At 61.4% G+C, this 53,327-nt stretch carries 45 protein-coding genes and 1 pseudogene (1 of these 46 only partly in view); 24 read left to right on the forward strand and 22 right to left on the reverse strand.

From position 1 onward, the window contains the following. The 7 genes in view from ABDW57_RS23775 to ABDW57_RS23805 are tightly spaced (at most 2 nt apart) and all read left to right on the forward strand, a layout consistent with a single transcriptional unit that may run on beyond the window. On the forward strand, positions 1–1,905 hold the 3' portion of the coding sequence (locus ABDW57_RS23775; RefSeq protein ID WP_343732623.1) for a molybdopterin cofactor-binding domain-containing protein. The gene continues 249 nt to the left of window position 1, outside the view; the window shows 1,905 of its 2,154 coding nt (coding positions 250–2,154); its start codon lies off the left edge, out of view; the stop codon is at positions 1,903–1,905. A 2-nt stretch (positions 1,906–1,907) separates the two neighbouring features. Further along, positions 1,908–2,333, forward strand: coding sequence for a sulfur oxidation c-type cytochrome SoxX (gene soxX, locus ABDW57_RS23780; RefSeq protein ID WP_343732624.1), 426 nt, complete (start codon positions 1,908–1,910; stop codon positions 2,331–2,333). Beyond that, positions 2,330–2,761 carry a SoxY-related AACIE arm protein gene (locus ABDW57_RS23785; protein WP_343732625.1) on the forward strand — a complete coding sequence of 144 codons (432 nt, stop codon included), beginning with the start codon at positions 2,330–2,332 and terminating at the stop codon, positions 2,759–2,761. The genes soxX and ABDW57_RS23785 overlap by 4 nt, the downstream gene beginning before the upstream one ends. Continuing rightward, a complete protein-coding gene (gene soxZ, locus ABDW57_RS23790; protein ID WP_343732626.1) occupies positions 2,761–3,087 on the forward strand; it encodes a thiosulfate oxidation carrier complex protein SoxZ in 327 nt (108 codons plus the stop codon). The genes ABDW57_RS23785 and soxZ overlap by 1 nt, the downstream gene beginning before the upstream one ends. Beyond that, on the forward strand, positions 3,084–3,836 hold the full coding sequence (gene soxA / locus ABDW57_RS23795) for a sulfur oxidation c-type cytochrome SoxA (protein WP_343732627.1): 753 nt from the start codon (positions 3,084–3,086) through the stop codon (positions 3,834–3,836). The genes soxZ and soxA overlap by 4 nt, the downstream gene beginning before the upstream one ends. Beyond that, entirely contained in the window at positions 3,833–4,147 is a 315-nt protein-coding gene (locus tag ABDW57_RS23800) for a c-type cytochrome (RefSeq protein WP_343732628.1), read from the forward strand. Before soxA ends, ABDW57_RS23800 begins: the two co-directional genes overlap by 4 nt. Further along, positions 4,144–5,409 carry an NAD(P)/FAD-dependent oxidoreductase gene (locus ABDW57_RS23805; protein ID WP_343732629.1) on the forward strand — a complete coding sequence of 422 codons (1,266 nt, stop codon included), beginning with the start codon at positions 4,144–4,146 and terminating at the stop codon, positions 5,407–5,409. Before ABDW57_RS23800 ends, ABDW57_RS23805 begins: the two co-directional genes overlap by 4 nt. On the opposite strand, the gene ABDW57_RS23810 is transcribed toward ABDW57_RS23805, so the two are convergent. Then, complete coding sequence (locus ABDW57_RS23810; RefSeq protein WP_343732630.1) at positions 5,406–6,131, reverse strand: transporter substrate-binding domain-containing protein; 726 nt, start codon at positions 6,129–6,131, stop codon at positions 5,406–5,408. The two genes, ABDW57_RS23805 and ABDW57_RS23810, sit on opposite strands and share 4 nt — an antisense overlap. 187 nt (positions 6,132–6,318) lie before the next feature. On the opposite strand from ABDW57_RS23810, the gene ABDW57_RS23815 reads away from it, so the two are divergent. The 8 genes from ABDW57_RS23815 to ABDW57_RS23850 all read left to right on the forward strand — a co-directional run bounded on the left by ABDW57_RS23815 (position 6,319) and on the right by ABDW57_RS23850 (position 19,297). Next, positions 6,319–7,227, forward strand: coding sequence for a hypothetical protein (locus ABDW57_RS23815; protein ID WP_343732631.1), 909 nt, complete (start codon positions 6,319–6,321; stop codon positions 7,225–7,227). Positions 7,228–7,306: 79 nt separating this feature from the next. Next, entirely contained in the window at positions 7,307–10,615 is a 3,309-nt protein-coding gene (locus tag ABDW57_RS23820) for a DEAD/DEAH box helicase (protein WP_343732632.1), read from the forward strand. A 118-nt stretch (positions 10,616–10,733) separates the two neighbouring features. Further along, entirely contained in the window at positions 10,734–12,566 is a 1,833-nt protein-coding gene (gene tssF, locus ABDW57_RS23825; RefSeq protein WP_343732633.1) for a type VI secretion system baseplate subunit TssF, read from the forward strand. Then, the gene (gene tssG, locus ABDW57_RS23830; RefSeq protein WP_343732634.1) at positions 12,530–13,468 is read left to right on the forward strand and encodes a type VI secretion system baseplate subunit TssG; all 939 of its coding nucleotides are present in this window, start codon (positions 12,530–12,532) and stop codon (positions 13,466–13,468) included. Before tssF ends, tssG begins: the two co-directional genes overlap by 37 nt. 9 nt (positions 13,469–13,477) lie before the next feature. After that, positions 13,478–16,222: a type VI secretion system Vgr family protein gene (locus ABDW57_RS23835; RefSeq protein WP_343732635.1), complete on the forward strand. Its 2,745-nt coding sequence runs from the start codon at positions 13,478–13,480 to the stop codon at positions 16,220–16,222. Between the two features lie 18 nt (positions 16,223–16,240). Beyond that, positions 16,241–17,899 carry an alpha/beta hydrolase gene (locus ABDW57_RS23840; RefSeq protein WP_343732636.1) on the forward strand — a complete coding sequence of 553 codons (1,659 nt, stop codon included), beginning with the start codon at positions 16,241–16,243 and terminating at the stop codon, positions 17,897–17,899. 110 nt (positions 17,900–18,009) lie between these two features. Further along, positions 18,010–18,984 (forward strand): T6SS immunity protein Tli4 family protein, encoded by a 975-nt coding sequence (locus ABDW57_RS23845; protein ID WP_343732637.1) that lies wholly within the window; start codon positions 18,010–18,012, stop codon positions 18,982–18,984. A gap of 31 nt (positions 18,985–19,015) precedes the next feature. Next, on the forward strand, positions 19,016–19,297 hold the full coding sequence (locus tag ABDW57_RS23850; protein ID WP_343732638.1) for a PAAR domain-containing protein: 282 nt from the start codon (positions 19,016–19,018) through the stop codon (positions 19,295–19,297). 76 nt (positions 19,298–19,373) lie between these two features. Here ABDW57_RS23850 and ABDW57_RS23855 read toward each other — a convergent pair whose 3' ends face one another. The 7 genes from ABDW57_RS23855 to dnaA form a co-directional block, all read right to left on the reverse strand. Next, positions 19,374–20,090, reverse strand: a complete 717-nt coding sequence (locus ABDW57_RS23855; protein ID WP_343732639.1) for a SprT family zinc-dependent metalloprotease — start codon at positions 20,088–20,090, stop codon at positions 19,374–19,376. A gap of 3 nt (positions 20,091–20,093) precedes the next feature. Then, the gene (locus ABDW57_RS23860) at positions 20,094–23,201 is read right to left on the reverse strand and encodes an HsdR family type I site-specific deoxyribonuclease (protein WP_343732640.1); all 3,108 of its coding nucleotides are present in this window, start codon (positions 23,199–23,201) and stop codon (positions 20,094–20,096) included. A 151-nt stretch (positions 23,202–23,352) separates the two neighbouring features. Further along, the gene (locus ABDW57_RS23865; protein WP_343732641.1) at positions 23,353–24,645 is read right to left on the reverse strand and encodes a restriction endonuclease subunit S; all 1,293 of its coding nucleotides are present in this window, start codon (positions 24,643–24,645) and stop codon (positions 23,353–23,355) included. Beyond that, entirely contained in the window at positions 24,642–27,059 is a 2,418-nt protein-coding gene (locus ABDW57_RS23870; RefSeq protein WP_343732642.1) for an N-6 DNA methylase, read from the reverse strand. The genes ABDW57_RS23865 and ABDW57_RS23870 overlap by 4 nt, the downstream gene beginning before the upstream one ends. A 205-nt stretch (positions 27,060–27,264) precedes the next feature. Next, complete coding sequence (gene gyrB / locus ABDW57_RS23875; RefSeq protein ID WP_343732643.1) at positions 27,265–29,757, reverse strand: DNA topoisomerase (ATP-hydrolyzing) subunit B; 2,493 nt, start codon at positions 29,755–29,757, stop codon at positions 27,265–27,267. A gap of 115 nt (positions 29,758–29,872) precedes the next feature. Next, entirely contained in the window at positions 29,873–30,979 is a 1,107-nt protein-coding gene (dnaN, locus tag ABDW57_RS23880; RefSeq protein WP_343732644.1) for a DNA polymerase III subunit beta, read from the reverse strand. Positions 30,980–31,167: 188 nt separating this feature from the next. Then, on the reverse strand, positions 31,168–32,571 hold the full coding sequence (dnaA, locus tag ABDW57_RS23885; RefSeq protein WP_343732645.1) for a chromosomal replication initiator protein DnaA: 1,404 nt from the start codon (positions 32,569–32,571) through the stop codon (positions 31,168–31,170). Between the two features lie 389 nt (positions 32,572–32,960). On the opposite strand from dnaA, the gene rpmH reads away from it, so the two are divergent. The 5 genes from rpmH (at position 32,961) to mnmE (ending at position 37,041) form a co-directional block, all read left to right on the forward strand. Further along, a complete protein-coding gene (gene rpmH / locus ABDW57_RS23890) occupies positions 32,961–33,095 on the forward strand; it encodes a 50S ribosomal protein L34 (protein ID WP_040378179.1) in 135 nt (44 codons plus the stop codon). Between the two features lie 36 nt (positions 33,096–33,131). Beyond that, positions 33,132–33,569, forward strand: coding sequence for a ribonuclease P protein component (gene rnpA, locus ABDW57_RS23895; protein WP_343732666.1), 438 nt, complete (start codon positions 33,132–33,134; stop codon positions 33,567–33,569). Then, a complete protein-coding gene (yidD, locus tag ABDW57_RS23900) occupies positions 33,566–33,829 on the forward strand; it encodes a membrane protein insertion efficiency factor YidD (RefSeq protein ID WP_343732646.1) in 264 nt (87 codons plus the stop codon). The genes rnpA and yidD overlap by 4 nt, the downstream gene beginning before the upstream one ends. Positions 33,830–33,837: 8 nt before the next feature. Further along, complete coding sequence (gene yidC / locus ABDW57_RS23905; RefSeq protein WP_343732647.1) at positions 33,838–35,595, forward strand: membrane protein insertase YidC; 1,758 nt, start codon at positions 33,838–33,840, stop codon at positions 35,593–35,595. Between the two features lie 66 nt (positions 35,596–35,661). Further along, complete coding sequence (gene mnmE / locus ABDW57_RS23910; protein WP_343732648.1) at positions 35,662–37,041, forward strand: tRNA uridine-5-carboxymethylaminomethyl(34) synthesis GTPase MnmE; 1,380 nt, start codon at positions 35,662–35,664, stop codon at positions 37,039–37,041. A 188-nt stretch (positions 37,042–37,229) separates the two neighbouring features. Here mnmE and ABDW57_RS23915 read toward each other — a convergent pair whose 3' ends face one another. Next, positions 37,230–38,165: an SMP-30/gluconolactonase/LRE family protein gene (locus ABDW57_RS23915; RefSeq protein ID WP_343732649.1), complete on the reverse strand. Its 936-nt coding sequence runs from the start codon at positions 38,163–38,165 to the stop codon at positions 37,230–37,232. Then, positions 38,162–39,133, reverse strand: coding sequence for a sensor domain-containing diguanylate cyclase (locus ABDW57_RS23920; RefSeq protein WP_343732650.1), 972 nt, complete (start codon positions 39,131–39,133; stop codon positions 38,162–38,164). The genes ABDW57_RS23915 and ABDW57_RS23920 overlap by 4 nt, the downstream gene beginning before the upstream one ends. On the opposite strand from ABDW57_RS23920, the gene ABDW57_RS23925 reads away from it, so the two are divergent. Together ABDW57_RS23925 and ABDW57_RS23930 are read left to right on the forward strand one after the other, a co-directional pair. Continuing rightward, a complete protein-coding gene (locus ABDW57_RS23925) occupies positions 39,132–39,320 on the forward strand; it encodes a hypothetical protein (RefSeq protein ID WP_343732651.1) in 189 nt (62 codons plus the stop codon). The genes ABDW57_RS23920 and ABDW57_RS23925 overlap by 2 nt on opposite strands. A 74-nt stretch (positions 39,321–39,394) precedes the next feature. Further along, positions 39,395–39,601 carry a hypothetical protein gene (locus ABDW57_RS23930; protein ID WP_343732652.1) on the forward strand — a complete coding sequence of 69 codons (207 nt, stop codon included), beginning with the start codon at positions 39,395–39,397 and terminating at the stop codon, positions 39,599–39,601. A gap of 1 nt (position 39,602) precedes the next feature. On the opposite strand, the gene ABDW57_RS23935 is transcribed toward ABDW57_RS23930, so the two are convergent. Beyond that, positions 39,603–40,226, reverse strand: coding sequence for an Hpt domain-containing protein (locus ABDW57_RS23935; RefSeq protein WP_343732653.1), 624 nt, complete (start codon positions 40,224–40,226; stop codon positions 39,603–39,605). A gap of 83 nt (positions 40,227–40,309) precedes the next feature. After that, positions 40,310–41,248, reverse strand: coding sequence for a CAP domain-containing protein (locus tag ABDW57_RS23940; protein ID WP_343732654.1), 939 nt, complete (start codon positions 41,246–41,248; stop codon positions 40,310–40,312). A 126-nt stretch (positions 41,249–41,374) separates the two neighbouring features. On the opposite strand from ABDW57_RS23940, the gene pssA reads away from it, so the two are divergent. After that, complete coding sequence (pssA, locus tag ABDW57_RS23945) at positions 41,375–42,133, forward strand: CDP-diacylglycerol--serine O-phosphatidyltransferase (protein ID WP_343732667.1); 759 nt, start codon at positions 41,375–41,377, stop codon at positions 42,131–42,133. Here the strand turns inward: pssA and ABDW57_RS23950 are convergent. Beyond that, entirely contained in the window at positions 42,130–43,047 is a 918-nt protein-coding gene (locus ABDW57_RS23950) for an aldo/keto reductase (RefSeq protein ID WP_343732655.1), read from the reverse strand. The two genes, pssA and ABDW57_RS23950, sit on opposite strands and share 4 nt — an antisense overlap. A gap of 72 nt (positions 43,048–43,119) precedes the next feature. On the opposite strand from ABDW57_RS23950, the gene ABDW57_RS23955 reads away from it, so the two are divergent. Next, positions 43,120–44,421 carry an HDOD domain-containing protein gene (locus tag ABDW57_RS23955; RefSeq protein WP_343732656.1) on the forward strand — a complete coding sequence of 434 codons (1,302 nt, stop codon included), beginning with the start codon at positions 43,120–43,122 and terminating at the stop codon, positions 44,419–44,421. Positions 44,422–44,483: 62 nt separating this feature from the next. Here the strand turns inward: ABDW57_RS23955 and ABDW57_RS23960 are convergent, their stop codons facing one another. The 9 genes and pseudogenes from ABDW57_RS23960 to ABDW57_RS24000 all read right to left on the reverse strand — a co-directional run bounded on the left by ABDW57_RS23960 (position 44,484) and on the right by ABDW57_RS24000 (position 53,072). Continuing rightward, entirely contained in the window at positions 44,484–45,629 is a 1,146-nt protein-coding gene (locus ABDW57_RS23960; RefSeq protein WP_343732657.1) for a D-alanyl-D-alanine carboxypeptidase family protein, read from the reverse strand. 42 nt (positions 45,630–45,671) lie between these two features. Beyond that, positions 45,672–46,340, reverse strand: coding sequence for an alpha/beta fold hydrolase (locus tag ABDW57_RS23965; RefSeq protein WP_343732658.1), 669 nt, complete (start codon positions 46,338–46,340; stop codon positions 45,672–45,674). Between the two features lie 5 nt (positions 46,341–46,345). Then, positions 46,346–46,669 (reverse strand): annotated as a pseudogene (locus ABDW57_RS23970) ((2Fe-2S) ferredoxin domain-containing protein); the annotation flags it as partial. Positions 46,670–46,691: 22 nt separating this feature from the next. Then, on the reverse strand, positions 46,692–47,999 hold the full coding sequence (locus ABDW57_RS23975) for a VanZ family protein (protein ID WP_343732659.1): 1,308 nt from the start codon (positions 47,997–47,999) through the stop codon (positions 46,692–46,694). Then, a complete protein-coding gene (locus tag ABDW57_RS23980; RefSeq protein ID WP_343732660.1) occupies positions 47,996–48,604 on the reverse strand; it encodes an ABC-type transport auxiliary lipoprotein family protein in 609 nt (202 codons plus the stop codon). Before ABDW57_RS23980 ends, ABDW57_RS23975 begins: the two co-directional genes overlap by 4 nt. A 10-nt stretch (positions 48,605–48,614) precedes the next feature. After that, positions 48,615–49,553 carry an MlaD family protein gene (locus ABDW57_RS23985; RefSeq protein WP_343732661.1) on the reverse strand — a complete coding sequence of 313 codons (939 nt, stop codon included), beginning with the start codon at positions 49,551–49,553 and terminating at the stop codon, positions 48,615–48,617. After that, entirely contained in the window at positions 49,553–50,395 is an 843-nt protein-coding gene (locus ABDW57_RS23990) for an ATP-binding cassette domain-containing protein (protein WP_343732662.1), read from the reverse strand. The genes ABDW57_RS23985 and ABDW57_RS23990 overlap by 1 nt, the downstream gene beginning before the upstream one ends. Then, on the reverse strand, positions 50,392–51,510 hold the full coding sequence (locus ABDW57_RS23995) for an ABC transporter permease (RefSeq protein WP_343732663.1): 1,119 nt from the start codon (positions 51,508–51,510) through the stop codon (positions 50,392–50,394). Before ABDW57_RS23995 ends, ABDW57_RS23990 begins: the two co-directional genes overlap by 4 nt. An 86-nt stretch (positions 51,511–51,596) precedes the next feature. Beyond that, a complete protein-coding gene (locus ABDW57_RS24000) occupies positions 51,597–53,072 on the reverse strand; it encodes a DUF4080 domain-containing protein (RefSeq protein ID WP_343732664.1) in 1,476 nt (491 codons plus the stop codon). Between the last annotated feature and the right edge of the window lie 255 nt (positions 53,073–53,327).

Consider the following 53,327-nt stretch of genomic DNA (forward strand, 5'->3'; position numbering starts at 1 on the left):
CCAACGCCGGGCCAGAATCTGGCGCGCAAGCGCGTGTGGGGTTCCTTCTCCACCGGCGGCAGCCGTGGCGTGCGCGAATCGCACGACTACGTGCGCAAGGGCGGCGCCATCGCGCGCACCATGCTGGTTCAGGCGGCGGCCGATGCGTGGAAGGTACCGGCATCCGAATGCGCGGCATCAGCCAGCATCATCACGCACAAGCCGACTGGCCGTACCATCAGCTATGGCAAGGTGGCCGATGCCGCCGCCAAACTCACGCCGCCGACCGAGGTGGCGCTGAAAGATCCGAAAGACTGGAAGCTGGCCGGCAAGCGCCTGGCGCGCCTCGACACGATGGACAAAACCACCGGCGCGCAGATCTACGGCATGGACCTCAAGATGCCCGGCATGCTCAACGCGGCCATCAAGGATTGCCCGGTGTTCGGCGGCGCGGTGAAGAGCTTTGATGCCTCGGTGATCGAGAAGCGGCCCGGCATCAAGAAGGTTTTCAAGCTGGGCGACAGCGCCGTGGTGGTGGTGGCCGATACCTGGTGGCGCGCCAAGTCCGCACTGGAGGCGCTGCCGATCGAATGGGACAAGGGACCAAACGCCAAGCTCTCGCAGAAGGACGTCAACGCCACGCTGAAGGCCGCGCTGGACGCGCCGGATGCGGTGGTGGGCAACGCCAACGGCGACGCCAAAGCCGCCATCCAGTCGGCCGCGCGCAAGATCGAGGCGGTATATTCCTTCCCCTGGCTGAACCACGCCACCATGGAGACCATGAACGCCACCGCGCTCTGGACGCCGGAGCGTTGCGAAGTCTGGACTCCGACGCAGAACGGCGAGGCCGCATTGGCCGCCACCGCTGAAGCAGCGGGCCTGCCTGCGGCCAAGTGCGAAGTCTACAAGCTGCACCTGGGCGGCGGCTTTGGCCGTCGCGGCGCCACGCATGACTGGGTGACGCAGGCGGTGAAGATCGCCAAGGAGATGCCTGGCACGCCGGTAAAGCTGATCTGGTCGCGCGAAGAGGACATGCTCCACGGCCGCTATCACCCGATCACGCAGTGCAAGCTGACGGCGGGCCTGGATGACAAGGGCAACGTCACCGCCCTGCATATGCGCATCGCGGGACAGTCGATCCTGGCTTCGCTGGGCTCCACGCTGAAGGATGGCAAGGACCCGGTGGTATTCCAGGGCCTGAACGCGCCGGGACCGGAAGCATCCATCGGCTACAGCTTCCCGAACCTGCTGGTGGACCATGCGATGCGCAATCCGCCCGTCCCTGCGGGCTTCTGGCGCGGCGTGAACCTGAACCAGAACACGATCTACCTCGAATGCTTCATGGACGAACTGGCCCACGCGACCAAACAGGACCCGCTGGCCTTCCGCCGCAAGCTGATGGCCGATCATCCGAAGCATCTGGCGGTGCTGAACGCGGTGGCGGAGAAGGCCGGTTGGGGCAAGCCGGCGCCGAAAGGCGTGTATCGCGGCCTGGCGCAGACCATGGGCTTCGGCAGCTACGTTGCCGCGTGCGCCGAGGTGTCGGTGGACCGCAAGACCGGCAAGGTCAAGATCCACCGCATCATCGCCGCCACCGATCCGGGCTACGCGGTGAACCCGCAGCAGATCGAGGCGCAGGTCGAGGGTTCGTTCGTGTATGGCCTGTCCGCGTCGCTGTACGGCGAGTGCACACTCAAGGATGGACAGATGGAGCAGCAGAACTTTGATACCTACCAGGTGCTGAAGCTGGAGGACATGCCGAAGGTGGAGTCGATCATTATGCCGTCCGGCGGCTTCTGGGGCGGTGTGGGCGAGCCGACGATTGCGGTGGCAGCGCCGGCGGTGCTGAACGCCATCTTCGCCGCCACCGGCAAGCGCGTGCGCGATCTGCCGCTCAAGCACACCAGCCTGGTGAAGAAGGCCTAGCCATGCAGCCGCGCCGGCGCAGCAGCACAGCAGGGGTCTTCGCCCTCGCCATGCTGCTGCCCGCCGCCGCGGCATCGCCCCTGCCCGGCGCGGAAGCGGGCGACGCCGCGCGCGGCAGCGCCATCGTGGCCAACCGCCAGCTCAGCCTCTGCCTGCTGTGCCACCCCGGCCCGATTCCTGAGGAACGCTTCCAGGGCAACCTGGCCCCCGACCTGCGCGGCGCCGGCCAGCGCTGGAGCGCCGACCAACTGCGCCAGCGCATCATCGACGCCAGCCAGTTCAACCCATCCACCATCATGCCCGCGTACTACAAAACCGACGGCCTGACCCGCGTAGCCGCCAGCTATAAGGACAAGCCCATCCTCACCGCCCAGCAGATCGAAGACGTGGTGGCCTGGCTGCAAACGCTGAAGGAACCCGCACCATGAAACGCCGCGACCTGCTTGCCGCCGGCGCGCTACTGGCGTTGGTCCGCCCGGCCTCCGCCACACCGGCGGAAATGGCCGCCGCCATCAACACCTTCACCGGCGGCGCTAAACCGCAAACCGGCAAAGTCAGATTCGACATCGCCCAACTGATCGACAACGGCAACGCCGTTCCCGTCACCATTGCCGTCGACAGCCCGGTGAACGAAGTGCGCGCCATCGCCATCTTCACCGAGCGCAATCCGCAAACCGAAGTGGCCGTGTTCTCCCTCAGCCCGCGCAGCGGCAAGGCCGAAGTCTCCACCCGCATCCGCCTCGCCACCTCGCAACGCCTGATGGCCGTGGCGCGCATGAGCGACGGCAGCTACTGGTCGCATGGCGCCGACGTCATCGTCGCCTTGGCCGCCTGCATCGAAGGCGAGGCTCCATAATGGCACGCGCCCTGATCCACATGCCGGCCACCGCAAAGAAGGGCGAGATCATCGAAATCCGCGCCCTGATCGGCCACCCGATGGAAACCGGCTACCGCGTTGGCCCGGACGGGAAACTGCTGGCGCGCGACATCATCCGCAGCTTTGCATGCCGCTACAACGGCGAGCACGTCTTCGGCGCGGAACTGCACCAGGCCATCTCCGCCAACCCCTACATCGCCTTCTTCACCGTGGCGACCGAAAGCGGCACGCTGGAATTCACATGGGAAGGCGACAACGGCTTCGCCCACACGGAAAAAATCAACCTCACGGTGAGCGCGGCATGAAGCTCGCACTGGCCATCACGCTGATCGCAGCATCGGCACTGGCCGCCGACGAGCGCCGGTCAGGCGCGGAATTCATGAGCCCCGCCAGCCAGGCCATGCAGCGCGACGATGCCCAAAACCCCGCCATGCTGTGGATCAGCGGCGGCGAAGCCCAATGGAACACTGCCGCCGGCAGCAGCGGCAAATCCTGCGCCAGCTGCCACGGCGACGCAAAGAACAGTATGCGCGGCGTGGCCGCCCGCTTCCCCGCCTTCCACACGGACAGCGGCAAAACCATCAACCTGAGCCAGCGCATCAACATCTGCCGCGAGCGCAAACAGCAAGCCGCCCCGTGGCGCGTCGAAAGCGAAGAACTGCTCGGCATGGAAGCCTACATCGCCCTGCAATCGCGCGGCATGCCCGTGACGCCGCCGCAAGACCAGGGCACCCGCGCCAGCGCCGCGCGTGGCCGCCAGCTGTACAACCAGCGCATCGGACAACTCAACCTCTCCTGCGCCCAGTGCCACGACCAGCAATGGGGCAAGCGCCTGGCCGGCAGCACCATCCCGCAGGCACACGCCAGCGCCTACCCGATCTACCGGCTGGAATGGCAAAGCGTCGGCAGCCTGCAACGGCGCCTGCGCAACTGCATGAGCGGCGTGCGCGCCGAAGTACCGCCCTTCGGCGCACAGGAACTAGTGGAACTTGAAGCCTGGCTCGCCGTGCGCGACCAGGGCATGAACATGGAATCACCGGGAGTACGACCATGAAACTGATCGCCCTTGGCCTGCTGGCCGCATGCAGCGCGGCCGCCGCCGAGCTGCCCGCCATCCCGCCGGCCGCGCGCCTGGCCGCTACCTGCGCCGCCTGCCACGGCACCGCCGGCCAGACCCAGGGCAGTACGCTGCCCGCGCTGGCCGGCCAACCGCAGCAAGCCCTGTCGGCCAGCCTGCTGGCTCTCAAGACCGGCAAGCGCGGATCCACCATCATGAACCAGATCGCCAAAGGCTACACCGACGAACAGATCGAACAGCTGGCAGCCTACTTCGCCGCCCAGAAGAAACCAGAGGCCGCCAAATGAAACGCCGCCAATTCCTCCACGCCGCCGGCGCCAGCGCGCTGCTGGCCGGTTGCACCACCATCACCGGCCAAGCCAGACCGCAGGTTGTCGTCATCGGCGGCGGCTACGGCGGCGCCACCGCGGCCCGCTACGTGCGCCTGTGGAGCGACAACCGCATCGATGTCACCCTGATCGAGCCGAATGCCAGCTTCATCTCCTGCCCGCTCTCCAACCTGGTGCTGGGCGGCTCAAGGCAGATCGGCGACCTGACCCTGTCCATCAACGCGCTAGCCGACAAGCACGGCGTGCGCATCGTGCGCGACACCGTCACCAGCATCAACGCCGAAAAACGCACGCTGGCGCTGGCCAGCGGCCAGACCCTGAACTACGACCGCCTGATCGTCTCGCCCGGCGTCGACTTCATGTGGGACCAGCTGCCGGGCATGCTCAAGCCGGGCGCACAGGACAGCATCCTGCACGCCTGGAAGGCCGGCGCCCAGACCGTGGCCCTGCGCGCGCAGCTGGAAGCCATGCCGGACGGCGGCACCTACGCCATCACCATCCCGCCGGCGCCGTACCGCTGTCCGCCCGGCCCCTACGAACGCGCCTCGCAGGTAGCGTTCTACTTTAGCCGCCACAAGCCCAGATCCAAAGTCCTGATCCTGGACGCCAACGACGACGTGGTCTCCAAAGGCCCGCTGTTCAAGAAAATCTGGAAAGAACGCTACGGCGGCATCATCGAATACCGCCCATCCTTCCGCACTGCCGATGTGGACGCCGGCGCCCGCACCGCCATCTCGGAACTGGGCGACAAGGTGAAAGCCGATGTCCTCAACGTCATCCCGCCGCAGCGCGCCGGCAGCATCGCCGTGCAAACCGGGCTGGCCAACGCCAACGCGCGCTGGTGCGCGGTGGACTTCCTCAGCTTTGAATCCACCCAGGCGGCCCACATCCACGTGCTGGGCGACGCCATCGCCGTGGCGCCGCTGATGCCCAAGTCCGCTCACATGGCCAACCAGCACGCCAAGGTGTGCGCCGCCGCCGTGGTGGACCTGCTGAGCGGACGTGCGCCCTACGCCCAGCCGATGCTGACCAACACCTGCTACAGCTTTGTCTCCGACCACGACGTCATCCACGTCGCCTCGGTCCACGCCTACAACGCGGAAAAGAAAACCCTGCTGGTGGTGTCCGGCTCCGGCGGCGTATCGTCCGCCGCCAGCGCGCTGGAAGGAGAATATGCGATGAACTGGGCCCGCAACATCTGGGCCGACACCCTGGGCTAGCGGTAGCGCGCCAGGATGCGGTCGATGCTGCCGTCCTTGATCAGCGCATCGACCGCCTTGCTGACTTCTTCAAACGGCACGGCCGACTGCTTCGAGAACGCGCACTGCGCCTTGTAAGCCGAAAACACCAGATCCGCGCGCACCTTCAGGCCCGGGTGCAGGCGCTGCTGGTAAACCAGCGTGGCCTCGCTGATGACCGTGTACGGCACCTTGCCGGCCACCATCTGCTCGATATTCTTGTCCATATTGGCCGCATCCACGCGCCGGAAGCGGTTGCCCAGCACCTGATGCACACGCGGATAGCGGTAGCCGACCACCGTGCCGACCGGCTTGTCCTTCAGATCCTTGAGCGAGCGCAGATGCGGCGCATCGCTGCGGGCGGCGATCATCTCCGAATCCGGCAGGAAGGGCAGGGTCCAGTTGTAATCGCCGTCGATCCAGAAAGGCATCACATAACACATGCCGTCCGCGCGGCCGCTGGTGAGGAACGGCGTGACGTCCGGCGTATCCGCATTCAGGAACACCACGCGGCGGTTCATGCGCTGCGCCAGCGCCTCGCTCACGTCCTTGACGATGCCGCCGCTGATGACGCCATTCTGAAAGCGCGCCAGCGGCATGGACTGGTCCACGGGCGCCAGCATGACCAGCTCCCCCGGCCCCGCCAGCGCGCAGGCGGCCGTCATCCAGAAAGCGAGGGGCAAGAAGCGGAGAGGATTGCGCATGCCCCATTATAGCCGCCGTATGTTCGCCTACGCACAGGCAGACGCGCGCGCAACTGGCATCCTCTCGCCTGAAACGCCTGCCTCGCCCCGTAGAGCTTGCCTAGCGGCAAACGGGCGCTGGCATCCTTGCAGAAATTTTAGACTAAGACGACCATCGGAATCTTGCGTCTTTCATCAGGAGCTCATCATGAAACACACACTGGCAGCCGTATTTGAAACCCGCGCCGAGGCCAACCTGGCCAAAAACGAACTGGTACAGAGTGGCTACGATGCGGATAGCATCCAGATCCACGACTCCGGCAGCGTGGCCGGCACCGCGCGCATCAACGACGACGAGTCCATCCTCGGCAATGTCAAGCAGCTGTTCAGCGAACTGGTTGGCCGCGAACACGCCGACCGCCACGTGTATGCCGAAGCGCTGAACCGCGGCCACACCGTGCTGGCGCTGGACACGCAAACGCTGGAGGCGGCCGAGCGCGCGGTAGACATCATCGAGGACTTCAACCCGATCGACATCGACGAACACGAAACCATGTGGCGCGCCAGCGGCTGGGGTGCGGAGGCACTGCAGCGCGGCCAGGCCTCGCAGCAGACCAGCCTGGGCGCGCAGCAAAGCGCCCCCGAGCAGCACGGCATCCGCCCGCGCGAAGACGCGGTGGTGTTTGCGCGCGCCGAGCAGGTGGCCGCGCCGGGCTCCATGCAGCGCGGCGAACTGAAAGCTGTGCCGCCGGCAGCGGCCGGCGCGGTGGCCGACATCCAGAGCACCGTGCAGCGCAGCGGCATGCGCATCTACCCGCGCAACGAGCCGAACCAGGACACCCTGAACATCCTGCGCGGCACCGATGACAATGCGGACGAAGACTACTTCCGCTCGCACTGGGAGAAAACCCTGTCCTACACCGGCGGCACCTACCAGGAATACGACCCGGCCTACCGCTACGGCGAATCCATGGCCGGCAACCCCGGCTACAAGGACAAGCCGTTTGGCGAAGTGGAGTCCGAACTGCGCGTGACCTGGGAACGCCGCAACCCGCAATCGAGCTGGGACAAGTTCAAGGAAGCGGTGAAGCACGGGTGGGAGCGCATGACGAAATAAAGCGCTGACATTCAAGCGGCGGCGGACGATCGGCGATAATGGCGGCTGTTTAAATTTGCCGCGGCCTTGCCGTTCATTTATGCATTACAGTCCAGACGATGTGCGCCGCTGCTTTGACCAGGCCACCTACCAACGCGGTGCCACCTATTTCCGTGGTGACATGGTGTTGGCAGTGGCTTTGGAGGGAGGTGCCCTCAAGGGGAAGGTCAGCGGCAGCGCGAAGTCGCCTTACAAGCAATCCATTTCCCTTGCCGCGAGCAAAGGAGAACTGCGTTTCGAGGGCGACTGTACCTGCCCTATGGAGTACAACTGCAAGCATGTGGTGGCAGTATTGCTGGCTGCCTGCGAGAGCGGTCTGGTTGGCGGGAACGAAGCTTCCGCAGCGGAATTGCCATATGACATGGCGAAATGGCTGGCCAGTCTCGCCTATCAGGCTGATGCGGCGCGCCGCGAGCAAAACGCGCCCAAGCCAGCTCCCAAGCAAGAGCATCGGCTCATTTATGTGTTGATGCCGCAACCGGGCACCGGCCAGTGGCGCCTTCACCTTGGCAAAGGCCGGGTCGCTGCGGATGGCCTTATCCGGTCCGCCACCCTGATCAAGGATATCTACGCCTTCCAATACAATCCGCCGGCATTCGTGCGCGACGATGATCGCACCATGTCCACCCTGTTCATTGGCCTGCAAAAGAGCACATGGGGGGCGGCTGGGCTTGAAATGGTGGGATTGGGCGTGGTCAATCTGTTGGTATTGGCTGGCGAGGCTGGCGTCCTCTACTCGGCGGCCGACAGCAGCGCGCTGCGTTCCGGCCTGCAGTTGCTGCAGGTCGGTCCCGAGCGCTCCGGTAGCCTGGCGTGGCGCACCGAGGCTGAGCGGCTGAGCCTGGGTTGGGCGTTCGATGACGGCGCGGAGATCAAGGCGGTATTGGCGACGGTGCCGCCATATTATCTGGCAGACAAACGGCTGGGCCGCCTCCATTTGCCCGACAGTCTTGCTGTGCTGCCTCTCCGGGATTGGTTGGCGCTGGTCGCACGCGCACCGCAATTGGCGCCGGCCCACGCGGCCGCGCTTGGCGAGGAACTGTTCTCCACCGGATTGAACGATGTACTGCCCTTGCCGCAAATGGCCAGGCGCATCGTCACTGGCGTGCGGCCGACGCCAGTACTGGCGCTGTACAGCGATGCCGGCGATATGGGCATGGCCGATTTCGGCCTGCTGACGTTCGATTACAACGGCCAGCGCGTCGGCGCGGATCCGCGTCACGAGCTGCAGCGGATCAGCAGCGATGGTCTGGAAACCATCGAGCGCCATGCACAGGACGAGGCCCTGGCCTGGTCGTTGCTGCAGGCTGCCGGTTTTGAAGCTGCCGGGCCGCGGCTGGCAGCGCCTGGCCCGCATGGCAAACTGCATCTGGCGTCCGAGCGCGACTGGCTGCATTTTGCCGAGCACGGGTTGCCGTCGTTGCGCGCACAAGGCTGGCAGGTAGAGTTGGCACCGGGATTCCGTTTCGATCTGGCCAGCGTTGAGGAATGGTATGCGCACGTCAACGACAACGGTGAAGGTGACGGTGCCGGCAACGCCTGGCTGGAGCTGGAACTGGGAATTGTCGTCAACGGCGTATCGGTGCCATTGCTGCCGGTACTGCTGCAGTTGATACGCCAGGCGCCGCGCGATTTCGCGCCGGCGGCCCTGGAGGCGCGCGGCGATGATGACATGCTGCTGACAGCACTGCCGGACGGGGCGCGGGTGGCGTTGCCGTGGGGCCGCGTCAAGCCTATCCTGCGCACGCTGGGCGAGTTGTACTTTACCGAGCGCATCGGCGATGCGCTGCGGCTGGCCCAACTCGACGTCGCGCGTCTGGCCGAACTGGAATCGTATGCGCAATTGCGCTGGATGGGCGGTGAGCGCCTGCGTGCGCTGGGCCGCAAACTGGCCGCCTTCGAACAAGTGCAGGTGGTGCCGAGCCCGGCGGGCTTGCAGGCCAGCCTGCGGCCATATCAGGCCGAGGGCCTGGCCTGGATGCAATTCCTGCGCGAGTATGGCTTGGCCGGCATTCTGGCCGACGACATGGGATTGGGCAAAACCATCCAGACCCTGAGCCACATCCTGACCGAGAAGGAAGCCGGCCGGCTGACGGCACCGGCACTGGTGGTGGCGCCGACCAGCCTGATGGACAACTGGCAGTCGGAAGCTGCGCGCTTCACGCCCGGCCTGCGGGTATTGCTGCTGACCGGCCCGGACCGCCAGCAACGCTTTGGCGAGATCGGGCAGGCGGACCTGGTGCTCACCACCTACGCGCTCTTGCCGCGCGATGAGGATGTATTGCGTCAGCAGCAGTTCCACCTGCTGATACTGGACGAATCACAGTACATCAAGAACCACCGCTCAAAAGCGGCACAGACGGCGGGCCTGATCCCGGCGCGCCACTGCCTTTGCCTGACCGGCACGCCGATGCAAAACCATCTGGGCGAATTGTGGTCGCAGTTCAATTTCCTGATGCCCGGGCTGCTGGGAGACGAAAAACAATTCAATGCCGACTTCCGCCGGCCGATTGAAAAACAAGGCGATGGTGAGCGCAATGCCTTTCTGATCCGCCGCATCAAGCCCTTCCTGCTCCGGCGCACCAAAGACAGCGTAGCCAAGGAACTGCCGCCGAAGACCGAAATGGTACGCATGATCGATCTGGCCGGCGGGCAGCGCGACCTGTATGAAACCGTGCGGCTGGCGATGGATAAGAAGGTACGTGACGAGATTGCCAGGAAAGGCGTGGCGCGCAGCCAGATCGTCATCCTGGATGCGCTGCTCAAGCTGCGCCAGGTGTGCTGCGACCCGCGCCTGCTGAAGAGCGCCGGCGCACGCAAGGCCGGAACCGCGTCGGCCAAGTTGGAAGTGCTGATGGAACTGGTGGAGGAACTGCTGTCGGAAGGCCGCAAGCTGCTGGTGTTTTCTCAGTTCACCAGCATGCTGGCGCTGATCGAAACGGAACTGCAACTGCGCGCCGTGCCATACGCGCTGCTGACCGGCGAGACGGTTGACCGTGCAGCGCAGGTGAATGCCTTCCAGGGTGGGCAGGTTCCGGTGTTCCTCATCAGCCTGAAGGCCGGCGGGGTCGGCCTGAACCTGACCGCGGCCGATACCGTCATTCATTACGATCCATGGTGGAACCCGGCGGCGGAAAACCAGGCGACTGACCGCGCCTGGCGGATCGGCCAGGACAAACCGGTATTCGTCTATCGCCTGATTGCCAGAGGGACGCTGGAGGAAAAAATCCAGGAACTGCAGCGGACCAAGGCCGGCTTGGCCGATGCCGTGCTGGCCGGCGGCGAAACGGAAGGATTGCAGATCACGCCTGAAGAATTGCTGGGAGTTTTGTCTGCGACGATCAGCTGAAAGACGAGACAAGCACTGAGCGCGCTTGAGATTTCTCAACAACAATTATTTTCCACCGTGACATTATCGGGTCCGTGCGCGGCCTGGTCGCAGGCCGGCATTCCTGATGGATGCCACGATGGAAAAACTGCTGCCGTACTACGAACGCGAGTTGAGCATGCTGCGGCGCGCCGGCGCCGAGTTTGCGGGACGCTATCCCAAGCTCGCCGGCAGCCTGCAGATCCGTGGTGAGACCTGCGCCGATCCCCATGTCGAACGGCTGATACAGGCCTGCGCCTTCCTCAACGCACGCGTCGCACGTCTGCTGGACGACGGCTATGCACATTTCACCGAATCGCTGCTGGGCATGCTGTATCCGCACACGCTGCGACCCATGCCATCCTGCTCGATCGCCCGCATCGACTATAGCGGCGCCCGTGCCAACGAAATCAGCACCACCAGCGTGCTGCCGCGCGGCGCCAGCCTGAAAGCGCTGGGGCAAGGCCCGGTGACCTGCCGCTTCCGCACCGTGTATGACGCCGTGGTGGCGCCGGTGGCGATCAGCGCTGCTGCCTTTGAGCCCTATCCGCAAACGCCGCCCACCTTGTCGCTGCCGGCGGACGCTGGCGTGGCGATCAGCATCCAGATCGCCAGCACGGCCGCTGGGCGCGGACTGGCGGCGCTGGGCTTGCCCACGCTGCGGGTCCACATCGACGGCGAAGCCTCGCTGCGCGCTGCCTTGCGTGATGCAATGTTCATGCAGACCGCCTGCGCCTGTGTGGAAACAGAAGGTCAATGGCGCATGCTGGAGCGCGTGCCGCTGGCGGCTGTCGGCCTCTCTGCGGAAGAGCCCTTGCTGCCGGCCGCGCCGTCCGAACATGGCGCCTACCGGCTGTTGAGCGAATTTTTCGCCTTCCCCGAGAAGTTCGACTTCGTCGACATTGACTTGGCCGCGCTCACCGCCACCTGCCCGGACGGCTGCCCGCAACTGACACTGCGCCTGCTGCTGCGCGACGTGCGTCCCGATATGCCGGCCGCACGCATCCTCAGAACCCTGGACGCCGATAACCTGCTGCTGGGCTGCACCCCCATCATCAACCTCTTCCCGCAGGCCGCCACACCGATCCGCGTGACGCAGGCCAGCAGCAGCTATCCGTTAATGGTGGATGAAATGCCGGGCGCCGCCTGCGACATCTACAGCATCGACAGCGTGCAAATGGTACGCAAAACGGAAGAGGGCAGCACGGTGACGGAACTCTTCCCCTACTATTCGCTGCGTCACGGCGACGCGGAGAGCCGCAAAGGCCGCTACTGGCTGGCGCAGCGCGAAGACCTGATGGCAGCCGGCCATGAATACGCGCTGACGCTGGTGAACAGGGATGCCTCTCCATTACGCACCGAAAACGGCACCGCATCGGTGCAGCTGACCTGCACCAACCGCAACCTGCCGCACGGCTTGCAGTACGGACGCGCCATCGGAGACCTGAGCACGGAAAGCGCCATCGCCAACTTCCCCATTCGCATGCTGCGCCGGCCGACGTTGTCATATCGCCTTTCCGACGAAGCAAGCCGTCAATGGGGACTGGTCGCACATCTGGCGCTGAACCACCGCTCACTGACGCAGGAGGGCCTGCCGGCACTGACCACCATGCTGCGGCTGCATGCGCAGCAGGACAGCATGGTCGCCCAGCGCCTGATCGCCGGCGTGACAGCTTTGTCGCACCGACCCGCTACGGCATGGGTACAACAAGCGCAGGGCAAAGCCTACCTGCGCGGGATTGAAATCCATGTGTCGCTGGACGAAGAGGCATATGCAGGCGTCGGCATCCATGCGTTTGCCCAGATACTGGATCACCTGTTTGCGCTGCACGTTCACCTGAACAGCTTTACCCGGCTGGTTGTGTTCTCCCACGTGAGCGGAAAGGAGTTGCTGCGATGCCCACCTCGCAACGGCGCATTGACACTGGCGTGATCGGCCAACTGCTGGCCGCACCGCAGCGCTTTGAATTCTTCAAGGCGGTGCAGTTGGTGGACCAGTGGCGACCGGGCGTGGTGCGCTTCCGCAACCGGCTGGCGATGAGTTTCCCGCCCAACCAGATCGAAAACATCAGCGCTGATGACAGCGGCGTGCGCATCACGCCGGCCTTTATCGGGCTGCTAGGGAGCCAAGGCGTACTGCCGCTGCACTACTCGGAGCGGATAGCGCGGCATGAACGGGACAGCAACGATGGTGGGCCGCGCGCCTTCCTCGACCTGCTGTCGCATCGGCCGGTGGAGATGTTTCATCAGGCATGGGCACGGAGCCGGCCGGAATGCGCGGACGAGGCATTCCTGAACATGCTGAATGCGCTGGCAGGCATGCATACCAAAGACGGCATCATCGACCGTGAAACGCTGGCGTTCTACGCCATGCAAATCCGCAGCCGTACCGTATCCGCACCGCTGTTGGCGGGCATGTACAGCGAATACCTTGGCGTGCCGGTCGTGGTGGAACAGTTGGTCGGAGAATGGAGCGAGCTACCGGTGGCCGATCAAGCCCGTTTAGGCCATTCCAACGTGGCGCTGGATGGTGGCGTGATGTTGGGTGGTCGTGTGTACAGCTGCGATGCGCGCGCACGTTTGCATATCGGGCCGCTGGAACAACAACAGTACGAGCGCTTCCTGCCGGGCCACGTCAGTGCGTGTCATCTGCAGGCCATGCTGGAACTGCACTGTGGCGTGGGCGTGACATGGGAAGTCTATCTCATGCAGCGCGCCCAAGACATGTGCGGCGCGTGCCTGAATGCTTCCTGTCGTCTGGGCGTCAACGCAAGGCTGCTAAGCGGTACCGCCACGCAGGATCACGATGAGCTGATGTATCTGCTGCATAGTTAAGGAGCGACCGTGGAAAGCGACAGCGATTTTTTCGGCTTCATGTCCGTGTTCAAGGAACTGATCACCGACAACCGGCCCTTGCGCCTTCGCCTGGACCTGCCGGGCGGGATGAACGACGATATGCTGCTGCCGCAGCGGGTGTTTGGATCAGAATCCATCTGCGGCGGAATCGAATACCGAGTGCTGTGCGTGTCCGCCAGCGCCCAGCTGCCGCTGAAGCAGATGATCGCTGTACCGGCGATGCTGGAATTCGTCACCGACCGCGGCGACTTGCGTCGCGTCTGCGGCATCGTCACCGAAGCCAGCTCCGGCGATAGCGATGGCGGCCTGGCCAGCTACCAGTTGGTGCTGCGCGACGCGCTGGCGATACTGGAAAAACGCACCAACACACGCGTGTTCCGCAACATGGACGAAGTAGAAATCGTCCAGCGCATCCTCAACGAATGGCGGCATAAAAGTCCGGTGCTGGGAACCTGCTTCAAGCACGAGCTGGATGACGCCTTCGAACTGCGCACCTACCCCAAGCGCGAATTCACCATGCAGTACAACGAGTCGGATGCGGCTTTCATCTATCGCTTGCTGAAGCGGCGCGGCATTGGCTGGTACATCCGCGCCGGCGAGATGATGCATACCTTGGTGCTGTTCAATAACGCGGACAGCCTGCGCCAGAACGCCGCCGGCACCATTCGCTACCACCGCGACAGCGCCACCGAGGAGCGCGACGCCATCACATCCTGGAGCGCCGTGCGCAGCCTGCAGCCGGGCACGGTGACGCGTCACAGCTGGGACTACAAAAATCCGCAAGGCCGCGACTTCATGATGGCCAACGCCAGCAGCGGCATCGACCAGGGTGTCAGCGGCAGCGAACTTGCGGCCACGCTGGATGACTATCAAATCCTGCCGCCCCATGCCGGCGACGATAACGAGGACCTGTGCCGCCTCGGCCAACTGCGCATGAACCGGCACGACTACGAATCCAAATGCTTCCACGGCGAAGGCAGCGTACGCGATCTGTGCGCCGGGGAATACTTCACACTAAGCGAGCACCCGGAAGTGGACGAGCATTCTCCCGAGGATCGCGACTTCGTCGTCACCGCCTTGCAGGTGACGGCACAGAACAACCTGCCGAAAGCCTTGGCCACGCGTGTGGAACGCCTGTTCACCCGCAGCCGATGGATGGTCGGCGCGCAGGAACTGCTGATGCAGAGGGACATGATCGACAAAGTGGCAAGCGGCCCGCTGCGCATGCACGTCCAGTTCGCCGCCGTGCGGCGCGGCGTGACCATCGTCCCCGCCTACGACGCGCGCACCGACCTGCCGCGAGCCCAGATGCAAAGCGCTATCGTGGTCGGGCCGGAGGGCGAGGAAGTGCACTGCGACCAGCTAGGCCGCGTCAAAATCCGCTTCCCCGGCACCCGCATGGCAGACCACGAACAAGCCGCCGGCAGCGGCGCCTCCGGCACCGAAACCGATTCCGCCTGGGTACGCGTCGCCTCCAACTGGGCCGGCAACGGCCCCGGCCCGTTCCAGCAGTGCGGCACCATCGGACTGCCGCGCGTCGGCACCGAGGTCCTGGTCGGCTTCCTCGGCGGAGATCCCGACAAACCCGTCATCGTCGGCCAGCTCTACAACCAGGACGGAATGCCGGCTGCGCTCAGCGGCGCTGGCGACCTGCCAGGCAACCGCTACCTCTCCGGCATCAAAAGCCGCGAAATCAACGGCGGCCGAGCAAACCAGCTGCGGCTGGACGACACCGAAGGTCAGATCAGTGCGCAGTTGGCTAGTGATCACGCACAAGCCCAGCTCAATTTAGGATTTCTCACGTCTTCAAGAGCAGATGGGACAGGACAAACGCGGGGCGAGGGCGCGGAGCTAACTAGTAGCGAGTCGGTCGCTATTCGAGCTAGTAACGGAATACTGCTATCGACGCATGCAACAAGAGGGGAGCATTTGGAGCGAGATGATCTGATTGGGATAGCCGATCTACTTAACAGCATCGCCGGTCAGCTCGCAACGGTAGCTCAAACCCACTCTTCCGATGATGCGGAGAAACCGCATCTGTCGGAATTAATAGACAAACTGAAGAACTGGAAGGCTGGTTCACAGCAAGCGATTCTCGGCGCGCATGCGGCACAAGGAATGCTTTTTACAAGCGAGAACAATATCCTGATTGGTGCCCAGTCGAAAGTAGACATTCTGGGCTCGGGCGATACGAATCTCTCATCGGGGAAAAATATTTTTGTTCGAGCCGTAAAGGGGGTAAGCGTCTTTGCTCATGCACTTGGCGTGAAGCTGATTGCCGCTAGCGGAAATGTACTGGTTCAGGCACATCGTGGCGACATCAATATCACTGCTGCCGGAAAGATTTGTATCACCGCAGGCCAAGGCTTGGAACTCCAGTCCCCGGAAATCAAGCTGGTAAGTAAAGGCGCCCAAGTGAATTACGGTGGTGACGCCATTACGCAGCAGAGCAAAGGTGCACACACCATTAAATCTTCCAAGTTCTTGCATACAAGCGGTGGTGATGGGAATGTCAGTGAAGTCAAATTTCCAAGTACCTCCATTGAAACCGACGAGCGTATTGTTCTCTATCACTCCCAAACCGGAGAGCCTGTCCAAGGGCGGCGCTACAAACTGACGCTACCCGATGGGCGAAATATTGAAGGAACGACAGACAGCCAAGGTCGAACAGAGCTCGCGACCGCTCAGGAATTTGGTGAGATTGAGGTACTGATCTATCCCGAAGAAGCGTAGTCAGGCAGGAGACTCATTATGGCCACATCACCAAACAGCATCGAGCCGACGCGACCAGTCCCTTCTTATGAGGATCATGAAGGTAATCTGCGCGCGGTATCGCAACTGTCACCGAAGGCAAACAATACACGTGGCGCTGTTGGCGTTCCTCCGACGAAAGTAATGCCGGTAATTGTTGTCGCCGGAATTATGGGGAGCAACTTGCGAGCGCACACAAATCCTGCAGACGAGAAAAACAAAGAACTGAATCCAGGAGCTGAAGCATGGCGCCCGCCTAATGGCGTAGGTGAGGGCTTAGATGAAGCAAAAAAATGGAAAGCACGAAGTCCAGCTGTTCGGCAGAAGATCCTTGATGGAGACACGCTAGAGGTTGATCCTAACGGCGCAATCCCGCTTGGCTTACCGACTGACGGATTTGTGTGGGACGAAAAAATAGCCCGGCAGCGAGGCTGGGGGGAAATTCATCTTTCGAGCTATGGAATGTTGCTCGTCACATTGCAAAAGAGTTTGAACAGAACTTACCGCTTCGTCGGCAGTAACACCTTTTTAGATGATGACTGGATTCATGTGAATGGCTCTGACAGAGCGAAGTGGGGTGTAAATTCTGAAGGGATAGGGGCGCCTTTAACAGACGAAGAGCTAAAGAAATTTGCGCAATTCCATTATCCCGTGTACGGCTTCGGCTACAACTGGCTGAAATCGAATGAAGTATCTGCTCAATCACTGCAGAGCAGGATCGAAACGATCATCGCATACTGGAAAGGTAAGAAGAAGGAGTGCGATGCTGTTCTTCTGGTGACGCACTCGATGGGTGGCTTGGTAGCACGAGCATGCGCGCAAAAGATTCCGCAATTGATTGCTGGAGTCGTGCACGGTGTTATGCCGGCGCTAGGCGCTCCCGTATGCTTCAGACGTCTCGCTTGCGGGACCGAAACCAGTAGTCCTAGCAACTCCATCTTGGAAGATGTAGGCACTGAAAAATTTGCAGAAATTGCCGGGCTAACTATAGCGGAGACGACGCCAGTACTGGCTACAGCAGCTGGCCCCCTCGAATTACTACCGAATCATCTCTATCCTAAACCTTGGTTGTTCGCTGAATCAGCAGATACTCAAAACAAGCCAGTTTTCATCAATCTGCTCGACGATGACCCGTATGGCCAGTACCTGGATTTCATTTCTTGGTATCGCTTAGTCGATCCGGCATTTGCTGACCCTGCTCACAAGTATAAAGGAAAGGTCGAGGCAAAAATTAAGGCTTCAATCCGTCAGGCAAAGAAATTTCATACGGAAATTTTGCGAGATAATTATCATCCAAAGACTTTTGTATTCTATGGCGCAGATCCTACCAAACTTTCCTTTGGCACCTTTCGCTGGAAGTTTTCCAAGAGAACGCCAAATCTCGCTGATGCTGCAATAAGGGCAGCGAAACTTGATCGCTATCTTGTCAAAGGCGGCAGACGAATAGAGGTGATGCCGGGCATCTTTGTCGATGTGATGCCTTCCGTCCAAGATGTATCAGGAGACGGCACTGTGCCCCATCATTCAGGCATCGCTCCAACAGGAAAAGTAAAGCACGTATTTGCAACTCAGGGCTACTCACATCAGGAGTGCTACGGCGGCTCAGACATGCTTGCTTTGACTCGCCACCTTGTTGTCAAGCTGATGCAAGACATATGAGAACTTTTTTTAACCGTCGATTCTTTGCTTTAGCAAGCATCTTTTTATGCTGCGCGTTTGTATTCGGCTTTGGATTGCACTATAAAAAACGGAGAGATATGGAGCACCTCATGGAAATCATGAAGATGAAAACAATGTGCATAGGTAGGTTCTTGATTGATGTGCCTGAGAACGCGATAGTGTCATATCGAGGAGCCTCTTTCTCTGGATGGGATATTTCATCTTGGCTTGAAACGGATGAGAAATTCTTCAACCGTATTACGCAAGAAGAAATAAAGCTTAAGACCGAAAAAAATGAAAGAGGAGGCGTGACTTTAGAGCAGGTGCATGAGGTGAAGAATGAGCGCCTTCAAGGCCGCATATTTGTTTTTGGTCGCAAATGGCTAGAGTCGTTTCCACGTGGCGTTCGGAAAGAAAGCCAAGTCGTTGAGATTCGTGCTTTCGCTCGCTCCGAGAATATCACTTACAGGTTCTACGCGGAGTTTCGCGATGACACCGACGTTCAGGAGCTAGAGAGAATAATTGGTCAGCTTCGCCGGAGAGGCATCGATGAGATTCCGACGCAGGCTGGTTTTTGCTTCGAGAATGCATTCTTAACCGAGCCGTTAGATGTTAATGACGCTGAATACACATCGATGTTTGTCGGGCTGAAGGAACACCCTGATCTCGCTATCGCGCTCAGCACCCTTGCAGGCATTGCTCTTCAAAAGCCATTCTTACAGCGCGAAGCAGAAAACACGGTCAAGAATGAATACAGAAGCCGGTTTCATACATTGCGAGAGGGGCCAAGAACTCTCGCTGGTGTTCCGGGCGGAGAAGTCATGGACCGTGTCGACGAGCCCAACGGCAGTGTGCTCCATGACTTCATGTGGGAGTCCTTGAATACAACGGATAACGTATATCGCCCACTACTCACGCTTGAATTAAGTACAGGACACGGTCAGCCTGGAAGACCCGTGAACTCCAGCTTGTCCGATGTAGAGGTCCTCGCGCTTTGGGAAAAGATGTCGGCTAGTCTACGAGTCCGACCTATATCCGACTCAGGCACTGCAACCGCGTCGAAAATCAATAACAGCACGAAGTAAGGATAGACTGTAAGAACTGGAGGAGGGCAGGATGACAAACGTAATCCGGGTAGGTGACCCTACATCACACGGCGGTAAAGTTATCGAAAGCGGTGCTCCCCAATTTGTCGTTAGCGGCAAGCCAGTAGTGCTAGTTGGTGACAAGTGTATGTGTCCGATGACTGGGCATCAGAACTGTACCGTCATCAGCGGCAACGCAAAGCATCAGATTGACGGCAAAGCAGTTGCCTACGACGGCGACAAGACCAGTTGCGGCGCTACGCTTATCTCAACGATTGGAAACTTCTCTAAAAATGGGGGGATTACCAGATGACGCCTAGTGTAGCAGGGCGCAGAACGTAGATTTTTCTCCCCTGAACCCGGCGGGAGCACACGGGTTTGGTTTGACTTTAATATCCCCATTCCTCATGCCTCACTGGCAGACTATTGAGACGTTTTCTAAGTTGCGGCCAACGCGGAAGGTACAAGTCCATTAGGGAGACAAACCGCTCATTGTGCGTTGGCTCTCGTAAATGCACTAATTCGTGTACCAAAATATATTCAAGGCATTCAAGGGGTTTCTTGGCTAAGTCAGTGTTTAGCCTTATGTTTGCTGAATCTGGCGAACAGCTGCCCCACTTGGTTTTCATGCGCTGCACGAAAATGCGATTTGCCTTCACTCCTAACAAGGGTCCCCATTTTTCAAGCAACACGTCGACCGCATCGCGCACGTGCTGTCGGTACCAGGCATCAAGCACCTCCTCGCACCGGGCTCGGTCGGTACCAGGCCGGACCTGTAGGTAAAGCTTCCGTGGGCTCAGACTAATCGAAGGTGCTGCATCAACCTGACGGATCTCCAGAAGATAGCGCTTGCCCCACAAGAAATGGCTCTCCTTGTTCAGAAACTCACGAGGCGGTTCACGTTCTTGAGATTGCAGCTTGCGCTGCTGCACACGAATCCAACTCAACTTGGACACCACAAACAAGCGGATTGTCTCCAGCGGCATGGCCTGTGGTGCGGCGACTCGCACTTTTCCTACCGGCGGCAGAACGCTTAGATGTACGTGCTTGATGGACTTGCGGGTCACGTCCACGTGTAAGTCACCAAGGTCGAGCACGTCCTGCATTCGTCAGTACTCCTTTTGTGCAAAGACGATAGGGAAAAGGCGGTCTACCTCCTTGATGTCCTTAAGCACTTCAAACATCGCTTGCTTGACCATCTGTTCCCTCGCTACTACGCCACGCCAAGAGTCCGGTCGCTTGGTCTTAATCGCAGCGTCTAGTCTTAATACGGTGTCCAGTGCCACCGTCTTGCCTGCATAAGGCACCTCGGACTCTTGGACTGCGTTGGCGACCACGTGACCCTTTAGATTGTTATAGAGAGCGAGCTGACCGGCGGTCTTCAGCTGAATAGGAGTGTCGTCCGCTTTTCCAGCGCTTACCTTCTTTGCCACGTCGGCGATGCGTGCCAGATAGTCTTCGTATTCAATGGCCTTCTCTTTGCGCAAGCGAATGATTTCATCAAGCAGAGATGACATCTTGGCGAAGTAGGCCGGGTCGGTCAACTGCTCTTTCAGGATCTTGCTACGAACGTTGTTCTCGATCGTCTCTGCGATGGACTCTCTATTACCCTTCATGTCGCTCAGGCGCTCGGCAATCGCATCGGCAATGCCTGTCTTGACGATTAGTTCCAGCAGACCGATGCCGTCGAATGGCGATATCTTTCTCGGGGCTTGGGCCTCAATATAGGTGTCGATAAGGTGGCGCATGTCCGCCTCATAGGGCTTCAAGTCCAGCGATTCACCGGCCGCCATACGGATAATCTCGCGGACGTTCAGGTAGTGTTTCTGCAGTGCCTTCAGGCGCTCGATCTGCTCGGGTGTATAGCCTGCAGCCTCTAGTTCGTCGGCCAGGTTGGCATAGGCCCGCACCAGGGCCACCACTGCCTTGTAGAGTGTCACACGTTGGGGCTCACGAACCTTCAAGTCGTCAGCAATTTCCGTGTTGCCGCAGAAGTAGTGGATGTGCTCCAGGTCGCCCTTAGGCGGTTCTACTGGCTCGCACAGTAATGCGAGAGCTTCGACTGCATCGTTTAGTCGTTCGCGGCCAGCTTCCAGTCGGTCCTTAACTAAAATCTCCGAGTCGCTACCATCCGCGTTCTGATTCAATTCGGAGGTGTAGACAGCGATGGCTTTCTCTACCTTCTTGAAGAGGTCTTTGTAGTCCACGATATAGCCGAATTCCTTGTCTTCACCGTCCAGCCGATTGGTGCGGCAGATAGCCTGGAACAGACCGTGGTCCTGCATCGATTTGTCGATGTAGAGGTAGGAGCAAGGTGGCGCATCGAAGCCAGTCAGCAGCTTGTCCACAACGATCAGCAGCTTCATCTGCGCTGGCGCTTTGATGAAGCGGTCCTTAACCTGGTGCTCGTAGGTCTCAGTCTTAGTCTTGCCGGGCGTGGCCACCACATCCTTCAGCAGCTCCACGTAGGTGTTGTAGACAAACTGTTTGTCGGTGTCGGTATTGGCGCCGGTCTCTTCTTTGCTCACATCCGACGCCTGAGGGTTGTACGAGGTGACGACCGCGCAACGGCCCTTGAACACCGTTTTACCAAACAGAACAAAGTACTTGCAGGCCTCGTAGATACTGGAGGCCACCAGAATGGCGTTGCCACGCTCAGTCGATAGCCGCGGCTTCACGGCGAAGTCGAACACGATGTCAGCGACCACTCTGTCCATGCGGGCTCGCGAGCTGAGCACATTCTGCATCGTGCCCCATTGTTTTTTCAGCTCGTCCTTCTGCCATTCATTTAACCCTTTGGTCTTGGCCTCAAACCATTGGTCGATCTGGTCGGTGCTGCCCAGCTTCTGGTCGATGTCTCGTGCTTCGTAGACTAAATCCAACACCACCTTGTCTTCCACTGCCTCAGCAAACTTGTAGGTGTGGATGTAGCCGCCGAACACCTCCAGGCTAGTCTGCGCGTCACTCTTGAGAAGCGGAGTGCCTGTAAAGCCAATGAACACCCCGTTCGGAATCATAGCTTTCATCAGCCGGTGCAGCTTGCCGCCCTGGGTACGGTGGCATTCGTCTACGAAGACGTAGATCTCGCCCTGTGTCTGGCTGGGCTGCGCGGCCAGATCGCGCAAGAAGACCTCAAAATCATCTACGTCCCTTCGACCAAATTTGTGCACAAGCGAGCACAACAGACGCGGATTAGTCTGCGTTAGTTGGGCCATCAGATCGCGCCCGCTTTGACTGCGGTGAATGGTCTCGCCAGCGTCGATGAACACTCGTTCGATCTGTTTGTCCAACTCATCTCGGTCCGTGATGATGACCACACGCGCCGCCGGTTTATTCTCTAGGATCCACCGCGCCAGCAGCACCATGAGAATGCTCTTTCCCGCGCCTTGGGTGTGCCAGATGATACCGCCACGTCGCTGCTGTACATGCGTTTGGGCCGCCTTGATGCCGAAGTACTGATGCGCGCGTGGCAGCTTCTTAATGCCGCCGTCGAATAGCACGAAGTCGTGGATCAGTTCTATAAGTCGGGCCTTATTGCAAAGCTTGGCTAGATACTTGTCGAGCTTGTATCCGGAGTTGTCGGCCTCATCTTCCTTCCAGGTTAGGAAGTACTTCTCCTGCGTCTCGATAGTACCGTAGCGCAGGCCTTCCGAGTCATTGCCGGCCAACACCAGCTGAACCGTACTGAAGAACCAGTCGTTGAACTCAGGCTGCTGGTTCGACAAGCACTGGCGGATGCCCTCGCCAAGTCCGATACGGCTATTCTTTAATTCAAGCACACCTACGGCAAAGCCGTTTAGGTACAGCACGATATCGGGCCGACGTTCGTGGCCGCCTTTGATTGTTACTTCCTCGGCAATGACGAAGTCGTTATCGGCAGGTGTATTCCAGTTCACCAGATGAACCGTCTCGTTAACTTCACCGGCCGCCACTTTAACCGACACACCGTACCGCAGTAGCTGATACACCGCTTGGTTGGCTTCGTACAGCGTACGCCCATGCAACAGAGCTTCGGAACGAAGGCAATGCAAAGCTGCGCTGATGTGTGCTGCGCTGTAGCCCCGGCCTTTCAGGTAAGCCGTCAGCAGTCCTTCGTCGATACAGTGGTTGCCCTCGCGCTCTGACCAGTCGCCCAGGTAGCGATAGCCCAGCTTTTGGGTGAATAGATCAATCACCCGCTCTTGGGTAGCGCGCTCGGGCTTGCTGACGTTGTTCATCCGTTTTCCTTCCTGCGCAGCTCTTTAAGGCTGGCGTTGTTATTTGATCAGTTTGAAGCGGACCTGATAGCGGCTGAAGCTAGTGAGGCATCCGCCCCCCATGTGCACTCTGGCGGTCCAAAGTCAGGCGCCAATAGCTTGGCCAACTGGCTCATGCATTGGACTCCACGAGGCGGATTCGGCCGGTCAACAAGGCTTGGGTAATGGCTAATTTGACGGCTCGGGCTTTGGTCAGACGGGATTCGAGCGAGGCAATTTCTGTGTCCATCGAAGATAAGATTTCCGCTATGGCTTTCTGCTCTTTCAAAGAAGGCAAGCATAGTGGTGCTTGCAGGAGTGCTGTCTTCGCGATGTTGTATCGCGTCGCTCCTTGGGCGAGCGAGCTCACTGCGGTTCGCCCCGGTTGTCCACGGAAGTAATAGGCCATAAACAGCCCAGAGATTCGATCAGCGGCGAAAGGCCGGAATCCGAAGCAGAAGCTGTTAAGGAAGACGCCTTTGTCACATCTTTCCACCCACGAACACATAGCAACTTCTTCAGGTGTCTCCGACGAACCGTTAAAGAGGAGGTCTCCGGACTGAACCATATTCTGCGACTCTGCAGGGTCGATGTGAACACTCTCGACCATTTCGACCGAAGTTCGAATATTGGACATCACATTCATGAAAGTGATGTACTTGGCCGCTCCATGCCCGAAATCCGCCTTGCCTTTTCCTATAAGGCCTCCGTAGGTCCGACCGACCTGACCGAGTCGCACTACTGTCCAAGGCTGAGAAAACTCAGGTAGCCGCCGCTTGCCGGTAAGCAGTTCCTGCATTGCGCCTTGCTTGATCTGGCGCTTCTTGGTCAGTATTTGCTCCAGCGAGTCGATCAGCCCATCGGAGTCACCGATTACCTGTGAAATCCTGCGCTGTTCTTCTTCAGTTGAGGGCTTTGGGATTGGTAATACAACGAACTTTTCCTTTGGAAGGTGCGCAATGCTTGTCTGGGTCACGTAGTCCTGGAGTCTTCCACTGCGCGCACACTGCTCCAGCACAGCGGCCATAAGCTCATGAGAATACCCGCGCTTGGCACGGAGACGATGCAAAGCCTTTTGGTAATAGCACTCTTCTAGCTGGCCACGCCAGATCGCGCTGCGGCCGACTTCACCGCCCTCGCAAACCAGCAAATCTCCAACCACCAGTCGATACCGCTGCAAGTCGGATGGTGACATCCGGACTTCACCAACGTCGCTGACATCGATCCGTCCCCACTGCACCGCTCGGTTGCCAAGAAATGGCTTGGGCGTACCCACGTTCTTCTCCGCATCAAGCATCTTGCCAAGCTGGACATGGAACTCGTCTCCAACAGTAGATACGCTCCAATCCACAGGCAGAGGTCCGATCTCAGTCAGTTGCAACTCGGAACTCGGCTGGAAGTGCGCATTGGGATCTTTCACTTTCATGCAAACCCCATTTTCGCCAAATGCTCTGCCACTTTCGTACCCAAGCTATCAACCTCCTGCATTAACTCCGACATCGTCTGCCTGTAGCGCTCGGCCAGTTCCTTCACTCGACCAGTCAACGCCTTGCTCACGCGGTCCAGTTCACCATGCACGACTGTGCCCAGCTCCACCATCCACTTGTGGTCAACCACCAGAACCTTTACCTCTTCGGACGTCAAAGTAGCATATCGCGCTAGCGCCTTGCCATCCAGTTCTGTGTCCAACGTCTTGATGCGCTTCTTCAGGCGGTTGGCTTGTTCTGATAGGGCTAGCCACTGCTTCAGCAAAGTCAGTTCGTCGGATGTATCCGTGTCTTGCTCAATCTCTTTGAGGCGCGATTTCACTTCCTTGTCGTTGATTTTGTCGAAGCCGCCGAACGCAGCATCGTCACCTCGGTGTTCTTCTTCAAGCTCGGCCTGTTTGGTCTGAATGCTCTCCAGTTCCTCGTTTAGCCGAGTTAGTTCGGCCTGTTCAGCGGCAAAGTGGCATTGCACCAACAGCGCTTTAGGAACCAGATCGCAGGCCCAGCCTTTGTCCACGGTCTTGCCTGTTGAACCATCCTTATTCTTCTTGGTTTCCAGCACGCGGTAGGGCTCGGCCTTCCAACCGTCTTCGGCAATGAGGTAAGCATCGTCATGCATCGTATCGGCCCAATAGTCCATTAGGTGCTGATAGACTGCGTAAGGGTCAATTAGTCTATCGAGCGTCGGTTGGTTTTCGTAGTGGTCTAGCAGACCTTCGGCTCCCTGGATTAAGTCTTTCGGATGGAAGTTGCCCTTCTCCAGCGACTTGAGGCGGGTCACCGCCGCCTCGCGCCATTTGTCAAAGTGTGCGTTCATTGCAGCGATGAAGGCCCTGAATTCCGGGTGCTGATGAATGGTGGATTTGATGGCGGCTGGCTCCACGGCCAGATCAAGGTAGCCTGGTCGCCGGGGGGTGAACAGAGTGGTCCGTAACCTTGGACACACTGTCCAGTAGCGCCCGAGGGCCTGCACGTCTGCCTCGGGGATACCGCCGTTGAGATGGGCCTCGATGTCCTGCTGGTCTTCCGGCGTGCTGCTGTCGATATAGCGCGGAAGGTTGAGGTTAAAATCGTTTTTCTCGATCTCGTCCAGTCGCACCATGCGCGCGTAGCGCGGATCACTCTCGTCAAGCGAGGAAAAGGTGTCAACAATGCGATGAATGTCGCGTTCGCGTAGGCGGTTCTTCGGCCCATCCTTCATGTAACCATGCGCGGCATCGATCATGAAGATGCTTTTGCGCGCAGCAGCACCGGCCTTGTCGATTACAATAACGCAGGCGGGTATGCCAGTGCCATAGAATAGGTTGGCCGGCAGGCCGATGATAGCCTGAATGAGACCGCGTCGCACCAGGCTCTTGCGGATCTCAGCCTCTGCATTGCCTCGGAAAAGGACGCCGTGCGGAAGGATGCAGGCAGCTCGACCGGTGCTCTTGAGCGAGCGGATAATGTGCAGCAGATAGGCGTAATCGCCCTGCTTGTCGGGAGGCGTACCAAAGCCTTCAAAGCGCTTGTACATATCCCCCGCCAAGCCGTTGCTCCAGCGCTTGTCGGAGAACGGTGGATTAGCCACTACGTAGTCGAAGGTCTTGAGCTGGCCGCCGTCTAGAAATTTAGGATCAGCCAGCGTGTTGCCCTGCTCGATCACTGCACCGGGATTGTGGTGCAGGATCATGTTCATGCGGGCCAGACCGCTGGTGACTTCCTCCTTCTCTTGGCCGTAGACGCTGATGGGTGTAGGCGCGGCCTCGGCGACCTTAAGCAGTAGCGATCCCGAACCGCAGGTAGGATCGTACACCGTGGTGTCAGGGTTGGTCTTGGCCTTCGCGATGCCAAGCACCTGAGCTATCACGCGGCTCACTTCTGCGGGCGTGTAGAACTGGCCCTTGCTCTTGCCACTCTCCGTGGCGAAGTGACGCATCAGGTACTCGTAGGCGTCGCCAAGGATGTCGTCACCGTCGGCGCGGTGACGACTGAAGTCTAGGTCCTTTGACTCGAAGATGCTAATTAGGTTGGTTAACTTGTCGACCTTCTCCTTGCCTTGCCCAAGCAAAGCATCGTCGTTGAAATCGGCCTTGATGCGAAGGCGGTTGGCCTCTTCCAGCGGGCGGACGATCTTCTTGTTGATCTGGTCCCCAATGTCACTCTTGCCCTTGAGGGCAACCATGTCGGCGAAGCTCGCACCAGCAGGGATCTGGATGGGCGCGAAAGGCTGGCCGGCGTACTTGTCGCTGATGTACTTGATGAACAGCAGGACCAGCACGTAGTCCTTGTACTGGCTTGCGTCCATACCTCCACGGAGTTCGTCGCAGGAGGCCCAGAGCTTGGAATAGAGATCGGATTTTTTAATTGGCATTACGGTGCTTTTTTGGTTCGAAACGGGCTTTGGTTCAAGTTTCTCGTGGCGGCGGCAGGATCACCCATAAGGCGTCCTTAATCCGTTCGCTGAGTCACTATACTTTTCTAATCACTGAAAAAAAAGCGGCCCTTTTTAAGGGCCGCTATCATTTCAAATATTGAAATTCATTTCAATTATTTTAAGGTTTTAAAGCGGACTGCAATTAGACGTCAATGTTGCCAGCACGCAGCGCATTGGTCTCAATGAACGCGCGGCGCGGCTCAACATCATCACCCATCAGCGTGGTGAAGATCTGGTCGGCGGCAATCGCGTCTTCGATCTGCACTTTCAGCAGGCGGCGGACGGTTGGGTCCATCGTCGTCTCCCACAGCTGGTCCGGGTTCATCTCGCCCAGACCTTTGTAGCGCTGCTTGGAGACCACGCGTTCTGCTTCGTCACGCAGCCACTGCATGGCCTGGTGGAAGTCGTGCACCGCCGATTCCTTCACGCGCTCGCCTTCGCCGCGGCGGACGATGGCGCCTTCGCCAATCAGGCCGCTGAAGGTGGAGGCGGCGTCGGCCAGCACGCGGTAGTCCGCGCCCTGCACGAAGTCGGCGTCGATCGAGCTGACTTTGACGTTACCGTGGTGCATGCGCTCGATCCACAGCAGGTGCTTCTCGCTCAGTTCGTCCGAACGCACCGACACTTTCACGCTGATGTCGTTGATCTCGGCGGCCAGCGCGCGGGCCGAGGCTTCGGCCGCTTCCAGCGTGTCCAGGTTGAGCTGCACGCCGGTCATGATGGCGGTCAGCGCGGCGCGGTCGATCACGCGCGTCAGGCGCATCATGATGACGTTGGCCAGGTTGAACTGGCGCACCAGCTCGCCCAGCGCTTCGCCCTGGATCGGCTCGGCGCCTTCGCGCGGGGTCAGCGCGGCGGTGTTCAGCGCCACGTTCATCATGTAGCCGGCTTCTTCGGCGTCGTCCTTCAGGTAGCGCTCGTCGCGGCCGGCCTTCACCTTGTACAGCGGCGGCTGGGCGATGTAGACGTGGCCGCGTTCCACCAGTTCCGGCATCTGGCGATAGAACAGGGTCAGCAGCAGGGTGCGGATGTGGGCGCCGTCGACGTCCGCGTCGGTCATGATGATGATGCGGTGGTAGCGCAGCTTTTCGACGTTGAATTCGTCCGGGCCGATGGAGGTGCCCAGCGTGGCGATCAGGGTGGTGATCTGTTCCGACGACAGCATTTTTTCAAAGCGCGCCTTTTCCACGTTCAGCACTTTACCGCGCAGCGGCAAAATGGCCTGGAACTTGCGGTCGCGGCCTTGCTTGGCCGAGCCGCCTGCGGAGTCACCCTCGACGATGTACAGTTCGCACAGCGCCGGGTCGCGTTCCTGGCAGTCGGCCAGCTTGGACGACAGGCCCAGGCCGTCCATCACGCCTTTGCGGCGGGTCAGGTCGCGCGCCTTGCGGGCCGCTTCGCGCGCGCGCGCCGCTTCCACGATCTTGCCGCAGATGATCTTGGCGTCGTTCGGCTTTTCCATCAGGTAGTCGGCCAGGGTCTTGGCGACGATCTCTTCGACCGGGCCGCGCACTTCGGACGACACCAGCTTGTCCTTGGTCTGCGAGGAGAATTTCGGCTCGGGCACTTTCACCGACAGCACGCAGGTCAGGCCTTCGCGCATGTCGTCGCCGGAGACTTCGACCTTGGCTTTCTTGGCCAGTTCGTTCTCTTCGATGTATTTGTTGATGACGCGGGTCATGGCCGCGCGCAGGCCGGTCAGGTGGGTGCCGCCGTCGCGCTGCGGGATGTTGTTGGTGAAGCACAGCACCTGTTCGTTGTAGGCGTCGTTCCATTGCATGGAGACGTCCACCGAGATGGTGGTGCCCTGGTCCGACTGGCGTTCGCCGGTGGCCTGGAACACGGTCGGGTGCAGCACGGTCTTGGCTTTGTTGATGTATTCGACGAAGCCGCGGGTGCCGCCTTCAAACGCGAACACTTCTTCCTTGCCGGTGCGCTGGTCGGTCAGCTTGATGTTGACGCCGTTATTCAGGAACGACAGTTCGCGGATGCGCTTGGCCAGGATTTCGTAGTGGAATTCGACGGTGGTGAAGATTTCTTCGTCGGCCCAGAAGTGGACGTCGGTGCCGCGCTTGTCGGTTTCACCGATGACCTTGATCGGCGAAACGGCCACGCCGTCGCGCATTTCGATTTCGCGGTTTTGCGCCACGCCGCGCACGAATTCCATCTGGTGCACTTTGCCGTCGCGGCGGATGGTCACGCGCAGCAGCTTGGACAGGGCGTTCACGCACGAGACGCCGACGCCGTGCAGGCCGCCCGAGACTTTGTAGGCGTTCTGGTCGAACTTGCCGCCGGCGTGCAGTTCGGTCAGCACGATTTCGGCCGCCGAGCGCTTCGGCTCGTGCTTGTCGTCCATCTTCAGGCCGACCGGGATGCCGCGGCCGTTGTCGGTGATCGAGATCGAGTTGTCCGAGTGGATGGTGACATGGATCTCGGAGCAGTGGCCGGCCAGGGCTTCGTCGATCGAGTTGTCCAGCACTTCAAACACCAGGTGGTGCAGGCCGGTGCCGTCCGAGGTGTCGCCGATGTACATGCCGGGACGTTTGCGGACTGCCTCCAGACCTTCCAGGATCTGGATCGAGGAGGCGCCGTATTCTTCGTTCTTTGGTACTGGTGCTGCGTTCTCTTCGGACATGTGCTGCTTTCTCAATCAATGTACTGTAGTTCTGGGACGTCATTCCGGCGCCAGCCGGAATCCATGCTGAGCATGCGTTCTATGGGCTCCGGCCTGCGCCGGAGCGACGGTGCTGTTAAATGCGCATCGGCATGACGACGTACTTGAAGTCGGCATTGTCCGGGATCGAGATCAGCGCCGACGAGTTGGAGTCGCCAAGCGCCACGTTGACCTGGTCGCACTTCAGGTTGTTCAGGACATCCAGCAGGTAGGTGACGTTGAAGCCGATGTCGATGTTCTCGCCGCCGTAGTCGATTTCCAGTTCCTCGACCGCCTCTTCCTGGTCGGCGTTGGTGGAGCTGATCTTCATGCTGCCCGGCGCGATGATGCAGCGCACGCCCTTGAATTTGTCGCTGGTCATGATGGCCGCGCGCTGCAGCGAGCGCAGCAGCTCATCGCGGCCGATCGTGAATTCGTTCTTGTAGCCCTTGGGGATCACGCGCGTGTAGTCGGGGAACTTGCCTTCCACCAGTTTCGAGATCAGTTCGATGTCGGCAAAGGTCAGCTTGACCTGGTTGGCGGCGATGTCCAGCTGTACGGTCTCGTCGTTTTCTTCCAGCAGGCGCTGCAGTTCGATGATGGTCTTGCGCGGGATGATGACTTCCTGGCGCTCGAACGACTGCTCGGTCTCCACCTGGCAGAAGGCCAGGCGGTGGCCGTCGGTGGCGACGGCGATCACATTGTTGCCGTCCAGGACCAGCAGCAGGCCGTTCAGGTAGTAGCGGATGTCCTGCTGGGCCATCGAGAAGTGCACCATGTTGAACAGGTGCTTCAGGGTTTTCTGCGGCAGGGTGACCGACGCGCTGTAGCTGTCGGCCTGCTGCACGGTCGGGAATTCCTCGGCCGCCAGGGTTTGCAGCGCGAAGCGCGATTTACCCGATTGCACCGCCAGCCGCTTGTTCTGCAGGGTGATCGAGACGTCGCCCGATTCCGGCAGGGCGCGCAGGATGTCCAGCAGCTTGCGCGCGGCCACGGTGGTGCCGGTCACTTCCGGGCCGGAGCCGATGTCGGCGTTGGTGGTGATCTGGACTTCCGTGTCGGTCGACAGGAAGGATACGCTCTCGCCCTCTTTGCGGATGAGGATATTGGCCAGAATCGGCATAGTGTGCCGACGCTCGACAATACCGCTCACGATCTGCAGTGGCCGGAGTAGCGTATCTCGGGTGGTTTTGACCAATTGCATAGATTATCCTCAGTAAAAATTAACGTTGTTTGATACTTTTTGCCTTGTGAGCAGCTGGACAGGTTTGCCAGAATCATAAAGGCAAAATGGTTCAGCCGCCAGCCTTGCCGCGCCGTCCTCCCGGCGGCCGCCGGGTTCCATGCTGACTCAGCATGGGCAGCGGCTTGCGCCGGTGCGACGGCGCTGGCTTAGCCTTTCAAGGTTTGCTCCAATACGTGCAGCTCGTGGTTGCATTCCGGGTTTTTGGTGCGGTCGAGGGCGATCTTGCGCACCGCGTGCAGCACCGTGGTGTGGTCGCGCCCGCCGAACAGCTCGCCGATCTCCGGCAGCGACTTCTGCGTCAGCTCCTTGGCCAGGTACATGGCAATCTGGCGCGGGCGGGCGATGTTGGCCGGCCGGCGCTTGGAGTACATGTCCGCCACCTTGATGTTGAAGAAGTCGGCCACCGTCTTCTGGATGTTTTCCACCGAAATCTGGCGGTTCTGCACCGACAGCAAGTCCTTCAGCGCTTCCTTGACGATGTCAATCGTGATGTCCTTGCCGTGGAAGCGCGAGTACGCCAGGATCTTGCGCAGCGCGCCTTCCAGCTCGCGCACGTTGGAGCGCAGGTGCTTGGCCACGAAGAAGGCGACGTCGTCCGAGAAGGTCACGCCTTCCTGCTTGGCTTTCTTCAGCAGAATCGCCACCCGCATTTCCAGCTCGGGCGGCTCGATGGCCACCGTCAGGCCGGAGTCGAAGCGCGAGATCAGGCGGTCGTCCATGCCGGTGATTTCCTTCGGATAGGTATCCGAAGTGATGATGATCTGCTTCTTGGCCGCGATCAGCGCTTCAAACGCATAGAAGAATTCTTCCTGCGTGCGGCTTTTGCCGCCGAAGAATTGAATATCGTCGATCAGCAGCATGTCCAGCGAGTGGTAGTAGTGCTTGAAGTCGTCGAAGCCCTTGCGCTGGTAGGCGGTCACCACGTCGCGCACGTACTGCTCGGCGTGGATGTAGCGGATCTTGGCGCCCGGCTGGTCGGCCATCACCTGGTTGCCGATGGCGTGGATCAAGTGGGTCTTACCGAGGCCGACGCCGCCGTAGAAGAACAGCGGGTTGTACGACACGCCCGGGTTGTTGGCGACCTGGATGGCGGCCGCGCGCGCCAGCTGGTTGGCCTTACCGGTGACGAAGCTGTCAAAGGTGAGGTCGGTGTTGATGCGGCTTTGCTCGCGGCGCGGCGGGGCCGAGGCCGGCAGTTCGGGCACCGACGGCACCGGGTCGGCCAGGGCCATGCGGGCGTTGTTGCTCGGCGCGCCGCCGTTGATGTCCGGCACCGGCGCGGTGGTCGCGGTTTTCTTCGGCGCCGACAGGCGCGGGTCGAGCACGAACTGCACCTCGGTCGGCTGCTCCCAGTACTGGCAGGCCAGCGCGGTGATCCGGCTGGCGAACTGGGTCTTGACCCAATCCAGCTTGAAGCGGTTGGGCGCGGCCACGCGCAGCTTGCCCGCCTCGTAATCGAGGGGGATAAGCGGCTTGATCCAGGCGCTGAATTGTTGCGGCGTCAGCTCCAGCTCCAGCTGGGCGGAGCAGGTCTGCCAGAAATTTTCCATGAATCGACTGTCTGTGTTCTTACTGTATAAGGGTGTGGGCAACTTTGAAGTTTTTCACACGTAACGCGCTATTCTACTCTCGCTCGCTACAGTTATCCACAGGGGCGGCAGGATTTTTTCGCGCCGCGGGCTGCTCCGGGCCGGCTGGCCGGGCCAGTCTGTTGTTGACAAGCAGGGCCGAAATGCTGATAATTCAGGGTTCCCCGCCCGTATTCCTTGTTTCTTCACATGGATATCAATATGGAGTAGCGAGGATTTAGCGGGCGATGAGATGGACCCAGCTTGTGCCGGATAGCGTTGGCATGGGTGCGCGAAGTGTCATTGGCACCAAAAACTGACGGGCCGTCTGACCCGATTTTGCATTTTTTTCTGCTTTAAGCGAGACCAACATGAAACGTACTTACCAACCTTCCGTTGTACGCCGTAAGCGTACCCACGGCTTCCGTGCACGTATGGCTACCCGTGGTGGCCGTCAAGTGCTGAACGCACGCCGCGCTAAAGGCCGCAAGCGTCTGGCTGTATAAGCTGGTCGTTTGTTAGCTGATCGCGTGGACAGCTGCATCACCAGCGGCTCGACAGGCGAAGGTTCACACGACTTCGCGCGCGCTCGGCGTATCGTTAAAACGGATGAATTTTCATCCGTTTTTCGTTTGCGCCCCAGCCAAAAAAGCGCGCACTTCGTGCTGTACACCCGTCTGAACCAACTGCCGCATGCGCGGCTGGGCGTCGTGGTGGCCAAGCGCTTTGCGCCGCGTGCCGTCACCCGCAACACGATCAAGCGCGTCACCCGCGAACTGTTCCGCGTCACCGGCCTGCCCGCCATCGATTGTGTGGTGCGCCTGGCCAGGCCGGTCAACAGCAAGGATGGACCTGCCACCTCTGCAAAACTGAAAACGGCCTTGCGGGTGGAATTGGCACGCCTGTTCGCGGCGCAAGCCAAATTGTCCGGCAAGCCGGGCTTGCCTCCTTCGTCGCCGCCTCCATCTGGGTCGCCATGAAAACCGTGCTCCGCTTCCTGCTGCGCTTTTATCAACTGGCCATCAGCCCGATGATGACGCCGAGCTGCCGCTTTCACCCAAGCTGCTCGAACTATGCGCTGGAAGCGCTGCAAGTGCACGGTGCCGCGCGCGGCAGCTGGCTGGCGGTCAAGCGCGTGTGCCGCTGCCATCCGTGGAACGCGGGCGGCCATGACCCGGTCCCGCCGGCCAAGGGCAAATCGAATTCCTCTACGACCGCTTGCGGTTGCAACCACTCCTGATTGAAATAATGGATATCAATAAACGTACCATCTTGTGGATCGTGTTTGCGGTGTCGCTGTTTGTTCTGTGGAACAACTGGCAGATCTCCAACGGCCATCCATCGATGTTTGCGCCGCCGCCGGCGCAGACGGCCAAGGCGCCTGAGGCGAAGAAATCCGACGTGCCGGCCGCTGCCGCCGCTGGCAGTGCAGCCGCCGTGCCAGGAGCGGGTGCTGCCGCCGCGGCTGATGCCGTGCCGTTCAAGGCCGAGCGCATCACCATCACCACCGACGTGGTGCGTGCCGATATCGATACCCAGGGCGGCGTGATCCGCCGCCTGGAACTGCTGAAGTACAAGGAAAACAGCCACCCGGGCTGGTTTGGCGGCTGCTTCGGCCTGTTCGACTGGTGCAAGCCGGGCGACAACAGCAAGAACATCGTGCTGTTCGACGTCGATGCCGGCACCGGCAAGACCTATCTGGCCCGTACCGGCCTGATCGGCGTGCCCGGCCTGCCGAACCACACCAGCGGCTTCGTGGCCAAGCCTGGCCCGCGCATGCTGAACGACGGCAACCAGGTGCAACTGGTGCTGGAATCGGAATCGGGCGGCGTCAAGCTGACCAAGACCTTCACCTTCAAGCGCGGCGACTACGTGGTCGACGTGCGGCATGACGTCACCAACACCGGCGCCGCGCCGGTGTCGCCGACCCTGTACCTGCAGCTGGCGCACGACGGCAACAAGCCGGCCGGCGACTCCTTCTTCAACAGCAGCTACACCGGTCCGACCCTGTACACCGACGAAAAGCGCTACGAAAAGCTGAAGTTCGAAACGCTGGAAAAAGAAGCCCAGGAAGCGCAGAAGACCGGCAAGCCGATGCTGCAGGACCACGCCACCAAAGCCGACAACGGCTGGATTGCGATTTCGCAGCACTTCTTCGTCTCGGCCTTCATTCCGCAGCCCAAGCTGATGCACGACATCGTCACCGAAAAGATCGACACCAATGTGTACGGCATCAGCGTCAAGCAGCCGCTGGGTTCGATCGCGCCGGGCGCCACCGTGTCGAACGACGCCAAGCTGTTCTCCGGTCCGCAGGAAGCGCAGCTGCTGGAAAAAGTCTCGCCGGGCCTGGAGCTGGTGCGCGACTACGGCTGGCTGGCCATGATCGCCAAGCCGATGTTCTGGGTGATCGAGCACATCCACGCGGTGCTGGGCAATTGGGGCTGGACCATCATCGCCTTCACCATCCTGATCAAGCTGCTGTTCTTCCCGCTGTCGGCGGCTGGCTACCGCAGCATGGCCAAGGTCAAGCTGGTGACGCCGAAGATGCAAGCCATCCGCGAGCGTTACAAAGGCGACCCGGCCAAGATGAACCAGGCCACCATGGAACTGTACAAGCAGGAAAAGATCAACCCGCTGGGCGGCTGCCTGCCGATCCTGGTGCAGATGCCGGTCTTCATCGCGCTGTACTACGTGCTGCAGTCGGCGGTGGAAATCCGCGGCGCGCCGTGGGTAGGCTGGATCACCGACCTGGCGCAGCATGACCCGTATGCGATCCTGCCGGTGCTGTACGCGATCTCGATGTACATCACCACCAAGCTGAACCCGGCGCCGGCCGATCCGATGCAGGCCAAGATGATGCTGTTCATGCCGCTGGCGTTCTCGGTCATGTTCTTCTTCTTCCCGTCCGGCCTGGTGCTGTACTGGGTGGTGAACAACGTGCTGTCGATTGGTCAGCAGTACGTGATCTCGAAAAAATTCGGTGCGGTAGAGCCTGCCAAGGCTTAACGCTCAAGGCTGTTGCTAAAAAGCCCGCGTTGATCGCGGGCTTTTTTTATCTAATACAATGCTCCCATGAATATCGACTCTTCCCCCATCGCCGCCATCGCCACCGCACCGGGACGCGGCGGCATCGGCGTCGTGCGCGCCTCCGGCAAAAACCTGCAACCCCTGATCGGCGCGCTGTTTGGCGACATCGGCCTCAAGCCGCGCCACGCCACCTACATCCCGTTCACCCAGGCGGACGGCGGCGTGATCGACCAGGGTATCGCCCTCTGGTTCAAGGGGCCGCACTCCTACACCGGGGAAGACGTGCTGGAACTGCAAGGCCACGGCGGCCCCATCGTGTTGCAAATGCTGCTGACACGCGTGCTGGAAGCGGGCGCAGAAATCGGCTTGCGGCTGGCCGAGCCGGGCGAATTCACGCGCCGGGCCTACCTCAATGACAAGCTGGACCTGGCGCAGGCCGAAGCCGTGGCCGACCTGATCGATGCCTCCACCGAAGCGGCGGCCAAATCGGCCTCGCAATCGCTGTCGGGCGCGTTCTCGAAGACCGTCAACACCCTGGTCGGCAACGTCACCAACCTGCGCATGCTGGTGGAAGCCACACTGGACTTCCCGGAAGAAGAAATCGACTTCCTGGAAAAATCCGATGCGCGCGGCCAGCTGAAAGGCATTGTCGACGCATTAGAGCAAGTCTTCAAACAGGCGGCGCAGGGCGCCTTGCTGCGCGAAGGGCTGAACGTGGTGCTGGTGGGGCAGCCGAACGTCGGCAAATCCTCGCTGCTGAATGCGCTGGCGGGAAATGACGTCGCCATCGTCACCCCGATCGCCGGCACCACGCGCGACAAAGTGACCGAAACCATCCAGATCGAAGGCATTCCGCTCAACATCATCGACACCGCCGGCATCCGCACGCCGGAAGAAGCGACCGACGTGGTGGAACGCATCGGCATCGAGCGTACCTGGAACGAAGTGGGCAAAGCCGACGTCATCCTGCACCTGCTGGATGCCGACCACGGGCCATCGCGTTCGGACGAAAGCATCACCGCCGCCTTCCCGGACGGCGTGCCGGTGCTGCGCATCTGGAACAAGATCGACTTATCGGGCCACAAGCCGGCGGTGGACATGATGGGCGACGCCACCCACATCTACCTGTCCGCGCACGAGCACATCGGGATAGATTTGCTGCGCAAGGAGCTACTGCGCATCGCTGGCTGGCAGCAGACGGGCGAATCGCTGTACCTGGCGCGCGAGCGCCACCTGATCGCGCTGAAAAACGCCGGCGCCCATTTGGCGCGCGCTGGCGAGCACGCGGCCCAGAGCGATCAGTCGCTGGACTTGTTTGCCGAAGAACTGCGGCTGGCGCAGGTGCAGCTCTCCAGCATCACCGGCGCCTTCTCCTCCGACGACCTGCTGGGCGTCATCTTCAGCCGCTTCTGCATCGGCAAATAATCGGGGTCAGCTCTGACATTCGGACACGCGCAGCGCAAGTTTGATGTCGCTCAAAGCATGTCCGTGCTGGTTGTTACACGCACTGGGCATTACCCGCGGCAGTTCAAACCGAAAACTGCCGCAAGCGTATTGAGGGGCATCAAAGGTTCTGCTTGCGTGTCCGAATGACAGAGCTGACCCCGAATTAATTAGTACGGTGAGCCGGTGACGTTGAGTTTGATTTGCCAGACGGCGCCGGCGCCGGTGATGTAGAGTGTTTTGCCATCGGCGCCGCCGAACGCGGCGTTGGTGACGTTGGCGTCCACTTTGATGGTGGCGATCTGCTTGCCGGCCGGCGTGAACACGCGCAGGCGCTTGTCGGTATGCTCGGTGACGTAGATGTTGCCGTGGCAGTCGATCGCCATGCCGTCCGGGATGCCCAGTTTTTCCACCAGCGTCTTGCCCTGCTGCGGCACACCGTTCACGATCGGATACGCGCGCAGCACGCCGTGCTCGCCCACCATGCCGTTCACGTACAGCACGTCACCCTTCGGTGACAGCGATACGCCATTCGGATTTTTCAGCGTGTCATCCACCACCGTGACTTTGCCATCGGTCGCCACGCGGTACACACGGGTTTTGTCCTGACCGCCCGGCGCAGCCTCGCGCTGGAAGTCCGGATCGGTGAAGTACAGGGTGCCGTCGGCTGCCAGTGTCAGATCGTTGGGCGAGTTGAAGACGTTGCCGTTGAACTTGCTCACCACGTCGCTGCGTTTGCCGTCCAGGGTGTAGCGCGAGACCGATTTGTATTTGTGGGTGCCGGCGATCAGGTTGCCTTTGCCATCGGTGGCCAGGCCGTTGCTGCCGCTGTCGTTGATCAGGGTGCTGACCTTGCCTTCGCTGTCCAGCTTGAGGATGCGCGACGGGAAGCCCGGGCCAAAGGTGAAGTCGGAAAAGTACAGCGCATCCTTGATCCACACCGGTCCTTCGTACAAGCCCGGCTCGCTGCGGGTGCTGTTGGCAGCGGCAATGCGGGTGGCGGTCAGTTCGCCGGACGGCGCGGCGCCGCTGCAGGTGCCGGTGGCGGCCATGGCGTACGGCGCGGCCAGTGCGGCCGCCAGAATCAAGGTACTGCGTAACTTCATGCTGCATTCTCCTGTTGGTGACGATAGACGATGACGCAATCGCGTCCTGCTTTTTTGGCGGCGTACAAACAGCTGTCGGCCGCGGCCAGTATGGCGGCGGCGTCGTTCAGGCGCTCTTTGTCGAAGGTGGCCACGCCAATGCTCATGGTGACGTGCGGCCGCGTGGCCGCCGGCGCGTGGTTGATGTTGAGTGAGGCGATCTTGGCGCGGATCGCTTCCGCATGCAGCGCAGCCTGCTCGGCGCTGGTGTCCGGCAGCACGGCGGCAAATTCTTCGCCGCCGTAGCGCGCCGCCAGGTCGGCCGGCCGCTGCAGCATGGAGGCGAACGCTTCCGCCACCAGGGTCAGGCAGGCGTCGCCCTGCTGGTGGCCGAAGTGGTCGTTGTAGGCCTTGAAGGAGTCGATGTCCATCAGCAGCAGCGACAGCTGGCCTTCGTTGCGCAGCGCGCGCCGCAGTTCGCGGTCGAGCGCGACGTCGAAGTGGCGGCGGTTGGCGATGCCGGTCAGGCCGTCCACGTAGGATTGCGCGCGCAGCGCTTCGGCCTGGCTGCGCAGCTGGCGCTCGCGGCCGACGATCGCGCTGATGTCGCTTACTTCGATCAGGCAGTAACGCTCCTTGCCTTCGTTGAAGGGGGTGACCGAGACCGCCTGTTCCACCCGCTCGCCGCCCCAGCTGCCGGCCGGGTACAGGGGGAACGGCGATGGATTCAGCGACGGCGACAGGGTCTGCGGCAGGTTGCTTTGCAGCGCGCTCAGCACGGCCTGCTCCAGCCGCTGGCCGCGCAGTTCGCCATACAGGTCGAACAGGTCCTGCCCCAGCACCCGGTGCGCCGATTTGCCGGAGCGGCTGGCCATCCATTGGTTCCACATGACGATGTGCATGCCGGCATCGATGACGATCAGGCCCAGCTGGGCCAGTCCGAGCACGCGCGCGGACAGGGTGGGCGGTACGGGAGCAAGTTCTGACATGCGTGCTTTCCTGAAAGGAATTATCAATCGTGTCCAGATTATAAGGGCCTTGTCGCACTATCCGCAGCTATCGCTCCCGGCTTTTTCATTGAAAAATATTTCGCCGGCTTTAGCCGCAGTGACCGTCGCGTTTATCCTGCTATTATTGATCGTCGCAAATGAAGATGCCGTTTCAGGCAACCGTTGAGAATTCTCATGTTTGCCGCAATTCCGCTGAAGTAATCTTGCAGTTGATCTGACTTGGCTGGAGAGGAGGGGATCGTGGAACCGATACAAGAGAGTGTCCCGGAGGACGGGCCCGGCATGCCGCCGCCCACCGCTTCGTCCGCGCCGCCGGTGCGCACGCGCCAGATGTTGCCGCCCAAGGGATCTTGTTGGTACTGCGAAAAACCGCTCGATAATGTGCGTCGTTTCTGCGACAAGGAGTGCGCCGACGCTTTTGACGAAGAGAAGGAATACACCCGCTAGCTCATTGCGCCATGGCCGCCTGCAGGGTCGCCAGCGCCGCTTCAAAGTCAAACTGGTGCGCCGCTTCGGTCACTTCCTGAAACACTTCCACGCCCAGGCTTGCCGCCAGCACGGTGGCCGACTGCTCCAGCACGTCGATGGCCGCGCCATCCCCTTCATCCAGCAAGCGCGACAGATGTAATAGCAGCATGCGCGTTTCCGGCAGCTGCGTTGCCGCCGTTGTCGGCTGGCCATGTGCCGCCAGCATTTGCTGCGGGTCGCTGTCGAGCACGGCGTCAATCACCGCGATCAGGCTGCGCAGCGCCTGCTCCAGCTGCGCCAGCAGGGCGGACCAGCTGCTGGCCGGCCCCGCGCACAGCGGTTCCAGCTGCGCCGCCAGCAGATACAGCTGTTGCGCGCCAATCATGCCGGCCGCGCCCTTGAGGGTGTGGACGATGCGCTGCGCGTGGCCCGGTTCGCCGCCGGTCAGCGCCTTGCGCGTTTCGCAGCCGCTGTCCGGATAGCGCTGCCGGAAGCGGCGCAGGATTTGCAGATAGAGGTCGCGATCGCCCATCAGCTGCTGCAGGCCGGTTTCCACTTGCAGGATGTGGCCCGCAGCGGGAGCGGGCGTGCTGGTTGAGGTCATCGTGCGGATGGGCTGGTGGTGTTACCGCTAAGATAGCAGACCCGGCCGCCGCACAGAGTTAATTTCATGCAACATCGGCAGCTTTATTTGGTGGTGAACGACCAGCTGCGGCTGACCGCCACGCCGCCCACGGTGCCGCTGAAGCTGACGTCGTACACGGTGGCGCTCTTCAGCGGCACCAGCGGCACGATGGCGGCCGCGCTGGTGGTCTGGCTGGTGCCGGCCGCCGCGCTCAGCAGGCGCGTGCTGAGCGCCGTGCCGCCGCGCGGCGTGACGGTAAAGTTTTGCACCGTCACCAGGCTGCCGCTGTCGGCGTGCACGCTGATCGGGTAGCCCACCTCGTTCTGGTTTGGCACCGGATCGGGCGATTCGCTGTCGCTGAAGAAATTGGCCGGCACGCCGGTCTGGTTGCTGACCGGGTAGACGATGAATCTGCCCGCGCCCAGCCCGCTCAGGCCATTTACCGCGGCAAAGTCGGCGGTGAAATAGGTGTAGCTGCCGGGAATGGTGGCGGCGCCGGTGCCGATTTCCTTGAACACCGGTTCAAAGATCACGAAACGGTGGTAAATGGCGGTGATCAGTTCCTCCGCCTGGTAGAAGCCGGAACCGCTGGTGGTGGCGGAAATCACTTCTCCGGCCGAGTAGGAGCCGCTGAGGACGTAGCCGGCCGCCTTCAGGCGGTCGGTCAGCGATACACCGGTAAACCCGCCCAGGCCCTGGGTCTGTTCGTGGGTGATGGTGCGGTTGATGCGCTGGTAGTCCGAGTGGCCCTGGGCCGCCGTGTCGATCCGGGCGTTACGTGCGAGCGTGGACAGCCCGGCCTGCGCGCGCCGGTAATTGAACCAGTTATAACCGTCGGTGGCGGTATTGCCGGTGAGCGTGGGCGCGCCCGGCTCCTGCGTCACCGGTGGGTTGGTGGTGGGGGGGCCGGTGACAGCCGAGGTGTCGCCGCCGCCGCCGCCGCAGGCGGCCAGCAGTGCCGAGCTCAGCAGGGCCGCTACGGATAAACGCCAGTTTTGCATGATGAACTCCTGTGCCATGGTAGCGATTCTATGCCGGATTCTGGATTTCGCCGCATCCGTTACACATGTTAAGCTTGCCGTTTCTTTAGGATTGCACACGTTTTGAAGCCATTACGCCATCCGCGCATGCAGCGCGCCAAGTTTGCCCTGCCCAGCATGGTGACCCTGATGTCGATCGCCTGCGGTTTCGGCAGCATCGTCATTTCGGTCGACAATGCCATGGTCGGCGCCGCCCAGGATTACCGTCTGGCCGCGGTGCTGCTGGTGCTGGCCGGCGTGTTTGACGCGCTGGACGGCATGGTGGCGCGCGCCACCAATACCCAGTCCGACTTCGGCATGCAGCTCGATTCGATTGCGGACGTGATGAATTTCGGCTGCGCGCCGGGCCTGCTGTTGTATTGCTGGGGCTTCCAGCAGCTGGGGCTCGATCATCCGACCCTGCTGCGCCTGGGCGGCATGGCCAGCTTCTTCTTCGTGGCCTGCGGCGCGCTGCGGCTGGCGCGCTTCAATGTGAACGTGGGCCGCACCGATCCGCGTTATTTTGTCGGCATGCCGATCACGGCCGGTGCGGCCTGCGTAGCCTCGGTGGTGGTGGCGTGGCCGGAGCCGGCGGCGTCGGCCCTGCAGGGCAGCCTGATCGTGCTGCTGCTGTTCGTGGTGGGCACGCTGATGGTGTCCACCGTGCGCTTTCCCAGCTCCAAGCAAAAGAAGAGCTGGACCGCGCTGGTGCTGCTGCTGATTAACCTCGGCCTGCTGGCCTGGCTGCAGGCTTTGTATTTCGTGCTGTTCTTTGCCTGCTACATCACGTTCACGCTGGCGCTGAACGCCGCCTGGAAGACCGGCTGGACCGGCATCGCCCCGCCGGCCGTCTACCAGGACGATTAAGCCACTTCGTGGCCGCGCGCCGCGCGCAGGATTTCAAACCATTGCGTGCGGCTCAGGCTGAACTGGGTCGCTTGCACCGCTTCCCGCACCGCCTCGATGCGGCCCGAGCCGGTCAGCGGCAGCGGACGGCTTGGCAGTTGCATAATCCACGCAAACACCACGCTGCCGAATGGGCGCTGCAGCTCGTCGGCCACCTTCTGGATCGCCGCGCGCACGCGCACGCCGGCCGCGTCGTCGCTGCTGAACAGGCGGCCGCCGCCCAGTGGCGACCAGATCATCGGCGCCACGCCCAGGTCTTGCAGGCCGTCGAAGGTTTCATCGAACATCGGCGCCACGCACAGCGGCGAGAATTCCACCTGGTTGGTGGCCAGCGCGATGCGGCGGTTCAGGCTTTCAAACTGGTGGCGGCTGAAGTTGGATACGCCAAAGTGCTTGACCTTGCCATCCTGGCGCAGGCGCGCGAAGGCGCCGGCAATCTCATCGAAGTTCATCAGCGGGTCGGGGCGGTGGATCAGCAGCAGGTCCAGATGGTCGGTGCCCAGCTGGCGCAGCGAGTTTTCGGCCGAGGCGATGATGTGGCTGGCGCTGGTGTCATAGTGCTGGATGGTGTGTTCCGGGCGCGTCGCCGAAATCAGCTTGATGCCGCATTTGCTGACGATCTGCATCTTGTCGCGCAGCGAAGGCTGCAGCGCCAGCGCTTCGCCAAAGGTGGCTTCCACGCCGTAGCCGCCGTAGATGTCGGCGTGGTCGAAGCTGGTGACGCCCATGGCCAGCGCTTGCTCGATCCAGCCGACGCGCTGCTGCGGCGTCAGCTTCCATTCATTCATGCGCCACATCCCGGCCACGATGCGCGACAGCGTCAGGCCGCCTTGGTAGGTCACGAGGGAGGGGCAGGTCAGGTCGGTCATGGGCATACTTTCCTAGGTCAATGAGAGGCAGGAATTATAGTATGATCAGGACGTACGCCAGACCGAACGGAGGGATCAGTGGGATTGTTATCGTTTCTGAAATCGAAGCCGGAACCTGCAGCCGCGCCGGCCAGCGCGCCGCCAGCGGCCGCGCCGTCGGTGCCCGCCACTGCCGCCACGGAGGCCGGCGCCATGGTCTGCCGTGCCGAAATTGTCGATGAGCGTCACAGCCTGTGCGGCTACCGCTTCAGCACGCCGGAGCCGGAGCCGGCCATGCTTGAGACCTTGGCGGCGGCCGGGGTGCCGGAGTTTGCCCGCCAGCGCGTGGCGCTGGTGCCGCTCGATCTGGACGCGCTGGCGGCCGATCTGCACCTGCCGCTGCTTGCGCCACACACGATTTTCCTGTTCGACCGTCAGGCCGCCGGGCTGCCGGCGGCCGACATCGCCGCCCGCCTGAGCGCCTTGCGCGCCGCCGGCAGCAAGGTCGCCCTGCACGGGGTGACGCTGGACGAGGACGATGCCCAGCTGCTGGCGGTGGCGGATATGGTGGTGCTGCATCTGAATCAACACGCGCTGGCCGATTTCCAGACCCTGTCCAAGCAGCTGCGCCTGCGCTATCCGGAGCTGAAGCTGGTGGTGGACGGCGTCGAGTCCTGGGACGAGCGCCGCATGTGCGCCTCGTGGGGCGCGAATTTCTTCATGGGCCATTTCCTGACCACCACCGACAAGGTGGACCCGGACGCCAAGATCGACCAAAGCCGCATGACCTCGATCGAGCTGCTCAACCTGCTGCGCACCGACGCCGAGCTGCCGGCCATGATCGAGGTGGCCAAGCGCGACCCGGGCATGACTTATCAGGTGCTGCAATGGGCCAACGCGCCGGGCAGCGGCCAAACCACCAAGGTGACCAGCTTGCAGCAGGCGTTCATGGTGCTGGGACGCAATCAGCTGTATCGCGGCTTGACGGTGTCCATGTTCCGCCTGGGCGGCGGCGCCACCAGGGACCGCGATGAATCGCTGCTGGAAATCGCCCTGACCCGTGCGCGTTTCCTGGAGACGTGCAGCAAGCTGCCGCAGGCCAAGTGCGATGAGCTGTTCCTGGTGGGCTTGCTGTCGCTGTTTGATGTGCTGCTGGGCGTGCCGATGGCCAATCTGGTCGGCAAGATGCAGTTATCGGACGATATCCGCGACGTGCTGCTGGGGCAGGAGGGCGTGTACGGCCCGTATCTGACGATGGTGCTGCTGCTGGAGCGTAACAAGGTCGAGCGCGCGCTGGACATTGCCGCCACGCTGGAGGTGGATGTCGACGGCCTGCCGCAAGTGGGACAGGCCGCCTTCGAGTGGGCGCAGGAATCGATGCAGCAGACCAGCGCTGACTGAACCCGCCCAGTGGAATGCATCGGGGTCTGACCCTGCGGGTCAGACCCCTCGGGGTGCGGGGTTCACTTCAGCCAGAGGCGGATCGAGTCCCAGGCGCGGCCGAAGATCGAGGCTTGTTCCACGGTCTCCAGCGCCACCACCGGCAGTTCCAGCATCGGCTTGCCGTCCACCACCATTTTCAGGGTGCCGACGCGGCTGTTTTCCGCCAATGGCGCCACCAGCGGGTCCTTGCGCTCCAGCGCCGGCTTCATCTTGGCGGCCACGCCCTTCGGCACGGTCACCATCACGTCCTGCGCAAAGCCGATCTTGACCGCGTTCTTCGAGCCTTTCCAGATTTCCGGGGTGGCGATCGGCTGGCCTTTCGAGTACAGCTTGACGGTGTCGAAGTTCTGGAAGCCCCAGTTCAGCAGCTTCTGGCTTTCCTGGGTGCGCACCTGGTCGGACGACGTGCCCAGCACCACCGAGATCAGGCGGCGCTCGCCGGTGCCGTTCGGACGCTTGGCCGAGGCGATCATGCAGTAGCCGGCCGCTTCGGTGTGGCCGGTCTTCATGCCGTCCACGGTCGGATCCAGCCACAGCAGGCGGTTGCGGTTCTGCTGGGTGATCTTGTTGTAGGTGAAGCTTTTCACCGAGTCAATCTTGTAGAACTCCGGGAAGTCCTTGATCACGTGCTGGGCCAGCACCGACAGGTCTTGCGCGGTCGAATAGTTTTCCGGCGACGGCAGGCCGTGCGGATTGGCAAAATGGGTCGAGGTCAGGCCCAGGCGCTGGGCTTCCTTGTTCATCATCGCCACGAAGGCGGACTCGTCGCCGGCGACCGCTTCGGCCAGCGCCACGGCGGCGTCGTTACCGGACTGCACCATCAGGCCGTACAGCAGGTCGTTGATGCTGACCGGGGTGGCCGGGTCGATGAACATCTTCGAGCTGGAGGAATCCACTTTCCAGGCCTTGGTCGAGACGTTGACCATCTGGTTGAGGGTGATTTTCTTGTCGCGCAGCGCACCGAAGGTGACGTAGGCGGTCATGATCTTGGTCAGCGACGCCGGCTCGATGCGGGCGTTCGGGTCCTGCGAGGCGATGATCTGGCCGCTGGTGGCGTCCAGCAGCAGCCAGGATTTGGCGGCGATGGTCGGGGCCGGCAGCGTCTGCGCCACGGCCGAGGTCATCAACATCACACTGGTGGCCAGTGCCGCGATAATTTTCTTCATGTGATCTGGTGTAAAAGTTAAAAGCGTAAGAATTATAGGGCTTTAGTCGGCGCTTGCGGTGTCCGTTTCAGCCTCGTCTAAGCCGCGGCGGCCCCACAGCTGCAGCACCCAGCTCTTGATGTGGCCGAGCTTGCGGTGGAAGAAATGGTCGGCGCCGGGGATCACGATCACCGGAATCTCCTGCGGCCGCAGCCAGTCCAGCACGTCGATCAGCGGGATGGTGTCGTCGTGCTCGCCGTGGATCAGGATGGTGTCGGCCGGGATGTCGGCCATTTCCCATTTCTTGGCGGCAGCGCCCACCAGCACCAGGCGCTCGGCCGGCGTGCCGGCGGCGGCCAGGCGTTGCGCCAGGTGGGTCTGCACATAGGTGCCGAAGGAGAAGCCCGACAGCGCCACCGGCAGGCCGGGGAATTTGTCAGTCATCCAGGCGTGCAGGATGGCCATGTCATCGGTCTCGCCCTTGCCGTGGTCGTGCACGCCTTCGGACCGGCCGACGCCGCGGAAGTTGATGCGCGCCACCACGTAGCCGAGGCTGACGAAGGTGCGCATCAGGGTGACGGCCACCTTGTTGTCCATGGTGCCGCCGTACAGCGGATGCGGGTGCGCCACCAGGGCGATGCCGCGTGGCGCCGCGTCGTTGTGGGGATAATCGATGACGCCTTCCATTTGGCCGGCGCCGCCGGCCAGGGTGAATTTTTCGCTCTTGTTCATATACCTTAGATTTTCAGACGTTCCACAACCTTGCCGTTGACCAGGTGACTGTCGATGATTTCATCGATGTCGCTGGTGTCGACGTAGGTGTACCAGGTGCCTTCCGGGTAGACCACCATCACCGGGCCTTCGTCGCAGCGGTCCAGGCAGCCGGCCTGGTTGATGCGGACCTTGCCGGCGCCATTCAGGTTGAGTTCCTTGCAGCGTTTCTTGGCGTGTTTTTGCGCGGTTTCGGCGCCGTGGTCGCCGCAGCTGTTGCGGCCGTCGTCACGCTTGTTCATGCAGAAGAAGACGTGATGCTTGAAGTAGGGGGTATCGCTCATGGCCGTGCCTCGGTAAAAGTGGTAGCCGCTATGATACCTTGGCGGCGTTCAGCTTGTGGGACGGCAGCCACAGGAACCAGACCGCGAAGAATGGCCACAGCAGCGACAGGAACTGGGCCGCGCCATTGAAATTCAGGAACTTGCCTTGCACCCATGTTTGCAAAGTGGCCACGAAATACGGGTTGGCCGGGGTGGTGTTGATGATGACCAGTCCCAGCAGCAGGGTGGTGACGGCCAGCCGGCGCTGCGCCACATGCGGCGCGTAAGCCAGGCCGGCCAGCATGATGGCGCCGATCAGGAAGCCGCCCTCGGCGCCGGGGGTGACCCAGACGAAGGCGTTTTCAGGCGAGAACAGCAGGGCCGAGGCCAGCGCTTTCACCAGGATCGACGAGGCGATCATGGCGCCCACCAGCAGGCCGCGCGGCGAGGGCTTGCGCAGCAGGCACAACAGGGTCAGGCCGGCGCCGACCATGCCGCAGGCGGTGATGATGGTTTCGGACAGCCAGTATTGCTCGACCGTGAGGTCGACGTCCGGGCGCACGAAGCTGGCCAGGTCGATTTCCATGTCCAGCAATTGCGACAGCCAGTCGGACAGGATGGGCAGCAGCTGGCCCAGGCCATACAGGAAATTTTGCGGATAGATCTGCGCCAGCGGCCACAGGGCCAGCAGCACCAGGCCCTGGCTGGCATGCGGGGCGAACCAGGCCTGGCGCAGGCGCTGCAGCTGGCTCTGGTCGAGCAGGCGGCGCACGGTCAGCACGCCGATCAGGCCGCCGATGGCGCAGCCGGCGGCGTTGGTGTAGAAGTCCAGGTTGGAGGAGACGCGGCTGGGCAGGTAAGTCTGCACCGCTTCCATGGTGCCGGAGACCAGCAGGCCGCTGGCGCTGGCAATCAGCAGCGCCCAGATGCCTTTGATGCGCGGGTACAGCGCGTATGCGATCAGGGTGCCGAACGGGATGTAGCCGATGACGTTGATGATGGCATCGAACTTGGTCCAGTAGCGCGGCATGCTGGTCGTCTCCAGGAAGATCAGCGGCGACAAGCCCTGGTTGTGCCAGCCGGAGAAGGGAAACCAGCTGGCGTAGACGATCAGCAGCAGATACGCCAGCAGCGCCGCCCGCGTGATGGGCGAGGTCTTGCTGACCGGCGCAAGCGGCGGCCGCGCCGCAGCCCCCTTGGCCGGGGCTGCGGCGTGCGCGAGCGCTTCGCCCGGTGCCGCTGCTGGCGCGGCATCCGCTGCCGGTGCGGCCGGCGCAGAAGCCGGCAGCGCGGCGGGCACCTGCTCCGGCGCCGGCGTGGCGCCGGATGCAGGTCCGGGTGGGGCGTTTTCCGTCATTTGGACGGCGGCAGCGCCGCCAGCCAGGTGATCAGGTCCGTGGCGACGGCATCGCTGGCATCGGCCAGCGCGCGCGCGCCGCCGGCGGCATCGGCGCTGCTGGCCGGCGCGCTGCGGGTGAAGGTCTTCTGATCCACCAGCCGGTGATTGCGGAACACCGACGCGCGCAGACTCAGCACGCCGTTGCTGCTGGTGGCTGTATCGAAGTTCTGCGCAAAGTCCACCACTTCCATGCGCAGCACCGTGGCGCTGGCGGCGGCATCGGTGGTGGACAGCACCTGCGCACCGGCCTGGCCGATGCGCGCCTTGATGCGCTGGGTAAGCAGCTGGGCCGGCGTGCTGACCCACTGGTTGTAGGCATATGGCCGCGACTGGCGCGCATCGGCATACAGCAGGCGGTAATGCATGCGCTCTGTATCCAGCGCCGCCGGCCCGCTCACATCGGCCACGATGATCGCGCCGATGCTGGCGCTGGCAGGCGCGGCGGCAGCCGGCAGTGGACCGAAGTCATATTGCGCGGTCGGCTGTCCCTTGCTGGCGCAAGCGCCCAGCGTCACAGCCATGGCAACGATAGCGAGCGTATTGCGGAAAAGTGTGTTCGTCATCTCGAAGTCCTTATTTGGCAGGCGCGGTAAAGCCTTCTTCGCCGGGGCCGGGCGGCGTGCCGGGCGCACCGAAGATCAGGCTTTGCGGACGGTCGTTAATCTTGTTCATGGTCTTGCGCAGCGCGCGCATCGACGCGCGCGTGTCGTCCGACAGCGAATTCACCTGCGGCAGCGTATCGAGCTCCAGCCCACCGGCCACCGCATCCACCGAACCGCCGATGCGCTCCACCGTGGTCGTGATGCGATCGATCGGGCCGTCCTTGGCCTGCAGGTTGGTGGTCAGCTTGTTCACATCCGTGGCCAGCGCATTCACCGAATTCAAGGTCTTCTGCGTTTGATCGGCCAGCGCCGGCAGCTTGTCGATGGTCGGCTGCAGCTTGTCGGGTAGCTCGCGGTATTTCTGCGCCGTCGTGCTGACATCGGCAAACGCGCCGAGGATCACCTTCTGGTTATCAGGGCTGAGCAGCGTATTCAGGCGGCGCGTCACTTCCTCGGTCTGCGACAGGATCTCCTTGCCGCGCTTTTCGATCTGGTCGAACAGGCCGGCGCGCAGCGGGATGCGCGCCGGATGATCGGCGCTGGAACGCAGCAGCGGCGAACCGACCTTGTCGTCATCCAGCGCGATGAAGGCGATGCCGGTCACGCCCTGGTAGCCCAGCGAAGCAAAGGTGGTGGTGGTGATGGGCGCATCCGAATCGATGTTCAGCACCACCAGGATCTGGCCGGCCACCTTGGGATCGAAATCGATGCCGCCGACGCGGCCCACTTCCAGCCCGCGATAGCGGATCGGCGCCTGCGGATTCAGGCCGGGAATCGCCTGCGTGGTGGCGATCACGTACGGCGTGCGTTCCACGCGGTCGCGGTTGAACCAAAGGCCGTACAGGATCGCCGCTATCAGCAGCGTGATCGTGAAAAAGCCGGTAGTAAGGGCATGGGATCGGTTTTCCATCAGTGCTCCGTTGGTGTTTTTTCTTCCAGCGCTTCCAGGGCGCGGCGGCCACGGTCGCCAAGGAAGAACTCCTTGATGAACGGGTGGTCGACTTTCAGCAGATCGCTCAGCGGGCCAAGCGCAATCACGTGTTTTTCCGCCAGCACGGCGATGCGGGTGGACAGGGCGAACAGCGTGTCCAGATCGTGCGTCACCATCACCACCGTCAGTCCCAGCTCGCGGTGCAGCGATTTAATCAGCGCCACAAAGGCTTCCGACAGATCGGGATCGAGGCCGGCGGTGGGCTCGTCGAGGAACAGCAGCTTGGGCTCCAGCGCCAGGGCGCGCGCCAGCGCCACCCGCTTGACCATGCCGCCCGACAGGTCGGACGGCATCTTGTTGGCGTGTTCGGGGCCGAGGCCCACCATATTCATTTTCAGCAGCACGGCGTCGTGCACCAGGTCTTCCGGCAGCACTTGCAGTTCGCGCATCGGCTGGGCGATGTTCTCGAACACCGTCAATGCCGAATACAGCGCACCCTGCTGGAACAGCATGCCCCAGTGGTTGCGCAGCTGCTGCAGCTGGTCGGAATCGATCTCGCTGATGTCTTCACCAAACACCCGCACGCAGCCGCGCGCCGGGCGCTCAAGCCCCAGCATCTGCCGCACCAGCGTGGTCTTGCCGGTGCCGGAGCCGCCGACGATGGACATGATCTCGCCCTGTTCGATTTCCAGGTTCAAATCCTGATGCACCACCGTGCGGCCGTACTTGGTCCACAGGCCGGTGATCTCGACCACCGGCACGCTGCCATCGAGCGTCAGTTCGCCGGTGCCTGGGCCGCAGGTGCTTTCATGTTCGCTCATCCCGAGAACCCCACGCCGCTGAAGATAATCGCAAACACCGCGTCGGCCAGGATCACGGCTGTAATCGCGGTGACCACGGAGGTGGTGGTGCCGCGTCCCAGGCTCTCGGTATTCGGCTTGATGCGCAGGCCGAAGTGGCAGGACACCAGTGCAATCAGCATGCCGAACACCACGCCCTTGCCGATGCCGATCAGGTAATTCGCCAGCGGCACGGCTTCAGGTAGTTTCAGCAGGAAGTACTGCGGCGACAGGTTCAGCTCCATTTTGGCCGACAGCATGCCGCCCATCAGCGCGATGGTATCGGTCCAGATCACCAGCAGCGGCATGGCCACCGCCAGTGCCAGCACCTTGGGCAGGATCAGGCGGAAGCCGTGCGAGATGCCCATCACCAGCATGGCGTCCAGCTCCTCGGTCACACGCATCACGCCCAGCTGCGCGGTGATGGAGGAGCCGGAGCGGCCGGCCACCAGGATCGCCGCCAGCAACGGCCCCAGTTCACGGATGATGGCCATGCCGAGCAGATTGACCAGGAAAATGTCGCCGCCGAAGTTACGCAGCTGCTGCGCCGATAGATACGAGAACACCACGCCGATCAAAAAGCCCACCAGCGCCGTGATGCCCAGCGCCTGGAAGCCCGCGTGATAGATGTTGGCGGAGATTTCCTTCCACGGCCCGCGCAGCGGATTGCGCAGGAAGCGCCAACTGTCCAGCACCACCTGGCCGATCAGGCGCAGCAGGCCGGCCAGGTGCTCGAAGAACAGCAGCATGGCGAAGCCCAGTTTCATCACCAGCGTCAGACGGTTCTGGCGCGCGCGCGGCAGTTCCAGCGTGCCGGTGGTTTCAAGCCGTTTGAAGAATTCTTCCAGTCCCGGCGCCAGTTGCAGATGGGCGGGACGGGTCTTGCCCCAGGCGTTCCAGAACAACTGGGCGCCGATGTGGTCCATGCTGTCGACGGCCGACAGGTCCCATATCAGCTGGTCGCCCTTGAGTGTTTTGAGGAAGGTGGTGATGGTGGCCATGGCCTTGCCCTGCGCCAGAGCGTGCACTTGCCATGTGCCGGTCGCGGCGACGGCGCCGGCATTGAGGGTCAGGGTAGGCTCTTGGGCAGTAGGCATAACCTCAAGTTTAAGGGAGTTTGGCCCCGGCCGCTACCAGAGCCTACGTCCGGGGTGCGCTGCCTCGCTCTTAAGGAGGATGCCGTTCAGGCGGCCAGACGACGGGCCTGACGCTTGGGCGCCGGCGTCTCGGCCGGCTTGGGCTTGGCGCCGCCGCTGTAGTCGCTGGCCAGCAGGGCGTCGGCGCCGGCCTTGTCCATGCCCTGGGTCTGCAGATAGCGCGCCACCAGGGCCACCAGCCGCTCCAGCGCGATGCGGTGGGTGGCGTCGGTGTTTGCGTACAGCCAGTCGGAGAAGGCCATGAAGCGCTGGAATGGCGCATCGCCCAGCAGCACCGGCAGCGTATGGGCGAAGCGGCCGGAGTTCGCCACCAGATCCCAGTAGCGCGCAAAGCGCACCAGCCGCTGCATGGTGCTGAAGTCGATGTCCTTGTTGGCCAGGATGGTGTACGGCGCATATGGGTCGTACACCATGCCGTATTCCTGCGTGTGACGGATGATCGGCGTGCCGCGCAGGCGCTTCAGGATGCCGAACTGGATCTCGTGCGGCTCCAGCGCCCACAGCTTGTTGAAGCCCTCGGCAAAGCTCTCCACCGTCTCGCCGGGCAGGCCGGCGATCAGGTCGACGTGCATGTGGGCGTGCGATTGTTTGGTCAGCCAGCGGATGTTGTCGGCGGCCTTCTGGTTGTCCTGCTTGCGGCTGACCAGCGCCTGCACCTCGGGGTTGAAGCTCTGGATGCCGATCTCGAACTGCAGCGCGCCCGGCGGGAATTTGGCGATGCCCTCTTTCAGCGCATCCGGCAGATGGTCCGGCACCAGCTCGAAGTGGGCGTAGACCGGATCGTCGGGATTGGCTTCCAGCTTATCAAGGAAGAATTGCATGATCTTCAGGCTGGTCTTGATATTCAGGTTGAAGGTGCGGTCGACAAACTTGAACAGGCGCGCGCCGCGCTGATACAGCGACTCCATCTCGGCCAGGAAGCTGTCCAGCGCGAACGGCCATGCCGTCTTGTCCAGGGCGGACAGGCAGAACTCGCACTTGAACGGGCAGCCGCGCGAGGCTTCCACGTACAGGGTACGGTTCTTGATATCGTCGTCCGTGTACAAGGAGTAGGGCAGCTTGATCTCGGCCATGGGCGGTTGCACGCCGGCGTGCACCTTCATCAGCGGCTTGGGGCCGTGCAGGATCTCACCGCACAGCTTGGGGAAGGTGACGTCGCCCCAGCCGGTGATCACATAGTCGGCCAGCTTGACGATGTCTTGCTCATTGGTCTCGTGCGAAACTTCCGGGCCGCCCAGCACCACGGTGACCTGCGGCGCCACGCGCTTGAGCATGGCCACCACTTTGGTGGTCTCTTCGACATTCCATATATAGATGCCGAAACCGACGATCTTGGGCGAGTAAGCCAGGATGCGTTCAACAATCTCGGTCGCCTTGGCGCCGATGACAAATTCCTGCAGATGCGTTTGCGTCTGCAGCTCGCCCATATTCGCTAACAGATAGCGCAGGCCCAGCGAAGCGTGGGTATATCGGGCGTTGAGGGTGGTGAGCAAAATAGACATGCGACTATTTTACTTGAGGGGTTGACGGCTGGCACGTCATCCCCCATAATCTCGTTCCTCTGCTGCTGAACACAACGCTTCGCAGCAGTTAAAAAGACCCTGATCTTTAAAAAATTACAGTCGATAAGTGTGGGCGTTTGATGCTGCAACAAAAAGCATTAAATGCTCAACAAGAAATACTGTCAGTATTTTGAGTGAGCGAACCTGGTCAGAAATGACCACAAACAGAGATTAAACTAAAGAGTTTGATCCTGG

It is taken from the genome of Duganella sp. (genome assembly GCF_039595735.1).
In the GTDB taxonomy this organism is placed as follows: Bacteria; Pseudomonadota; Gammaproteobacteria; order Burkholderiales; family Burkholderiaceae_D; genus Rugamonas.

What these genes read in the sequence shown, in the direction of transcription:
- soxZ (WP_343732626.1), top strand. Translation starts at nt 2,761, where the DNA reads ATGGCACGCGCCCTGATCCACATGCCGGCCACCGCAAAGAAGGGCGAG.
- soxA (WP_343732627.1), top strand. Translation starts at nt 3,084, where the DNA reads ATGAAGCTCGCACTGGCCATCACGCTGATCGCAGCATCGGCACTGGCC.
- mnmE (WP_343732648.1), top strand. Translation starts at nt 35,662, where the DNA reads ATGAATATCGACTCTTCCCCCATCGCCGCCATCGCCACCGCACCGGGA.
- ABDW57_RS23980 (WP_343732660.1), bottom strand. Translation starts at nt 48,604, where the DNA reads ATGACGAACACACTTTTCCGCAATACGCTCGCTATCGTTGCCATGGCT.
- ABDW57_RS23820 (WP_343732632.1), top strand. Translation starts at nt 7,307, where the DNA reads ATGCATTACAGTCCAGACGATGTGCGCCGCTGCTTTGACCAGGCCACC.
- rpmH (WP_040378179.1), top strand. Translation starts at nt 32,961, where the DNA reads ATGAAACGTACTTACCAACCTTCCGTTGTACGCCGTAAGCGTACCCAC.
- gyrB (WP_343732643.1), bottom strand. Translation starts at nt 29,757, where the DNA reads ATGTCCGAAGAGAACGCAGCACCAGTACCAAAGAACGAAGAATACGGC.
- ABDW57_RS23950 (WP_343732655.1), bottom strand. Translation starts at nt 43,047, where the DNA reads ATGCCCATGACCGACCTGACCTGCCCCTCCCTCGTGACCTACCAAGGC.
- yidC (WP_343732647.1), top strand. Translation starts at nt 33,838, where the DNA reads ATGGATATCAATAAACGTACCATCTTGTGGATCGTGTTTGCGGTGTCG.
- ABDW57_RS23915 (WP_343732649.1), bottom strand. Translation starts at nt 38,165, where the DNA reads ATGAAGTTACGCAGTACCTTGATTCTGGCGGCCGCACTGGCCGCGCCG.
- ABDW57_RS23920 (WP_343732650.1), bottom strand. Translation starts at nt 39,133, where the DNA reads ATGTCAGAACTTGCTCCCGTACCGCCCACCCTGTCCGCGCGCGTGCTC.
- ABDW57_RS23785 (WP_343732625.1), top strand. Translation starts at nt 2,330, where the DNA reads ATGAAACGCCGCGACCTGCTTGCCGCCGGCGCGCTACTGGCGTTGGTC.
- ABDW57_RS23975 (WP_343732659.1), bottom strand. Translation starts at nt 47,999, where the DNA reads ATGACGGAAAACGCCCCACCCGGACCTGCATCCGGCGCCACGCCGGCG.
- tssG (WP_343732634.1), top strand. Translation starts at nt 12,530, where the DNA reads ATGCCCACCTCGCAACGGCGCATTGACACTGGCGTGATCGGCCAACTG.
- ABDW57_RS23935 (WP_343732653.1), bottom strand. Translation starts at nt 40,226, where the DNA reads ATGACCTCAACCAGCACGCCCGCTCCCGCTGCGGGCCACATCCTGCAA.
- ABDW57_RS24000 (WP_343732664.1), bottom strand. Translation starts at nt 53,072, where the DNA reads ATGTCTATTTTGCTCACCACCCTCAACGCCCGATATACCCACGCTTCG.
- tssF (WP_343732633.1), top strand. Translation starts at nt 10,734, where the DNA reads ATGGAAAAACTGCTGCCGTACTACGAACGCGAGTTGAGCATGCTGCGG.
- ABDW57_RS23815 (WP_343732631.1), top strand. Translation starts at nt 6,319, where the DNA reads ATGAAACACACACTGGCAGCCGTATTTGAAACCCGCGCCGAGGCCAAC.
- ABDW57_RS23995 (WP_343732663.1), bottom strand. Translation starts at nt 51,510, where the DNA reads ATGCCTACTGCCCAAGAGCCTACCCTGACCCTCAATGCCGGCGCCGTC.
- ABDW57_RS23865 (WP_343732641.1), bottom strand. Translation starts at nt 24,645, where the DNA reads ATGAAAGTGAAAGATCCCAATGCGCACTTCCAGCCGAGTTCCGAGTTG.
- ABDW57_RS23985 (WP_343732661.1), bottom strand. Translation starts at nt 49,553, where the DNA reads ATGGAAAACCGATCCCATGCCCTTACTACCGGCTTTTTCACGATCACG.
- ABDW57_RS23850 (WP_343732638.1), top strand. Translation starts at nt 19,016, where the DNA reads ATGACAAACGTAATCCGGGTAGGTGACCCTACATCACACGGCGGTAAA.
- soxX (WP_343732624.1), top strand. Translation starts at nt 1,908, where the DNA reads ATGCAGCCGCGCCGGCGCAGCAGCACAGCAGGGGTCTTCGCCCTCGCC.
- ABDW57_RS23810 (WP_343732630.1), bottom strand. Translation starts at nt 6,131, where the DNA reads ATGCGCAATCCTCTCCGCTTCTTGCCCCTCGCTTTCTGGATGACGGCC.
- dnaN (WP_343732644.1), bottom strand. Translation starts at nt 30,979, where the DNA reads ATGCAATTGGTCAAAACCACCCGAGATACGCTACTCCGGCCACTGCAG.
- ABDW57_RS23940 (WP_343732654.1), bottom strand. Translation starts at nt 41,248, where the DNA reads ATGCAAAACTGGCGTTTATCCGTAGCGGCCCTGCTGAGCTCGGCACTG.
- ABDW57_RS23800 (WP_343732628.1), top strand. Translation starts at nt 3,833, where the DNA reads ATGAAACTGATCGCCCTTGGCCTGCTGGCCGCATGCAGCGCGGCCGCC.
- ABDW57_RS23855 (WP_343732639.1), bottom strand. Translation starts at nt 20,090, where the DNA reads ATGCAGGACGTGCTCGACCTTGGTGACTTACACGTGGACGTGACCCGC.
- ABDW57_RS23805 (WP_343732629.1), top strand. Translation starts at nt 4,144, where the DNA reads ATGAAACGCCGCCAATTCCTCCACGCCGCCGGCGCCAGCGCGCTGCTG.
- ABDW57_RS23860 (WP_343732640.1), bottom strand. Translation starts at nt 23,201, where the DNA reads ATGAACAACGTCAGCAAGCCCGAGCGCGCTACCCAAGAGCGGGTGATT.
- ABDW57_RS23845 (WP_343732637.1), top strand. Translation starts at nt 18,010, where the DNA reads ATGGAAATCATGAAGATGAAAACAATGTGCATAGGTAGGTTCTTGATT.
- ABDW57_RS23965 (WP_343732658.1), bottom strand. Translation starts at nt 46,340, where the DNA reads ATGAACAAGAGCGAAAAATTCACCCTGGCCGGCGGCGCCGGCCAAATG.
- pssA (WP_343732667.1), top strand. Translation starts at nt 41,375, where the DNA reads ATGCAGCGCGCCAAGTTTGCCCTGCCCAGCATGGTGACCCTGATGTCG.
- ABDW57_RS23925 (WP_343732651.1), top strand. Translation starts at nt 39,132, where the DNA reads ATGCGTGCTTTCCTGAAAGGAATTATCAATCGTGTCCAGATTATAAGG.
- ABDW57_RS23990 (WP_343732662.1), bottom strand. Translation starts at nt 50,395, where the DNA reads ATGAGCGAACATGAAAGCACCTGCGGCCCAGGCACCGGCGAACTGACG.
- dnaA (WP_343732645.1), bottom strand. Translation starts at nt 32,571, where the DNA reads ATGGAAAATTTCTGGCAGACCTGCTCCGCCCAGCTGGAGCTGGAGCTG.
- ABDW57_RS23870 (WP_343732642.1), bottom strand. Translation starts at nt 27,059, where the DNA reads ATGCCAATTAAAAAATCCGATCTCTATTCCAAGCTCTGGGCCTCCTGC.
- ABDW57_RS23840 (WP_343732636.1), top strand. Translation starts at nt 16,241, where the DNA reads ATGGCCACATCACCAAACAGCATCGAGCCGACGCGACCAGTCCCTTCT.
- ABDW57_RS23960 (WP_343732657.1), bottom strand. Translation starts at nt 45,629, where the DNA reads ATGAAGAAAATTATCGCGGCACTGGCCACCAGTGTGATGTTGATGACC.
- yidD (WP_343732646.1), top strand. Translation starts at nt 33,566, where the DNA reads ATGAAAACCGTGCTCCGCTTCCTGCTGCGCTTTTATCAACTGGCCATC.